At 45.9% G+C, this 45,239-nt stretch carries 44 protein-coding genes and 1 pseudogene; 26 read left to right on the forward strand and 19 right to left on the reverse strand.

Translation table 11 applies throughout. The annotated features are described in order from the left end of the window. From IE163_RS13065 to IE163_RS13110, 10 genes are all read right to left on the reverse strand, one after another. On the reverse strand, nt 1–307 hold a 307-nt coding region (locus tag IE163_RS13065), incomplete at its 3' end, for a transposase (RefSeq protein ID WP_189433430.1). Nucleotides 308–472: 165 nt separating this feature from the next. Continuing rightward, nucleotides 473–931 (reverse strand): DUF4262 domain-containing protein, encoded by a 459-nt coding sequence (locus IE163_RS13070; protein ID WP_189433431.1) that lies wholly within the window; start codon nt 929–931, stop codon nt 473–475. Between the two features lie 116 nt (nt 932–1,047). After that, nucleotides 1,048–1,632, reverse strand: coding sequence for a hypothetical protein (locus tag IE163_RS13075; RefSeq protein ID WP_189433432.1), 585 nt, complete (start codon nt 1,630–1,632; stop codon nt 1,048–1,050). Nucleotides 1,633–1,740: 108 nt separating this feature from the next. After that, nucleotides 1,741–2,061 (reverse strand): hypothetical protein, encoded by a 321-nt coding sequence (locus IE163_RS13080; protein WP_189433433.1) that lies wholly within the window; start codon nt 2,059–2,061, stop codon nt 1,741–1,743. Nucleotides 2,062–2,136: 75 nt separating this feature from the next. Next, the gene (locus IE163_RS13085) at nt 2,137–2,529 is read right to left on the reverse strand and encodes a hypothetical protein (protein ID WP_189433434.1); all 393 of its coding nucleotides are present in this window, start codon (nt 2,527–2,529) and stop codon (nt 2,137–2,139) included. 102 nt (nt 2,530–2,631) lie between these two features. After that, the gene (locus tag IE163_RS13090) at nt 2,632–3,003 is read right to left on the reverse strand and encodes a hypothetical protein (protein WP_189433435.1); all 372 of its coding nucleotides are present in this window, start codon (nt 3,001–3,003) and stop codon (nt 2,632–2,634) included. A gap of 107 nt (nt 3,004–3,110) precedes the next feature. Beyond that, entirely contained in the window at nt 3,111–3,668 is a 558-nt protein-coding gene (locus IE163_RS13095; RefSeq protein ID WP_189433436.1) for a hypothetical protein, read from the reverse strand. 103 nt (nt 3,669–3,771) lie between these two features. Then, nucleotides 3,772–4,095 (reverse strand): hypothetical protein, encoded by a 324-nt coding sequence (locus IE163_RS13100; RefSeq protein WP_189433437.1) that lies wholly within the window; start codon nt 4,093–4,095, stop codon nt 3,772–3,774. A gap of 234 nt (nt 4,096–4,329) precedes the next feature. After that, nucleotides 4,330–4,803, reverse strand: a complete 474-nt coding sequence (locus IE163_RS13105) for a hypothetical protein (protein ID WP_189433438.1) — start codon at nt 4,801–4,803, stop codon at nt 4,330–4,332. After that, nucleotides 4,797–5,090: a hypothetical protein gene (locus tag IE163_RS13110; protein ID WP_189433439.1), complete on the reverse strand. Its 294-nt coding sequence runs from the start codon at nt 5,088–5,090 to the stop codon at nt 4,797–4,799. The genes IE163_RS13105 and IE163_RS13110 overlap by 7 nt, the downstream gene beginning before the upstream one ends. 553 nt (nt 5,091–5,643) lie before the next feature. On the opposite strand from IE163_RS13110, the gene IE163_RS13115 reads away from it, so the two are divergent. The 4 genes from IE163_RS13115 (at nt 5,644) to IE163_RS13130 (ending at nt 10,051) form a co-directional block, all read left to right on the forward strand. Continuing rightward, nucleotides 5,644–7,071, forward strand: coding sequence for a YfcC family protein (locus IE163_RS13115; RefSeq protein WP_189433440.1), 1,428 nt, complete (start codon nt 5,644–5,646; stop codon nt 7,069–7,071). 105 nt (nt 7,072–7,176) lie between these two features. Continuing rightward, on the forward strand, nt 7,177–7,797 hold the full coding sequence (locus tag IE163_RS13120; protein ID WP_229833566.1) for a CAP domain-containing protein: 621 nt from the start codon (nt 7,177–7,179) through the stop codon (nt 7,795–7,797). A 10-nt stretch (nt 7,798–7,807) separates the two neighbouring features. After that, complete coding sequence (aceK, locus tag IE163_RS13125; RefSeq protein WP_189433441.1) at nt 7,808–9,550, forward strand: bifunctional isocitrate dehydrogenase kinase/phosphatase; 1,743 nt, start codon at nt 7,808–7,810, stop codon at nt 9,548–9,550. A gap of 51 nt (nt 9,551–9,601) precedes the next feature. Continuing rightward, nucleotides 9,602–10,051: a YaiI/YqxD family protein gene (locus IE163_RS13130; protein ID WP_189433442.1), complete on the forward strand. Its 450-nt coding sequence runs from the start codon at nt 9,602–9,604 to the stop codon at nt 10,049–10,051. Here the strand turns inward: IE163_RS13130 and IE163_RS13135 are convergent. After that, the gene (locus tag IE163_RS13135; RefSeq protein ID WP_189433443.1) at nt 10,048–10,956 is read right to left on the reverse strand and encodes a pseudouridine synthase; all 909 of its coding nucleotides are present in this window, start codon (nt 10,954–10,956) and stop codon (nt 10,048–10,050) included. The two genes, IE163_RS13130 and IE163_RS13135, sit on opposite strands and share 4 nt — an antisense overlap. A gap of 151 nt (nt 10,957–11,107) precedes the next feature. Here IE163_RS13135 and IE163_RS13140 point away from each other — a divergent pair, with 151 nt between their 5' ends. From IE163_RS13140 to IE163_RS13165, 7 genes and pseudogenes are all read left to right on the forward strand, one after another. Next, the gene (locus IE163_RS13140; protein ID WP_189433444.1) at nt 11,108–11,599 is read left to right on the forward strand and encodes a hypothetical protein; all 492 of its coding nucleotides are present in this window, start codon (nt 11,108–11,110) and stop codon (nt 11,597–11,599) included. A 12-nt stretch (nt 11,600–11,611) separates the two neighbouring features. Next, nucleotides 11,612–11,803: pseudogene (locus IE163_RS18000) on the forward strand (histidine kinase); the annotation flags it as partial. Nucleotides 11,804–11,893: 90 nt separating this feature from the next. Beyond that, entirely contained in the window at nt 11,894–12,154 is a 261-nt protein-coding gene (locus IE163_RS18005; protein ID WP_373297897.1) for a LytS family sensor histidine kinase, read from the forward strand. Then, a complete protein-coding gene (locus tag IE163_RS13150; RefSeq protein WP_229833567.1) occupies nt 12,139–13,236 on the forward strand; it encodes a sensor histidine kinase in 1,098 nt (365 codons plus the stop codon). Before IE163_RS18005 ends, IE163_RS13150 begins: the two co-directional genes overlap by 16 nt. After that, entirely contained in the window at nt 13,220–13,963 is a 744-nt protein-coding gene (locus IE163_RS13155; RefSeq protein WP_189433445.1) for a LytR/AlgR family response regulator transcription factor, read from the forward strand. The genes IE163_RS13150 and IE163_RS13155 overlap by 17 nt, the downstream gene beginning before the upstream one ends. A gap of 97 nt (nt 13,964–14,060) precedes the next feature. After that, entirely contained in the window at nt 14,061–14,402 is a 342-nt protein-coding gene (locus IE163_RS13160) for a DUF3718 domain-containing protein (protein WP_189433446.1), read from the forward strand. Nucleotides 14,403–14,513: 111 nt separating this feature from the next. Beyond that, nucleotides 14,514–15,206, forward strand: coding sequence for a tRNA-uridine aminocarboxypropyltransferase (locus IE163_RS13165; RefSeq protein ID WP_189433447.1), 693 nt, complete (start codon nt 14,514–14,516; stop codon nt 15,204–15,206). On the opposite strand, the gene IE163_RS13170 is transcribed toward IE163_RS13165, so the two are convergent. Both IE163_RS13170 and IE163_RS13175 read right to left on the reverse strand, forming a co-directional pair. After that, complete coding sequence (locus tag IE163_RS13170) at nt 15,196–17,613, reverse strand: putative bifunctional diguanylate cyclase/phosphodiesterase (protein ID WP_189433448.1); 2,418 nt, start codon at nt 17,611–17,613, stop codon at nt 15,196–15,198. The genes IE163_RS13165 and IE163_RS13170 overlap by 11 nt on opposite strands. After that, nucleotides 17,613–18,554 carry a type 2 periplasmic-binding domain-containing protein gene (locus IE163_RS13175; protein ID WP_189433449.1) on the reverse strand — a complete coding sequence of 314 codons (942 nt, stop codon included), beginning with the start codon at nt 18,552–18,554 and terminating at the stop codon, nt 17,613–17,615. The genes IE163_RS13170 and IE163_RS13175 overlap by 1 nt, the downstream gene beginning before the upstream one ends. Nucleotides 18,555–18,751: 197 nt before the next feature. On the opposite strand from IE163_RS13175, the gene IE163_RS13180 reads away from it, so the two are divergent. Then, the gene (locus IE163_RS13180; RefSeq protein ID WP_189433450.1) at nt 18,752–18,997 is read left to right on the forward strand and encodes a hypothetical protein; all 246 of its coding nucleotides are present in this window, start codon (nt 18,752–18,754) and stop codon (nt 18,995–18,997) included. A gap of 104 nt (nt 18,998–19,101) precedes the next feature. On the opposite strand, the gene IE163_RS13185 is transcribed toward IE163_RS13180, so the two are convergent. Then, complete coding sequence (locus tag IE163_RS13185; RefSeq protein ID WP_189433451.1) at nt 19,102–20,694, reverse strand: isocitrate lyase; 1,593 nt, start codon at nt 20,692–20,694, stop codon at nt 19,102–19,104. 195 nt (nt 20,695–20,889) lie between these two features. Between IE163_RS13185 and IE163_RS13190 the strand changes: the two genes are divergently transcribed. Continuing rightward, entirely contained in the window at nt 20,890–21,828 is a 939-nt protein-coding gene (locus IE163_RS13190) for a LysR family transcriptional regulator (RefSeq protein WP_189433452.1), read from the forward strand. Between the two features lie 92 nt (nt 21,829–21,920). Here IE163_RS13190 and aceB read toward each other — a convergent pair whose 3' ends face one another. Further along, nucleotides 21,921–23,522 (reverse strand): malate synthase A, encoded by a 1,602-nt coding sequence (gene aceB / locus IE163_RS13195; RefSeq protein WP_189433453.1) that lies wholly within the window; start codon nt 23,520–23,522, stop codon nt 21,921–21,923. A gap of 207 nt (nt 23,523–23,729) precedes the next feature. Here aceB and IE163_RS13200 point away from each other — a divergent pair, with 207 nt between their 5' ends. Together IE163_RS13200 and IE163_RS13205 are read left to right on the forward strand one after the other, a co-directional pair. Further along, on the forward strand, nt 23,730–24,395 hold the full coding sequence (locus IE163_RS13200; RefSeq protein ID WP_189433454.1) for a DUF2726 domain-containing protein: 666 nt from the start codon (nt 23,730–23,732) through the stop codon (nt 24,393–24,395). A gap of 149 nt (nt 24,396–24,544) precedes the next feature. Then, on the forward strand, nt 24,545–24,739 hold the full coding sequence (locus tag IE163_RS13205) for a hypothetical protein (RefSeq protein WP_189433455.1): 195 nt from the start codon (nt 24,545–24,547) through the stop codon (nt 24,737–24,739). A gap of 39 nt (nt 24,740–24,778) precedes the next feature. Here the strand turns inward: IE163_RS13205 and IE163_RS13210 are convergent, their stop codons facing one another. The 3 genes from IE163_RS13210 to IE163_RS13220 all read right to left on the reverse strand — a co-directional run bounded on the left by IE163_RS13210 (nt 24,779) and on the right by IE163_RS13220 (nt 27,490). Next, entirely contained in the window at nt 24,779–26,332 is a 1,554-nt protein-coding gene (locus IE163_RS13210; RefSeq protein ID WP_189433456.1) for a methyl-accepting chemotaxis protein, read from the reverse strand. 112 nt (nt 26,333–26,444) lie between these two features. Beyond that, nucleotides 26,445–26,786, reverse strand: a complete 342-nt coding sequence (locus tag IE163_RS13215; protein WP_189433457.1) for a HopJ type III effector protein — start codon at nt 26,784–26,786, stop codon at nt 26,445–26,447. Nucleotides 26,787–26,953: 167 nt separating this feature from the next. Further along, nucleotides 26,954–27,490 (reverse strand): hypothetical protein, encoded by a 537-nt coding sequence (locus IE163_RS13220; RefSeq protein ID WP_189433458.1) that lies wholly within the window; start codon nt 27,488–27,490, stop codon nt 26,954–26,956. Nucleotides 27,491–27,679: 189 nt separating this feature from the next. Here IE163_RS13220 and IE163_RS13225 point away from each other — a divergent pair, with 189 nt between their 5' ends. From IE163_RS13225 to IE163_RS13275, 11 genes are all read left to right on the forward strand, one after another. Then, on the forward strand, nt 27,680–28,567 hold the full coding sequence (locus IE163_RS13225) for a pirin family protein (RefSeq protein WP_189433459.1): 888 nt from the start codon (nt 27,680–27,682) through the stop codon (nt 28,565–28,567). Between the two features lie 168 nt (nt 28,568–28,735). Next, nucleotides 28,736–29,446: a 5'-methylthioadenosine/S-adenosylhomocysteine nucleosidase gene (mtnN, locus tag IE163_RS13230; RefSeq protein WP_189433460.1), complete on the forward strand. Its 711-nt coding sequence runs from the start codon at nt 28,736–28,738 to the stop codon at nt 29,444–29,446. Between the two features lie 11 nt (nt 29,447–29,457). Beyond that, nucleotides 29,458–30,399: a cobalamin biosynthesis protein CobD/CbiB gene (locus IE163_RS13235; RefSeq protein WP_189433461.1), complete on the forward strand. Its 942-nt coding sequence runs from the start codon at nt 29,458–29,460 to the stop codon at nt 30,397–30,399. Nucleotides 30,400–30,521: 122 nt separating this feature from the next. Further along, nucleotides 30,522–35,057 carry an EAL domain-containing protein gene (locus IE163_RS13240; protein WP_229833568.1) on the forward strand — a complete coding sequence of 1,512 codons (4,536 nt, stop codon included), beginning with the start codon at nt 30,522–30,524 and terminating at the stop codon, nt 35,055–35,057. Between the two features lie 86 nt (nt 35,058–35,143). After that, nucleotides 35,144–35,992: a DMT family transporter gene (locus tag IE163_RS13245; protein WP_189433463.1), complete on the forward strand. Its 849-nt coding sequence runs from the start codon at nt 35,144–35,146 to the stop codon at nt 35,990–35,992. Between the two features lie 100 nt (nt 35,993–36,092). Then, nucleotides 36,093–37,517 (forward strand): tRNA (N6-isopentenyl adenosine(37)-C2)-methylthiotransferase MiaB, encoded by a 1,425-nt coding sequence (gene miaB, locus IE163_RS13250; protein WP_189433464.1) that lies wholly within the window; start codon nt 36,093–36,095, stop codon nt 37,515–37,517. A gap of 62 nt (nt 37,518–37,579) precedes the next feature. Further along, nucleotides 37,580–38,620: a PhoH family protein gene (locus IE163_RS13255; protein WP_189433465.1), complete on the forward strand. Its 1,041-nt coding sequence runs from the start codon at nt 37,580–37,582 to the stop codon at nt 38,618–38,620. Beyond that, nucleotides 38,617–39,078 (forward strand): rRNA maturation RNase YbeY, encoded by a 462-nt coding sequence (gene ybeY, locus IE163_RS13260; RefSeq protein ID WP_189433466.1) that lies wholly within the window; start codon nt 38,617–38,619, stop codon nt 39,076–39,078. Before IE163_RS13255 ends, ybeY begins: the two co-directional genes overlap by 4 nt. A gap of 33 nt (nt 39,079–39,111) precedes the next feature. Further along, the gene (locus IE163_RS13265; RefSeq protein WP_189433467.1) at nt 39,112–39,981 is read left to right on the forward strand and encodes a CorC family transporter; all 870 of its coding nucleotides are present in this window, start codon (nt 39,112–39,114) and stop codon (nt 39,979–39,981) included. A gap of 53 nt (nt 39,982–40,034) precedes the next feature. Further along, a complete protein-coding gene (gene lnt, locus IE163_RS13270; RefSeq protein WP_189433468.1) occupies nt 40,035–41,576 on the forward strand; it encodes an apolipoprotein N-acyltransferase in 1,542 nt (513 codons plus the stop codon). Between the two features lie 177 nt (nt 41,577–41,753). Continuing rightward, complete coding sequence (locus tag IE163_RS13275; protein ID WP_189433469.1) at nt 41,754–43,406, forward strand: S8 family serine peptidase; 1,653 nt, start codon at nt 41,754–41,756, stop codon at nt 43,404–43,406. Nucleotides 43,407–43,451: 45 nt separating this feature from the next. On the opposite strand, the gene IE163_RS13280 is transcribed toward IE163_RS13275, so the two are convergent. Then, on the reverse strand, nt 43,452–45,239 hold a 1,788-nt coding region (locus IE163_RS13280), incomplete at its 5' end, for a Lon protease family protein (RefSeq protein ID WP_229833569.1).

Raw genomic sequence — 45,239 nt, forward strand, 5'->3', positions numbered from 1 at the left:
AGTGCGGCACCGTATCGCACGACAACGCTTTAAAGATGATATTGGTTTCGCAGCACCACTGGATTTCACGGCTCGAGGTAATACCCTTGGAGTAAGCGAGCAGAATGATTTTCAAAAGCACAGCCGGATCATACGCAGGGCGACCGTTGTCCTCATTCTGGTATTTGCAGTGAAATATCGACAAGTCCAGCTTGTTATCAATCAGGTAATGAATGGCATGTTCAAAGGTGCCAGGCTGCAGTTGATCAAGATAATTAATCACCACCATCGCATTTTGGTTGTAGTCGTAAGGAATGTATTTAGGCATAAGGCGCTGTCCACTTTTTGACCAGACAACGCTATTTGATCACAAACTCGATCGCGTGAAAAGAGGTTTTTCTACAGCCTCAACGCAAAGCACACGGGCGGCGAGCCGCGCAGCGGGTTGACGTCCCAGCGACCGCAGGGAGCGAGTGCTGCGTATTGTTAGGGCTCACCATGCTGATATATCCTGAAAACTTGGCTGCAGTGATTTAAAATTTTCTGAAGCATCTTTATGCCATGGCCAAACTCCATTTACCGATGGGTAAATGAGCTGTAAAGCAGGGTAGTTGGTGTCTTTATACAACCAATTACAAGAAAGCATGAATTCTCTTTTATATTTTTCAGCGACGACTCTAAAACAAACTTCAAATCCATCTAGAAATCCAGAGTAATAATTACCCTCCTGAAAGATTTCATCGGATTGAATGCGGCGGTTATATTCGTTAGCGATCCACGCACCCAGTTCGTGGTTTAGACCAACAATAATGAGCTCCGGTTGATTTTCTTCTTGGTAGACACCGATGGTGTAAGTAAATCTGGGCTCTTCCCCTTTCCGGTCAAAAACAGACGTCACATGACAGCCGTGTTTTTTGATGTTATCTGTAATTTCTATTTCAGCTTTGTTCATGACCATCCTTGAACCTGTTCTTACCCTAACGCCCGTATATGGGGCGGTTGAAACGTAGCGAGGAACGAGCGTAGTGTAAGCCGTCCCAGCCACGAAGTGGCGACATAATACGTTTGTTATACATTTTTCACGCTTATTGGCTTAAGAGCCTCATGCTTTACTTTTAACTTATTACCTTCAATTTCAAAACATTCAGACAATAGTCTATAGCCAATAACGACCCGCGATATTAAAGAAAATTGAATCATTGCCTCTCTGCATCGCTTAATAGAGCGCTCAAAATCTTCTACTTTTGGCGAAGAAATTTTGGTAGAAGCTCCGCTTTTATTTAAACCGAGCTTTGTTCCATCAAAGTGAAATTGTGTTCTATCTTCTTCAGTTAGTGCGTAAGGGAGCCAGTGTGAATGCAGAAAAACATTTCTTTCTTCAAGAATTTCACGAAATTGACTAAACACTTTAGAAAATACCTTTCTTTCATCTTCATTTTTGGCCACGGTAGAATTGACAAGTGCATGCAGCTTTGAAAGTAATGGCGCCGCGGTTAAGCCTTCCAGTAAGATTTCATGTACAGCATCATTTTTTAAACCCTGAGCATGTAGTATGGAAACGATGAGTGAACGAATAGATTCACAAAAATCCTCAAACGCAATGACATAACGTCCAAGCATTTCATACATCTGTTCTTCCTTTTCAAATGCCATATGCTTACCTAGTTTGTATAACGCTTTGCTAATTGGCTGCCGCAGCGTAGCGTAGGCAGTCCAGTGGAGGCCGCGCTCTTTGTGGCCGGAACGAAATTAAGCAACTTGTTAAATGGCATGGTTTTGCACAATCTCAGTTATGTCCTTTTCAGGTATATCCTGCCAAACAACATTAGCACTTAACACTAACTCAATACGCAAGCCCGATTTGGCGACACTGACAATTTGAGAAAACCATTTTGCACAAGACCAATCATTTATTGGAGTAGACTTGAATCCATGATTGTCCTGATCCCAATAAACTCCTGCTGCCTCTCGATAAATATGCTGATACATGGCGTTTCCACCACTTGCTAAAGACAGCAATAATTCACCTTTATCGTTTATTTCCACTTTAGCAATGATTTCTCGGTCCATGCTTAATGCCATTTAACGCTGCCAACACAGGCGGAGCGTCAGCGACGTCCAGCCCGAAGGGCGATTGTGATTGGCCTTGTTATGCATTTAACTAAAATCCTCGCCAACGCTCGTTAAATAAGACATTTTCACAATTGAGCCTGTTAATAAGGTAACTATATAGCCCAGGGCTGTGTCAAAAGGTGGTGACACTAAGAAACCTGAAATTAGCGATAAAAAAACAGGGAAAACAGTAAGAGCAAAAAAAGCAGTTCTCGCCCACTTTTTGTATTGCAACAGACCTAGTGAAGATACGACATTAGCAATCATAAAAATGTATAAGAGTGGGCCATTGTCATTGAACTTTGCACCATAATTTGAAAACGTCAGTAGAGCGATTTCTTCTTCACCATATAGGTATATCCATGCATGAGGCAAAAAGAACCAGACAAAATATAGAATCAAAGAACCAAGAACTGTATACCGAAAAATATCCTTCACGCTCACTCCTTGTCACCTGCATAACGCCGCCAGCACGCGCGGCTTTGTAGTGGAGGCAAAGCCGCAACGTAAAAGCCGTCGCCGTGACTGGCTTTGTTAGCTTTAGTTGACGCGAACATTCAGAGCAATACTCTTTTGGGCAAGCACGCTGTTTTGATCAGTGTCGCTGATGAACGGCGTATTACAAGGATTATGAATGTCTGAAATGACATCCTGTGGATCAACTTGAGAAAGGTAATCCTGAACTAGCTGAATTGCTGCACTGAAATTATCTTGGGCAGAATTGCTAGCCGGCTTAGTCTTGTATAGCCAACTTCCTGGACTTTTTGAAACACGATCCAATACGGTTACTTCCGAATCAAACCCCCCATTATTCTTGTAGATATCAATGGTGAAACGGCGCCCCTTCCGTGTGGAAACGTCTATATCATGAACGTCACGAAACGGGCTGATTGAGAACACTGTGGTTGCCATACTTCTGAACTCCGTATTTGAAAGCTAACGCCCAAATTTAGCGCGGAAAGCCGCGCAGCGGGTTGACGTCGCAGCCAGCGCTTTTTGCTGGCGATAAAATTTGATTGTTATGTTTTTAATAAACCAGCACTTGATAGTTGTTGTTCTAATCGATCATGAACACTCTTAGACAAACCCAGCCACTCCAAAACTTCACCGCGAGAGATCTCAGGATTTTTGGCGTGAACGATTTCGTTCCTTAAACGATACATTTTTACAACTAGGTTGCCGACTTCGCTATCGATTAAAGACGAACTTAGAAGTTCATCAATCATGCGATTAATGGAAGCTTTGGGTTTACCTACGTTTGACCTGAGCAACAGACTTTCTATTTTTTGCCACGATTTGATAAATGCCCACTCAGGTGCTTCTTTAAACAGCATCATGTCTTGATTACTAAATAAACCACTTATTCCAGAAATACTAATACCGGCTTGAAATGCGAGGTTTTTAACTTCAGTAACAGCTTCTGTAAAATCAAACTCAGCATTTCCAACTTTTGCTTTTTTAATGCGCTTCAATAAAGCGGGAAGCTCGTCCTTAAATTGGTATACAACCAACAATATCAGCCCAGGCCAAGCAATGTGACCAATAAGGTCAACAAGCAACTTCAGATATTCGAGCATTCAAAGCCCCCTGAGAAAACATAACGCCCAAATTTAGCGCGGAAAGCCGCGCAGCGGGTTGACGTCGCAGCCAGCGCTTTTTGCTGGCGATAATATTTTTTTGTTATGTTTTTTCACTACGCCGGAACCAAGTTATAACAGCAAATAAAACTGCTAATAAGCCAAGAGTTGAACTGAAACCCATGGAAGCTTTGTAAACAGCTGTCCTTGGATCAATCTCCGCCAACTGTCCTTTAAGCTCATTCATTTTTAGCTCATCAACTTCGGCTGCATTCTCGTATTCTAAAATGATTGATTCGTAAACCTCTATTGCTACTGACATTTTTTTCAGATAATCGTAGGCAATATTCGACTCGTAATAAGCTGCAAAAGCAATCACACCGACAAGCATAATACCCAATGTTTTTTTGATATTAATTTTACTCAACACTCTCAGGCTTCCACATGACAAAAAACATAACGCATTGCTCACCGGAAAATTGGGAGCGCCAGCGAGTAATTTTTCCGGTGCAGTAACTTGTTAGCAGCAAACACAACACTTTCGCGGCTTTGCCGCCACGCGATGTTGACCGAAGCCACTGCACTCATTAATTGAAAGTCTAACCAGCCAAGTACGATACAGAGAAATAGCTGGAACCTAATAACTTTAAAGCAAGCGGAGTTACACAACTACTATGATTAGTAAAAATACTAGGAACAACCACCCGAAAATACTAACAACCCTGCACATACCAGCTGCAGCCAAATCAAAATAGTTATCACAATACTCCGCTGCTATCCTTGGAAACATGGCAATAGCAAAGCTAAAAGAAGGGTAAACAAAAAATGTACTAAACTTGCGGTAATCTGCGCCAAACTGTTGCAAAGAATACAGATAATCCTTACCAACTACTAAGAAAAAGCATACATAAGCTAGAAAAAGTCCAGTAGCAAACTTTTCCGAAAGCCCCCACAAGGTGTTATCAAAAGATTCATACTCAGAATAATGCCGAACACCCAAGTAAATTGGCAAAGAAACCAGTACCACAAGCTGAACTAAAGTTTCCATGACACCTGCTAACGCTGCCAGCAGGCGCGCCGCTGTTTGGCGTCGCTTGCCTGGCCTTGTTAGCGAGCTTCGAATTAAATTTAACACTTTCTCATTTTGCAACCTGATGAATCATATAGTACAAAATCACCATTAGCCTCAATTAGTTGACCATTATATAGATTACAACCGCAATAGGGACAGAACGATATCTCTGCTGAAACTGTCCATATATCTTCGCCAACTTCGTTAAGGTAATGGTTTTCTTCTAAATCTTCTTCTGTCGCTTCACGGATTAGATGCAAGAGCCATGCAATCTTACTACTGGAACTTACTTGTGCTTTAAATACATAAGCTCCTTTGGGTAGCTTATCGCATTTGTGTTCTACTACCATTCAAGACTCCACAAATGAACCTATAAAAAGCTAACAACTTAGTAGTTTGGAGCCCACACGCTTTCCAGCCGTGTAAACGCCCTTCTATCTTTTGTAAATAACAATCACACTAAACAACAGCCTTTAGTAAATCAATAGCTTTTTATTTGTGGTCTTGTTTTAAATGGCGAAAGCGGGTTTTAACCTTGCGATTAACCTGTTAACTATAAAATTACTTAGTACTGGGCACTTTTACAGCCTTATTTATTACAGTTAAGCGGTAGTGTTTTATTACCGGCCGGGAAATAGCGCCGCCTGAGGGCGTTAAGTGGTATTGCTTGCTGTTTGCTGCTTTGTGTTCTTCCTCTTTACCAGGCGCTTATTGATGCAGGTCGGTGCAGTATTGAGCCAGCTATGGCAGATAATACGACGGCAGTATTTGTTCTGACCTTGCGCATCGGTTAGACTTGCCGCTGCTCTCCTTTTGGCCCAGGGGTTTTGTGCCGGGAGTCCATCCTCTAACAACATATAAAACACAACAATAATGCGCTAAGCGCACAGCTAAGGTTAATTTATGGGAAAATTTAAAGTACCGCATACTCTCACGCTCCTCTTTAGCATGATGGTGATTGCGATGATTGCCACCTGGATTGTACCCCAAGGCTTTTTTGCTACCGAAACCATGGCAAATGGCCGGGCTGTGGTGGTGCCGGGCACCTTTGCGCTGGTAGAAGAGCGTAGCTATCTCACCCCCTGGCAATTACTTACTGCTATACCACGCGCCTTTGCTTCGGCGCAGGATGTTATTTTCTTTGTAATGATTTTAGGTGGTGTGCTGGCCATTGCTCGCGCTACCGGCACCGTAGATGCGCTAATTGGTCGTTTACTGGAGCGTTTTGGCTCACGACCGCAGATGCTGATTTTTATGGTGATTTTCTGCTTTGCTATGGCCTCTAGCTTTATCGGCACCGCCGGTGAATATATTCCCTTTGTGCTGATTTTAGTGGCGCTTTGTAAAGCCATGCGCTTAGATGCCATGACCGCAGTGGGCATGACCGTTGCCGGTTATGGCATTGGCTATGGTATCTCGGCGGTTAACCCCTTTACCCTGGTTATTGCTCAGCAAATTGCTGATATCCCTATTTTATCTGGCTGGCCGCTTCGCGCCGCGATTTTTTTACCCTTTGTATTGATTGGCTTTCATCATGTGTGGAGCTATGCCCAAAAAGTTATTGCCGATCCCAATAACTCGATGGTAAAAGATTTACCCTGCCCGCTGGGTGATAAACACGCGGTAAATTATCCCAAGCTGACTATTGCGCACCGGCTGATTCTGGGAAGCTTCGTATTAACGATTGGCGTGGTAGCCTATAACATCCGCGTTAATGGCTGGTACCTATATGAACTTGGCGCAGCCTTTATTGCCTGGGGCTTATTTGTAACGGCAGTTGGTAAAGTGTCTGCCGATACTGCCGCGAAAAAGTTTATTGAAGGTGCTATGGAGCTTACCACCACCGCTATGTTAATTGGTGTCGCCCGCGGTATTTCACTGATTTTAGAAGATGGTCAGGTGCTGCACTCCTTAGTGCATGGTATGTCGTTACCACTGTCTTATGTCGGTGCGGAAGTTGCCGCAGTGGGTATGTTAATTATTCAAACCCTGCTTAACTTCTTTATTCCGTCTGGCAGTGGTCAGGCGTATGTCACCATGCCATTAATGGTGCCGCTGGCCGACTTGTTAGAGATCCCCCGCCAGGTAGCGGTATTGGCCTATCAGTTTGGTGATGGTTTCTCTAATATGATTATTCCAACCAATGCCATTTTAATGGGGATTATTGGTATCGCCGGTATCCCTTACGGTCACTGGTTCCGTTTTTGCTTGCCGCTAATGATTAAATTAATGCTGGCCGCCTCTGTGGTATTGGTGCTGGCCGTAGTATTTGACTATGGCGATGATGTGCAACCGACCACAGCAGAATATAACAGCAGTACCAGCCAATAGCGTTATAGATGAAATTAGGCGCCAGCAGGCGCCTAATTTTAAATTGACAATCTCTAGCTACCGGCTTAACGTTTTATTAATGTTAATAACGGGCGGTAGCTGATCTTGTTGATACTTGTAGCGGTGTTACTTATCCTTTTTTCGTCACCCAGCTTGGCTGCCCCGGCCGCTATCGAACTACCACAATCGCAGCACCAACAACGCTCAGCAGCGCATACCCAGCATAGCGACCTAGGGAATTGTGGTGAAAATCCGCAAGCCCAACAACTTGCGCTGTTGATTATGCAAGATCCTCAACAGCAAAGAACAACGCTATATTGTCATCCCCTTTTAACGCAAGCCGCAAACGATAAAGCCAAAGCCATGGCCGCCCGGGGCATCGTTAATCATTATGTTGGCGGACTGGGTGCTAATCAGCGATTGAAGGCATTAGGCTATCAGCTGCCAGCTTTTTATAGCGGCACCTTTGGTAATCAGGTAGAAGCTGTTGCCGGCGGTTACTCTAGTGCGGAGGCGGTTTGGGAGGCATTTAAATCCTCCAGTCGCCATCGCAGTCATTTGTTGGGGGAGCTACCTTTTTATCAAGAACAGATCCACTTGGGGGTAGGTTTCTATTATGATTGGTCTAGCCCACATGTTGAATACTGGGCCGTCTATGTTGCTCGCGAAGCCTCTGCTAAAGATATCGTAGCGACCTGTTTTGATTTTGGCTGTATCAATCCCTAAAAGGTAATGCATGACTGAGGCACGGCAAATTGCCGACATTATACTAAAAGGTTTTCGTAAACATTTTCGGCTATTTCAGCAGGTGACGGCGCGAGCCCGTGAACGCTTTGAGCAGGCCGATTGGCAAGCCTATCAGCGCGATAGCTCTGAGCGCATCCAATTTTATGATACCCGGGTTAATGAAACCATTAGTACCTTGCGCCAGCAGTTACCGGCCGAGTGTTTAAACGAGCCACTATGGCAAGAGGTAAAACAGCATTATCTGGAGTTTTTACTGTTTCACCCGCAGGCTGAGCTGGCCGAAACCTTTTACAACTCGGTGTTTTGCCGCCTGTTTGCCCGTAAATATTTTCATAACCAAAATATTTTTGTGGAATCAACCTTAGATAAGCAACATTTACCTGCGCCTATTTCCTCGGTGTATCAAAGCTACTTTCCGGCGGAAGAAGGCTTAAAACAGTGTATTCGTACTATTATTGACGCCTTTGGTTTTAACACCCCTTTTATCGATTTAGAGCATGATATCCGCTGCATAGTGCGCAGCTTTATTGCGCAGTCTAGCCATGGGGCTTTTCCGGTGCATTTAATGCGGCTGGATATTTTACGCACGCCGTTTTTCCGCAATAAAGCCGCCTATCTGGTTGGTCGGTTGGTGAGCCCGCAGGGGCAACAACCCTTTATAATCCCGCTGCTACACGATGCTAAACAGGGCCTATATTTAGATACACTGCTTACCGATCCGCAGCAGATGAGTATTATCTTTGGTTTTTCACGCGCCTATTTTATGGTGGAATGCCCGGTACCTTCTGCCTTAGTACACTTTTTACGCGAGCTGATCCCGCATAAAACGCTGGCGGAACTTTATGCCGCTATTGGCCTGCATAAGCAGGGTAAAACCGAGTTTTACCGCGAGCTATTGGCCCATCTTGGCCATAGCAAAGATCAGTTTGTGGCGGCACCCGGTACCCGCGGTATGGTAATGATGGTGTTTACCCTACCGTCTTTTCCTTATGTGTTTAAGGTGATCCGCGATAAGTTTGCCGAGAGCAAACCCTTTGATCGCAAAACAGTAAAAGCCCGTTATCAGCTGGTAAAAATGCATGACCGGGTTGGCCGCATGGCCGACACGCTGGAGTATTCTGATGTGGCATTACCGCGTAGTCGCTTTCACCCCGATTTACTGGCAGAACTGACGCAAAGTATTGCCGGCTCATTGCAGCTAGAAGATGATCTGGTGGTGATTAAGCATTTATATATTGAGCGGCGTATGGTGCCGCTTAATTTATATTTAGAGCAAGCAAGCTTGGAGCAAAAAGCCGAGATAATGGATGATTATGGCCAGGCCATTAAGCAGATGATTGCCGCCAATATTTTTCCAGGCGATATGCTATTAAAGAATTTTGGGGTAACCCGGCACAACCGCGTAGTGTTTTATGACTACGACGAAGTGCAATATTTACTGGATGTGAATTTTCGGGCCTTACCCAAAACCAACACCTTTGAAGATGCCATTAATGCCGAAGCCACTTGCTGGGCCGAACCTGGCGATGTTTTCCCCGAGCAAATTGCTACTTTTGTTACACCGCAAGCGGATATTCGGGAAATGCTTTTTAGCAAACACCCTGAGTTATTGGATCCGGTGTATTGGCGGCAGAAGCAATATGCTATTCGTCAGGGTGTAGTGGAGGATATTTACCCCTATCCGCACCCTATGCGCTTTTGTTATCGTTTTGCCAAAAGCGGGCAAGGTTAGTAAAGTTCAAGCTTTCTATTACTTTTAGCCTTAAATAAAAAGAGAAGCACTATGTCGTTCACCATCTGGGTAGATGCCGATGCCTGCCCTACTGTGATTAAAGAAATCTTATACCGGGCGGCCGAGCGTAAAAAGCTGCCATTAGTGCTTATTGCTAACCAGCCGCTGCGCACGCCGCCATCGCCCTATATTAGTAGCCTGGTGGTGAGTAAAGGGTTTGATGAAGCCGATAACGAAATTGTGCGCCGCACCGCACCCGGTGATTTGGTGATAACGGCAGATATTCCACTGGCCGCCGAGGTACTGGAAAAAGGTGGTTTAGCCTTAAACCCGCGAGGTGAGCTATACAGCACCGATACCATTAAGCAAAAACTCACGATGCGCGATTTTATGGAAACCCTGCGCGCCAGCGGTATTCAATCGGGTGGGCCTGCTACCTTAAATCAGGGCGACCGGCAAGCTTTTGCCAATCAACTGGATAAAATTTTGCAGCAACATTAGTGATTTAAAGATGGGATCTGTAATTGCTGCGCGGAGTTAAACTGCCGTGCGGCACCGGTTAGCGGATCGGTAAAACTAAGCTCTGCCGCCAATAACTGCAAGGGCTGGCTAAAGTCGCTGGTATTTTTCGGTTTAAGTGTGGGGTAATACGCATCATGCAAAATCGGGCAACCCAGGCTTTGCATATGTAATCTAAGTTGATGGGTTTTGCCGGTATGTGGCGTTAGCCGAAACAACCCCATACCTTGCGTTACCTGCAGTAGCTCAATCGTCGAGTGGGCGTTCGCTTCCCCGGCAACAATAGCATTTAAAAAACGTGGTTCAGCTTTTTCTATCCGGTTTGTTAGTTGCCATTGCTTAGGCAGCGGCAGTGCCGCCATTTGCGCATCTACTCTGGCTAGCGCCTGATAGGTTTTGGCAATTTGCCCCTGGCTAAATAACTGATAATAGGCGGCACGACTTTGGGTATTTTTACTAAATAGCACCAAGCCTGCGGTATCTCTATCTAAGCGATGCACCGGCACCAGCTCTGTTAAACCGGTTTCGTTTTTTAGCCGCTGCAATAAACACTCATTTACAAAATCGCCGCCGGGCGTTACCGGCAAAAAATGCGGTTTATCGGCAACCAGAATATGTTCATCCTGATAAATAATGCCATGGGCAAAGGGGATCTTGGGTTCGGCTACCACTTCGCGGTAATAACACAAACGGCGGCTGGGTAAAAACGGCGTATTCTCATCAATGGTCGCGCCATTAAACCAATGAACCTTACCTGCGGCAATACGCTCACGCCATACTGCCTCGCTGATAAAAGGAAATTGACTACATAAAAACTGCAAGACCGTCAGCCACCCCTGATTCGTTGCTGGTAACGTAATTTCTGAAGCTTGGCTGGCGATAGACACTAAAGATACCTGCTCGTTAAAATTGTCAGCTTATCATGTCCCATCCCAGATTTTCATCCGCTTATCATGATGTTTCTACAAAACCACTAATTACCTCTATACTATCCGCTTAATTCTGTACTATCCGCCACTGAAATCCGCAAGGCAGGCTATGTCAATTGTCAGTTTGGGCACCTTACTCCGTTTTAATCTGTATTATTGGTTAGCCATCTTTTTGTTGGGGCTACTCAGCAGTGTGCTACTGGCCGTGTTGTCAGACAAACCCTTCCCGCTTAGTTATCTTGCTATGATGCTAGCCAGTAAGCTACTGGCCATGTTGCTAACAACCATTCTAATATGGCTTACCTATCAACGGATGGCGCAACAAAGCGTTAACCATTGGCGGTTATTGCTGGGGGTTAGCCTTATCGCTGTCCTGTATATCCCTTTAGAAAATGCTTGCTGGATCTGGTTCAAAGGCAAAGAGGTCGTCGATTTTCGGCAGCTAATCGGAAGTTTGGATAACTCCATACTGTCATTTTTTGTTTGGACAGCCTGTTACCTCACGCTGTTTCTATATCAGCAACAAGTACACCGGCTGGCGCAAAACGCTGAACTGAGCAAAAAAATTCAGAAACTGGAGTTGCAGGCGCTAAGCCAGTAGCTTAATCCGCACTTTACCTTTAATGCGTTAAATTCCATCTGTGCCTTACTGGAAGCGCAGCGCTATGATGATGCTGAAACCATGTCGGAGCAATTGGCCACTTTTCTGCGCTATTCGCTAAGTAAATCACCAGACTGCCTGGTGCAACTCGCCGATGAACTGGCAGCCATTAATGCCTACCTACAGCTGCAAAAAACCCGTTTTGGCGATAAATTAAAGGTAAATTGGCAAGTCGACAAAGCGTTACAGCGCCAAGCTATTCCGGCGCTGCTGCAACCTTTAGTTGAAAACGCTATTAAGTATGCCGTAGCAACCCGTAAACAGGGGGCAACCATTACCATAGAAGGCATGCGTGAGCAAAACAACCTCCATCTGAGCGTGAGTGACGATGGACCAGGTTCGCAGTTAGCGGCTGATAGTAGCGGTGCCGGTGTCGGCCTGGATAATATTCGCAATCGTTTAGCGCAACACTTTGGCGATAAAGCCCGGCTGGAAATTGCTGCCTGCCCATCGGGCTTTAAAGTGAATATTTGTTTGCCATGGCAGTTACGCTAATGCGGCCCGGCGATCAGCAGTATCAGCTTGGCCGGTTCTGGTACTGGCATTTATTATATTGGTTGAGTTATCTGTTGGTGAAGTCGGTTCATCTGACGATAGTGATACCCGCACAAGACATGCCAACCTGGCCTTACTTATGGATTTATGCGCTGCTGCCCCTGCTTAATTTCGTTTTTACAGGTGTCGTCGGCCAGTATCAATTAGCCAAACACAGCCCCTTACTAAAACAACTAAAACAATTACTGCTGCTATTGCTGCCATGGTGGTTACTGATGGTGGTGCTGCGCCAGCACCTGATGATGACCCATGTTACCGATGTATTTCAAGACATTCGCTCGGTGTTTAAGTATTTTCTGGCGTTCTCGATGATCTTGCTGCCACTGGCTGGCTGGTTGGCGGTATTTATATTGTTAAAGGCGAATCAGTTGCAATATGCCAGCATACAGAAGCAACAGCAGTTAGCTAAGCAAGCACGTCAAGCCAGATTAAAAGTACTGCGTTATCAACTTAACCCGCATTTTATGTTTAATACCCTTAATGCGCTCAATGCATTAATTGTTGCACGTCATGGTGTGGCTGCTGAGCAGCTGATCCAACATTTATCCACTTATCTGCGTCATTCCCTAAAAAACCAGCAAGATGAGTTTATTCCACTACAACAAGAGCTCGCGGCGCTATCAGCCTATATGGCCATCCAGCAGGTGCGCTTTGGTGCGCGTTTACAACTAGGTTGGCAAGTGCCAGAGCCGCTGCCAACAGTGCTTATTCCACCATTGTTGCTGCAGCCATTAGCCGAAAACGCTATTCAATACAGTGTCGCCGAGGTTACGGGTAACATTAACCTGCAGTTTAGCCTGCGGCAGCACGACAACACCCTGCAAATTACCCTAACGCAACAAGGGGCCGATATTTCAGCAGATTGGCCAGAGACAGAGCAACCCATTAACCTGATTAATCTGGCAGAGCGTTTACAGTTGCTGTTTGGCCGTGACGCCAGCTTAACCTTAAGCCACAGTGCAGCAGGCTTTTACAGCCAGCTTAATATCCCCATGGAGGCCCTAGATGACAGCAGCCCTTAATGTCATAATTGCCGATGACGAACCCCTGGCTATCAGCAACTTAAAAGCGAAACTTGCTGCTTATCCTAATTTGAATATCGTTAGCTGTTTTGATAATGGCGATGACACCCTGCAATTTTTACAAACCGCTGAAGATATTGATCTGGTCTTTCTCGATATCCAGATGCCGGGCATTAAAGGTATCGATATACTGCAACAAAGTGCGAAAAGCTCGGCAATGAGCCGACCGCTGTTTATCCTGGTTACCGCCTACGAGCAGTTTGCCTTTGCCGCTTTTGAACACTTTGCCTTTGACTACCTGTTAAAGCCGGTATCACGCCAACGCTTGGCACAATCGCTGCTGGATGCCAAGGCTGCATTAGATAAGCCGCCAGAGCAACCCATGCCGACAGCGCGTACTAAGTTAGCCTTCAAAACTGGTGGTGCTACCCTACTATTGGATGATATTGAGATCCTGTGTATTGAGGCCGCTGGCAACTACATGTGCATCTATACCTTGAACGAGACACTGATTATCCGCGAAACGATGAAAGAGTTATTACAACGCCTGCCTCCGCAATTTGTGCAAGTGCATCGCTCAACCTTGCTTAACTTACACCACGTGCATAAGCTGCAACCGCAAAATAACGATTATCAGTTTATGCTCAGCTGCGGCAAATTGGTGAACGCGTCACGTCGCTATAAATTGAATTGGGCGTCACAGCTAACGGCATTGCCACAGCAATAACACCACCGGTTAGCACATTGCAGCAGCGGCCGCTCTCAAACCTTGTCACACTGTCTCTATGGCAAACGCCATATGTTCAACTTCAGAGGACAGTAGCATGAAAACAGTACTTTTTTTTGTCGCATCTCTGGCAAGCGCCAGCATCGCATTACCCGCAGCAGCCCAAACTCAGCTCATTGACAGCTACACTTACGCGACCTTGGTACAGGTATGTACCAACGCAGCCAAAGATGATCATGTAGGCTTGCATAAAACGTTACGGGAATACCGACTCAGCCGGAAGAAAGCCGTTCAAAAAGTCGTCTGCAATGGCTCGTCTTTAATGGATTTTGCCAAAGAAAATCAGGCGGTAAAAGTAACAGCTATGCTAAAACCTTATGCTGATCACAACCCAAGCAAGGTGACGGTTTATGATGTTGTCGCCGCGGCAGCTAATTGACGCGCAGTGAATGATAAAAGCCGCTACAATAGCGGCTTTTTTATGCCCGCAGTTTGTTACAACACTAACGGCTATGGTTAGGGAAATAAATTCTGATGTTGTGGAGCTCTAATGCCTGCGGTTAACTCAGTACTGACATTGCGCCAGCGTGAGCTGGCCAAAGCCCGCCGGGTATTTAACGCTCGCGGCAGCAAGGTGATACGCTGCGAACACTGCTTGCTACCCGCAGACGCCTGTATTTGTGCCGCCAAACCGCAGGCTGCCGGCAACAGTGCTTTTTGTTTTATTATGTATACCGGTGAGTGTTATAAACCGAGCAATACTGGCCGACTCATTTGCGATGTGATAAGCGATAACCATGCCTTTGTCTGGGATCGTACCCAACCAGATCCCGCTTTATTGGCGTTACTCACTGACTGTCGCTATGCGCCAATATTGGTTTTTCCGCAGCAGTACGCCGCGCCAGAGCGTTGCTTGCAAGATGCAACCCAGTTAAGTCAGGCCACTGCCGGCAAAATACCGCTATTTGTCATGCTGGATGGCACCTGGCGCGAAGCAAAAAAAATGTTCCGTAGCCCCTATCTTGTCACACTACCGGTGCTGGGTATTCAACCCGAGCAAGCCAGTGATTATTTGTTACGCGAAGCCGCGCATTTGCATCAGCTTTGTACTGCTGAGGTGGCAATTGCTGTGCTGGAGCTGGCGCAAGAACCAGCTGCTACAAAGGCTTTAGCTGAATATTTTAAAGTGTTTCGTCAGGCATATTTAAAGGGTAAACCGCACTTGGCAGAGCCTAAGGGGTAAACCAGCGCTGCTGCCAGGCCGCTACAGGTAAAGGTTTATCAATAAAATAGCCTTGCGCCCACAGGCCCTCTCGTTGGCAAAAAGCATTTTGCTCCGCCGTCTCCACACCTTCAGCAACCAAGCGTAGGCCCAATTGTCGGGCTACTGAGATAATGGTAGTCACCATTGCAACGTCATTAGCATGCAGCGGAATACCTTTGATAAAGCTTTGGTCAATTTTTAACTCTTGCACTGGCAAGTTTCGAATGTAGGATAAAGATGAATAACCTGTGCCAAAGTCATCAATAGCAAATTGCACCCCCAAGGCCGCCAAGGTTTGCATTTTTGTAATACTGGCATCGATATCCTCAACTAAAATCCCTTCGGTCACTTCCAGCACTAAAGCTGTCGCGTCAAGCTGATACAAGTCTAAAAGATGAGTAATATCCGACACAAAATCCGCATGACGCACATGCCTTGGGCTGATGTTCACGGACAAAGTAAGCTTTCGGCCTTGCTGTTGCCAGTTGGCTAATAATTGGCAGGATTGCTGTAACACCCAATTATCCAATGCAATAATTAAATCTGAGCGCTCAGCAACAGGAATAAATAACCCTGGCGAAATTAAACCCTCATTGGGATGTTGCCACCGAACCAGCGCTTCAGCGCCCGCAAGCTGCCCTTGCTCATCCAGCTGACTTTGCAGATATAACTGCAATTCGTTACGTTCTAATCCCAAACGCAATGCTTTTTCTGTTTGAAACATTACCAGCGCTTGCTTGCCGTCGACATCATTATAATAAGCTAGGTTATTGCCACCTTGCCGCTTGACAATATGCATGGCAGTTTCAGCACGTTGTAACAGCTCGTCGCCAACAACAAGATTGTTAGTAATGCTAATGCCCAGGCTACAAGAGACGACCAGGGCGTCATCCTGCACCAACAAAGGTTGCTTGCAGGCAAGCTGCACCTTTTCAGCAGTTTGCTGACACAGTGTGTTCAGCGCTATTTTGTCGGTTGCTATTAGCAAAATACAAAAGCTGTCTGCGCCAAGGTGGGCTAAAAAGTGTGAGTGAAGTTCGTTGAGGCGCTCGGCAAAACCTTGTATTACCTGGTTGCCATAGCTATAACCTCGGGCATCGTTAATAAACTTCATCCGATCAATGTTAACCATTAGCAGTCCCTGCATAGCATGCTGCTGCTGAGCAACGGCGATCTGTTCCAGCAATGCTAATCGATTGGGTAAGTGTGTTAAAACATCATAGTAAGCCAAGAAATGTAAGCGCTGTGCCAAGGCTTTTTCTTCAGTGATATCACGTTTTATGCCAACAAAGTGGGTAATTTTGCCCTGGCTATCACGTAATGGAGAGATGGTTTGCCGCTCAATATATTCGATACCACTTTTATTTTTATTGATAAACTCACCAGACCAGGCTTTACCTGCATTTAAGGCAGCCCACATCTCGGCAAAAGTAGTATTGGGGGTTTTAGCCGTACCGAAGATCCTCGGGTTTTGTCCTAATAGCTCAGAGCGCTGATATCCCGACAAGCTTATTAAAGCTGAGTTTACATAATTAATTGTTCCCGCTTTATCTGTAATTAAAATACCGTCCTGACTCTGCTCTATTACCGCAGACAATTTTAATAATTCCACCTCGTCTTGTTGTCGGCGCGTAACCATATTACTGATAGCATGGGTTAATTGACCTAACTCAGATAACGGCTCGACTGGCGTTATAACGAAGGTCTTACCCAGATGAACATTTTCAATCGCCTGCAATAACTGTTCGATAGGGCTGGCTATTTTTTGCTGCAGATACCACCACAACAATAAACCTGCGGTTGTTAAAAGTATTAATGCCAGTAACAGCTCTAGCCATCTGTGTTGCAGTGCCTGCTGCCAGTCATCTTTATGTTCAAATTCGAATAACAGTACCTGCCGCTGCGGCTTGCCTAGCTCTACAGCAGGCACTACCAGCGGGATATAAACAATGTACTTATTCGCGGATTCAACAAATTCTGATGCTAATAAGCCGCTTTGACTTGCCTTGGCTAGCAGCTCTTTATTTAAACCAGCTAACAGCTGTTGAGCAGGGGCGCCAATAAATTGTGGATGGTACGCATCTATCACCACAGCGTTTTCTGAAACGCGAACCACCCGCTTAATACGCCGATGGGCCTGTAGCTCAGCCTCAATTTCTTCAATAACATCATGCGCCTGCATTCTTATTGCCCGACTCATAGAGCCTTGCACCAAGCTACCGATACTCAATACCTCTTGTTGGCTGGCTTTATGACTTTGTTGGTGATGTTCTGCCAAAATGGCAAAGGTGGCAATGATCATTAACACGAAAGAAGATGATAATAAGATAAGCAGTAATCGCAGCCTTAAGCTAAAACGGTTAGTGCGGATTCTCTGCGCTATCATCAACGCACCTGATTACAGGCCGGCAGCTCAGCCGGCTGAGAGATTTGCTTGCTATTAAGCAGATAAGTATTCATCTGCGCAATGACCGTAGGCAGTTTTTCAATTAGAAACGCCTGGTTCTGCGCAGCATCAAAAAATTGCATACCCGATAAAGCAGAGGCTAATTCATCCGCATTCAATTCGGTACTTTCTTGCAAAAAAGCTAATTCGGCTGTAGAGAGGTTGTCAAAGGCTGCCACCCCCTCTCGCCATTGCTTGGCTATAAGACTTTTTAGTAATTCACGGTGCTGCGCCCAACTTACTTGCTGCACCACTAAGATATCGACAATCTCCCCCGTCAGCGCTTTGCTGTCAAATAGCACTTGCGCCCCCTGCTTTTTTAGCTGACTACTATAAGGCTCGTAGGTAATGACGACATCAACCTGCCCCTGTGTTAGCGCTTCAACATGATTTTTAGGTACTAACAATTGCATCGCTAGCTTTTCGCGGGGCCAATTTAGCTTTTCTACAGCGCGATGTAACATATAGCCACCTAAAGCGGTTTCTTCGTAACCAACTTTTAGTTGTTGCTTATCGGGGTCAAAGCCCGGCATGACCAAAGCAGCATCGGCGCCATTGGAAAAACTTAATGCGGCAGCCACACAGATAGCAATACCCGTATTACTTTGAAAGCTAACAGCTTCATCCAACGTCAGCATGGCAGCATCTAGCTTTTTTGCACCGAATAACCTTAACACCATAGTAGTTGACGGCATCATGGTGATTTTTACGGATTGCCCGGGTAACACTTCTAAGGTGCAATCTGGGCAGGCATTTCTGGCCTGGACTAAATAAAGTGGTTGATAGCCTAACCAGGTATTACCGGCAAGATTAAGTGCTTCATGTTGCTTGCTACAGGCTCCCAGAGTGAGCAGTACGGCTAACAGAAGAGGTTTTAACATAAGGCTCCAACGTTATGAGTGCGTTACTGAACTAAGCATGACGCCCTAGTTTTTATCTAACGAACTAGATTAACTTTAATGCATTTAATCATAGTGCTGCAACTTTGAACAAGTTAAATCAGTAAGTCTTAATATAGAGCAACTGGCTCTTTGCTACTTAAAGCTATGTTCAAACAAAGTTCATATAAGTGTATGCCATGTCAGATATTATGCTTGTTAAGTTACTTAAAATAATCATGCTGTTAGGCTTCAGCATTTTTCTATTTGGACATTACCTATGGCTCTTTGCCAATTTACCAGAAAAAATGGGCGTGACAGGGATTATTATCGTCGCCGCCTGCTGTGCACTGGGGCTTGCGCTATCACTGCCGACTAAGATCTATCTCACTATGCTTTTAATGCAATGGGAAGAAAATGCTAAGCAAAATCATCTCGGAAAATAATTAACACGCCTTTGCTTCAATATAGCGATCGATAAAAAAGGGCAGCCAATGGCTGCCCAAAATGTCAGTTACCTGACCACGTTGCGAAAGCGTATTCCGACATCTTAGAACTGGTTCATGGTGTTATGCGCACCACCGGCTTTTAACGCCGCTTCACCTGAGAAGTACTCTTTGTGATCATCACCAATATCTGAACCCGACATATTTTGGTGTTTTACACAAGCAATGCCCTGACGGATTTCTTTACGCTGTACGCCTTCGACATAACCCAGCATACCGGCGGCGCCAAAGTACTCTTTCGCCAGATTATCCGTAGATAATGCCGCAGTATGGTAAGTTGGCAGCGTGATCAGGTGATGGAAAATACCGGCTTCACGGGCAGCATCGGCCTGGAAGGTACGAATACGGTTGTCTGCTTCCAGCGCCAGCTCAGTAGCATCATACTCTGCGCTCATTAAACCGGCACGCACATAAGCTGATACATCTTTACCCGCGGCTTGCCAGGCATCAAACACTTGCTGACGGAAGTTTAGTGTCCAGTTAAACGATGGGCTATTGTTGTACACCAGCTTAGCGCCGGGAACCACTTCGCGAATACGGTCGACCATATCTTTAATTTGGCCGATATGCGGCTTCTCGGTTTCAATCCACAGTAAGTCGGCACCGTTTTGTAGCGAGGTAATACAATCCAGTACCACGCGATCCACACCTGAACCTTGTTTAAACTGGAATAAACCACTGGCTAACCGTTTTGGCTTTAACAGCTTACCGTTGGCTTTTACTACGACATCGCCGTTGGCAATATCATCGGCACTGGTAATGTAATCACCATCTAAGAAGCTGTTATACTTGTCGCCTAAATCACCCGGCTCGTTGGTTACCGCAATTTGCTTGGTTAGGCCCGCGCCCAGTGAGTCGGTTCGCGCCACAATAATACCGTCGTCCACGCCGAGCTCTAAAAAGGCATAACGCACGGCGTTAATTTTTGCCAGGAAATCGGCGTGTGGCACGGTAACCTTGCCATCCTGGTGACCACATTGCTTCTCGTCTGATACCTGGTTTTCAATTTGAATAGCGCAGGCACCGGCTTCAATCATCTTTTTCGCCAGTAAATAGGTGGCTTCTTCGTTACCAAAACCGGCATCAATATCAGCAATAATAGGTACTACATGCGTTTCAAAGTTATCAATTTTACTTTGTACTGCAGCAGCTTTAGCGCTATCGCCGGCAGCGTTAGCGGCATCTAATTCGTGAAATAAACCAGCAAGTTCACGCGCATCAGCTTGCTTTAAAAAGGTGTAAAGCTCAGCAATTAAGGCCGGTACCGCGGTTTTCTCATGCATAGATTGGTCTGGCAGTGGGCCAAACTCTGAGCGCAAGGCGGCAATCATCCAGCCTGACAGGTACAGGTATTTACGTTTGGTGGTACCAAAATGTTTTTTAATGGCGATCAGTTTTTGCTGGCCAACAAAACCATGCCAGCAACCTAACGACTGGGTGTATTGGCTGCTGTCAGCATCATAAGCTGCCATATCTTCACGCATAATTTTTGCAGTGTACTTAGCAATGTCCAAACCAGTATGAAAACGGTTTTGTAAACGCATCCGCGCGGCATACTCCGGGCTGATGGCATTCCAGCCTTGGTTGTTAGCACAAACGTTTTCTAACTCTTTAATATGATCATGATAAGCCGACATAGTGGTTTCCTCTTTGCTGTTAGCTGTAACCTCGTTGGTATACTTTCACTATAGTTAACAAAACAAAGATTCATAAAGCTGATTTTTATGATGCCCATCATTTTTTCAGTGAATGTACCAAGCGGCTATTGGGTAACAGCAAAGCTGGTGATATGATTCACTCAAACTATAAAGCGCTTCCAGAGTATTAAGCTGATGAATATTAACAAGATGGATTTGAACCTGCTGGTATATCTAGATGTACTGCTGCGGGAGAAGAATGTGACCCGGGCTGCCAACCAGCTCAACATTACCCAACCGGCGATGAGCAATGGCTTAAAACGGCTGCGAGATTTACTGAACGATCCTATCCTGGTTCGTACCTCAGACGGTATGGTACCAACAGAGCGGGCACGCGAGCTGGCACCGGTAGTACGCGGCGTTTTGCTAACTCTGGAGGAAACCTTACAACCCAACAAAGATTTTGAGCCATCACAAAGCCGCCGGGTATTTCGCATTATGGCCAGTGATTATGCGGCCTCGACCCTTATTCCGGCCTTACTGAAAAAACTGCGGGTACAAGCGCCTTATACCAGCTTAGATATTATGACGCCCTCTGATGTGACCTTTCATGATGTGGAAAATGGTAAGGTCGACATGGCGATTAACCGTTTTGATCAATTGCCACAATCGTTTCACCAAAAAACCGTATGGCGTGATAGTTTCTCCTGCCTAATCAACCGGCAAAATCCGGTATTACAACAGTTTAACTTAGATAGTTATTTAAAGGCCCAGCATATTTGGGTGAGTAAAACCGGCTTTGGTGTTGGCGTGGGTATGGATCCCAAAGATGTGCAAAAACTGGGCTGGGTCGATGAGGCCTTAGCCAAGTTAGGTAAGCAGCGCAATATCACGGTGTTTACCCGCAACTATCATGTCGCTATGCACCTGGCGGTAGGTATTGATCTTATTGCAACGCTGCCTAGCCGCGCAGCAAAGCTGTATGAAAACGATCCGGCCATGGCGATAATGGATCCGCCTTTTGCTATCCCATCGATAGAGCTAAAAATGATTTGGAGCCCTTTGCTACATCAGGATGCCAGCCATATCTGGTTTAGACGCTTAATTGTCGAAACCGCAGACGAGCTAAATTAGCAGCAGAACCAGGTCGCTACACAATGAAAAAAGGCGCTGGTTAGGCGCCTTGCACATCAGGTCTTTTACCTCATAACAATGAGAGTGTTACGTTAATCAAGCAGCTGATAAGCCGGTAGGGTCAGGAAGTCTACCAACTGATCTGCTGTAGTGATCTCTAACAGTAACGCTTGGGCACGGTCAAAATTTTGGCTTTGCCAAACTTCACTACCCACCTCTGCTAGCACCACCTTTGCTTCTTCCTCTAAAAAAGAAGCAAATAGGGTTTTAGTAATCAGCTTACCGTTACTTAAGCTCTTACCGTGTTTAATCCATTGCCAGATAGAGGTGCGGGAAATCTCTGCGGTAGCCGCATCTTCCATCAAGCCATAAATAGGCACACAACCTTTACCACTAATCCACGCTGCTAAATATTGTAAGGCCACCCGTATATTAGTACGCATGCCCGCCTCGGTGCGTTCGCCATCACATGGCGCTAAAAGCTCAGCGGCAGTAATGGGGGCATCTTCGGCTCTTGAGATATGCAGTTGATTGGGTTTATCCGTTAAGTACTGGGCAAAGACGCCATTAGCGGTGGCCGCTAAACCAGGGTGTGCTACCCAGGTGCCATCGTGCCCATTACGCGCTTCTAGCTCTTTATCGGCCGTTACCCGTTCTAAAATGGCGGCGTTAGCTGCCGGATCTTTGGCTGGAATAAAGGCCGCCATGCCGCCCATCGCTAAAGCGCCGCGTTTATGACAGGTTTTAACCAGTAAACGCGAATAGGCATTTAAGAAGGGTTTGTGCATGGTCACCACTTGCCGATCCGGTAAAATTCGGTCTGGGTGATTATTTAATGTTTTGATATAGCTAAAGATATAGTCCCAGCGCCCGCAGTTTAAGGCGGCGATATGATCCTTCATCATATACAGGATCTCATCCATCTCGAACGCTGCCGGCAGGGTTTCGATTAATACGGTGGCGCGAATAGTACCAATGGCTACGGCAAATTTTTGCTCGGTATGGCGGAAAATATCATCCCACCACTTTGCCTCTAGATGGCTTTGCAGTTTCGGCACATAGTAATAAACGCCGGTACCTTTTTGCATGCGGGTTTGATAATTATGGAAAAAATACAAAGCAAAATCGACTAAACCACCCGGCACTTGCTCGCCATCCAGTTCAATATGCTTTTCCCATAAATGTAAACCGCGCACCCTTGCTATTAATAAAGCGGGGTTATCATTAAGCGCGTAGTGCTTACCGCTTTGCGGATCGGTGTAGCTAATGGTGCCTAGGTTGGCATCACGTAAGTTAATTTGCCCTTCGATAACACCGTCCCAGCTGGGGGTTTGCGAGTCTTCAAAGTCAGCCATAAACACTTTTACATCAGCGTTTAAGGCATTAATTATCATCTTGCGATCAACAGGCCCGGTAATTTCTACCCGGCGGTCTTGTAAATCTTTAGGTAAAGCAGCTACTTGCCAATCGCCTTGCCGGATTGCTGCCGTCTGCGGTAAAAAATCCGGTAAAGCGCCGGCATCAAATTGTGCCTGACGGCTTTGCCGGGCTTGCAATAGATCTTTTAGTCGCGGACGAAAAGCCCTGACCAACTCGGCAATAAAATCAGCCGCCTCTACAGTTAGGATCTGCTGATAAGCGGGAGGCATAGCACCTTTAATGGTTAAGGCTCCACAGGTTGTCGCTGCTGTCATGATCGTGTCCTTGTACTATTTCAGATTGGCTACATTTTTTCGATTGGCTAACTATAAGCCGAATTATAGTATAAAGGCCATTAATGGAAGCAATGACTAGCATCACTATGAAAAATATCTCAATACCTATTAATAGGATTTAATTGGCACGAGTTATGCTTAACCTATTCCATCTTATCACTTGTCAATTTTTCGTCGGAGGTTAGCATGGAGTTTATCATGCTGTTATTAGTGCTACTGGTGGTGGTGATTGCCCTGGTCGCCAGTCGTTTTATTGACAACAGCAATCCGTTTCAAGTGCAACGTAAAGCGTCATTATTTAGTCCGGTAGAACGTTCTTTTTTGGGCTTGCTGGAAAAAGCGGTGCAAAATGAATACCGCATTATCAATCGCGTTAAATTAGCGGACGTCTTGGACGTTAGAGACAGCGTGTCCGAAAAAAATCGCCGTAGCACCTTATTAAAACTTAATGCTAAATACCTGGATTATGTATTATGCGATCCTGAAAGCATGAAAGTGGTGGCAATAGTCGATTTGGTTAATACTCATAACAAAGAGGGGCATAAAGCGGTGCCTGATTGGTTTGTTAGTGGCGCACTGGAAACCGCTGGACTCCCTTACCTGCGGATTGGTATTAAAGCTGGCTATACTGTTGCTGAATTACAAACGGCATTGGCCACTAAGCTTGGTAAACCGGCCCCTAAAGTGGAGCCGATGTACAAGGGATTAGTTAAAAAAGGCCCTACCCGGCCAATTCGCTCACTAAAACCAGCCATTGCTGCCAACACCCCGATCCCAGGCAAAATGATGGTGCCGGCCTTGTCACAGTCACAAATTAAAGCGCAGTCTACCGCGCTGATCCAAGTTTCTTAACGCATAGGGGAAATGAGTCACTCCGCGCTAAGATCGAATGCCGCCTGCTGCAACAGGCGGCATTCACCTTTCTGAAATTTAAAAAAACATGCTAAAGTTCTCTCAGCAACTGCCGATACCATGGTGACGTATTGCTGATAGGAGGAACCATGAGTCAATCCGTTGGCGCTTTAGCGTCTGCTCAGGCTTTTGAAGTCTTGGGCGCCGTAATGGCCAAGAAACAACAAGATCAGCAGGCAGCAATGGCCAATATGTTGGTACAGTCTGCCATGCAAGGTGTTGAACAAACGGCTGCAGCGCAGCCGGTGGGTAATATTGGCCAGAACATCAATGTAACAGTGTGATTACACTAGTCGTAGGAGGCCAGCCTTAGCTGGCCTTTTTTATCGCTTAAACCTTACTACCAGTTCGTGCAAGCCTGCTGCTATTTGTTGCAAGCGCTTGGTTGTTTCCGCTGATGCGGCAGCTTCCGTTAAACTGGCTTGTGATAAGTCAGCAATATTAACAACTTGTTGATTAACACTCTCAGCAACGTGCGCCTGCTCTTCTACCGCGGCAGCCATTTGTAACGACATTTGGGCGATGGCACTGACCGCCTCAGAGATACCACTTAACATCTCGGCGGTTTGTCTTACTTGCTGTAAACCATTTTCAGCGCCAGTACTACCGTTAGCTGCCACTTTAACCGCATTATCTGCGCGTAAACTTAACTCGTTAATAATGCCATGTATTTCTTTAGTGGAGTCTTGCGTACGCTTTGCTAAGTTTCGTACCTCATCGGCAACCACCGCAAAACCCCGACCTTGCTCGCCCGCTCTAGCTGCTTCTATTGCTGCGTTTAATGCCAATAAGTTGGTCTGATCGGCAATTTGCTCAATCATTTGTGCCACGGTAGCAATCTTCTGTGTTTGCTCAGACACCTCTGCTACTGAACTGCTAATTTCCTGTACTGTCTCTTTCAGGGCTTCTATCGATTTACGCGTGGTTCTGGCCGCGTCACGGCCCAAGGTTGCCAGCTCATTGGCACTTTCAGCCCGTGCTGCGGTTTCTTGTACATGGCCAGAGACCTCCGCAATGGTTGTGGTCATTTGATGCATAGCGGTTGCCGTTTGGTCAGTTTCTTGCTGCTGTAATAAAATTTTATTGCGCGCGGCATCGGCCTGCACTAAACCCAAATCAGCCTGTTGCGCCACACTTTTAGCCGCATCCTCAATTCGCGTTAGCACTGCCCCTAAGCGCGCTTCAGAGCTTAAAATACCGACTTTTAACTCACCTAATTCGGCTTGATCGTCGGTAAAGGTCATTACTGCCAGCTCGTGTTTAAAGGCGTTTTGTAGCAATGTGCTTAAGCTTTGCAGGGCACTTTTTCGCGCCATGGAACTTAACATTACATAGCCGGCAAACAGCAGCAATAGAAGAAGGGTGAATCCCATTTGCGGTAATAACCAATGCCCTAGACCTAACACTATAGCGGTAACCCCTAAATAAAGCGTTTCGGCATTAAAATGCCAATGCCGAGCTTTAAACTTGCCGGCATTAATGGTTTGATAGAGTTTTTCGGCGCGAGCAATATTCTGGCGGGTGGGACAAGAGCGCACAGATTCATAGCCTACCACTTTACCTTGTTCGGTGACTGGTGTTACATAGGCATCAACCCAGTAATAATCACCATTTTTAGCCCGATTTTTTACCAAGCCCATCCAAGGGCGGCCGGCTTTTAAGTGTTCCCACATGATTTTATAAGCCAACGGCGGCATATCTGGATGGCGCACGATATTATGTGGCTGACCAACAAGTTCTTCTTTGCTAAAACCACTGATAGCGACAAATTCATCGTTGCAATATTGAATAGTGCCTTTTAAATCTGTGGTAGAAATGAGCTTAACATGTTGCGGGAAGGTACGTTCTTTTTGGGTAACCGGCTGGTTAGTACGCATTTAAACCATGCTTCAAATAGTTATCAGTATTTTGAGCATAGCAAGCGGCCAAAAAAACTCCAGTTTCCTTGGCCACTGTCGATAACTTATTTTAAATAGTGCCGCTAAAGCGCTAAACCTTAAGCTGCAATGCCGGTGCGTTAAAACTGACACCTTGCCAACCAGTACGTAAAAAATTACGGATATTTTGATGATCTGTGGCAGTCGGCGTGTCAATAACCTGGCGATAATACTCACCAAATAGCTGCAGGGTTTGTGGCTCTGATAACTGATGCAACAAACCAAACGCCAGGATTTTGCAAGAGCCGTTATTCTCCCCCGCGGCATTGTGCTGCTCACCATTTTGAAAAGCCACAGGAGTAAAGTGATAGTGTTGATCGATTAGCGCAATGCTTTGGGCAAAGCTGATTGATTCTGGCTCGGTACTTAGCTGAATAAAAAAGTCGTCTAACATTGTGTTGCTCCCAGCTCGCGATTTGCTCGTGTGCTATGTCATTCCATCTTGTCATAGTAAAAGTTGGCTGCAACAACTGCAATGCTTGATAACAAGGCAACCACTAAATTAATTAGCAGAACGTCAAAATCGCCTTACAGCATAGAACGACGTTCTGCTACAGCGGGTTAGAACTGATAGGTAACACCCAGACGGAACTCATTCTTGGTGTTGCCACTATTTAACGCCAGGCTGCTACGTACCGCCCAGTCTGGGCTGAGATAATAGGCTATACCACCAGCAAGACTGCCATAATTATCGCCAATAGTATGATAACTGGCCTCGCTGAAGAATTCGACTTCTGGTGTTAATGGATGTTTAGCGCCAACGCCGAAATAAAGACCGGTACGATCTACATCACCCGATAGCGAATCTAATCCGGCCAACAAATAGGTTTGACTACGTGGGGCAAAATCTAACTTAAAACCGGTTAAGTAAGCTAAACCAAGATCAACCGCATTAACATTAGCCCGTCCAACAGATTGCCGACTATAGTCAGCGCGTAACACAAAGTTAGGACTAATCAGCGCCGAGCCTTCAATATAGGGGCCATCGCCGGCAGCGTCGGTATAGCCGGCCCCGACATAGTTCCAGCGCACAGTTGCCATACCTTGGGTACTGACTAAAGTTGCCACAACGGCTGACGCAATGAGTAACTTTTTCATAAGGCTCTCCAATAAGTAGCTAGCATCTCTACACTCGCTTTCCATGCTCGCTAGTATCAGTTTTCAGCCTTAACAGCGCCTGAATTGCAAAAATAATTCTATAATATCGAATAATACCTCGCTAATTTTGCACTTATTATTCGACTAAAGATCAGCTTTAATAAGAGTATAGCGATTTGGAGATTAAAAATGCGGACACTAAAACAACTTATCCCGGCGGTCACGGTTTCAGATGGTGCCGGGGTTAAAATAAAACGTAGTTTAGGGCAGACACCACAACTTCGTTTAGATCCTTTCTTAATGTTAGATTGCTTTGGCTCAGAACAGGCCGATGATTACATCGCCGGTTTCCCGGCGCACCCACACCGTGGCTTTGAAACAGTGACCTATATGTTGGATGGCCATATGCTGCATGAAGATCATCTTGGCAACAAAGGGCATTTAAAAAGCGGTGGTGTGCAGTGGATGACGGCAGGTCGCGGCATTATTCACTCTGAAATGCCACAACAAGAATCTGGCTTGATGCGGGGGTTTCAGCTTTGGCTTAATCTACCTGCTGCAGAGAAAATGAAAGATGCCGCCTATGTAGATATCACTGCAGAACAAATTCCGCTAGCGCATCCTGCCGACGGCATTACGGTCAAAGTCATTGCTGGGATATTTACTTTTCAACAACAAAGCTGGGCAGGTCCGATTCAGGGATTAAGTACAGAGCCTCTGTATTTCGATATCCACCTTACAGCAGGTCATCACCTGACGTTGCCAATACCAGACGGGCACCATGCGTTATTATATCCATACGAGGGTGAAGTTAAGCTAAGCTCGGAGCAACAACAGGTTATTTCAACACATCATGCTGCGGTGCTTAGCACTACCGGTGAACTTAGCATAACGGCTGAGCAAAACACTCGGGTGCTATTATTAGCAGCAAAGCCTATCAATGAGCCGATAGTGCAGTATGGTCCTTTCGTGATGAATACCGCCGCTGAGATTGAGCAAGCCATCCGGGATTATCAGCAAGGAAAATTGACGTCTGGCCACAATCCATCGACCATTAAGCTGCACTCAGCATCTTGATGCTGTATTTGTGTTAACAAAACATAAGATGAGTCGCGTTATGGCGATATCAGAACAGTTAAGCACTCGCTAAACAACTTCGGGAGATCGACGCTCGCATCTTGAAGTTGTTTAGGTATATAATAATTTTATGTAATTCAGTATTTTTGAACCCCCCGAGGCCTGCTCATGCAACTTATCGGTATTATCGGCGCAATGGAACCTGAGATCGCGCTGTTAAAACAACAGTTAACCTTAAGCCGTACCGAACAGTTGGGCGGTTATACTTTTTATTTGGGTGAGTTAGCAGGTAAAAATGTCGTGCTGGTGCAATCTGGTATAGGTAAGGTTGCAGCAGCCGTTGCAACCACGTTGATGATTTCCCAATTTAAGCCCGATTGTATTATCAACACAGGTTCAGCTGGTGGCTTTGATCCTGAGCTAAACGTTGGTGATGTGGTTGTTGGTACCGAAGTGCGTCACCATGATGTTGATGTCACCGCTTTCGGCTATGAATTAGGCCAGGTACCAAAAATGCCAGCAGCTTTTGTGGCCCACCCCGCCCTTATCGCCGCAGCAGAGCAGAGTATTGCAGCGTTAGGCTTTTGCAAAACCAAAAAAGGATTAATCGCTACAGGCGACAGCTTTATGTGCGACCCTGAGCGCATAGCACTCACCCGGCAACAATTCCCAAGCATGTTAGCGGTGGAAATGGAAGGCGCGGCTATTGCCCAAGCCTGCCACATGCTAAGCACTCCTTTTGTGGTGATCAGAAGTCTAAGTGATATCGCCGGTAAAGAATCTCCTGAATCTTTTGATGCCTACTTAAGTGTTGCATCCAAACATAGCTCAGCAATGGTAGTCGAAATATTATCGACAATAGCGGGATTGAATTTATAAGTAGCGCCAATATGGCAGATAATTTTGCGCTATCGGTATTGCTACTCATACTGGCTTTACTGGTTGGTAGGTTACTGCCGTTACCTTTGGTTTATCACCCTTTTAGTTTTTACGCAGTATTTTGCAACGCATTAGCGCTGAAGGTGCATCCTGATGTGCAACGGCCCCCTGCCCAGCAACGTCTTTCTGGAGTACTGGCGCTAATTTTGGCTCTAGCTATACCCCTGACCTTGCTCGCCTGTATTTATTTGTTCGCCAGCTGGTCGTTATTAATTGATGCCATAATCTTAATCTTCTGCGCTAATTGGCAACCTTACCAGATGCAAGCAGTAAAAATTAGCCAAAGCTTACAAAAAGAATTGACGGCGTTAGCCCGGGTGCAAGCCCGTCTGCTGCTGCTACGTGATACAAAAACGTTAAGTCGTATGGGCTTGGTTAAAGCTTTGCTTGAAAGTCTGTGTTTGAGGTTTAGCCAGCAAGTTATTGCAACGATTTTCTGGTATTTACTCACAGGAGCTATAGGACTACTCTGCTATAGATTATGCCAAATCGCCAGCCAGCAATGGTCCGTTAAGCTTGCGAAGAATCAATATTTTGGTATCGCAGCTTGCCGCCTACATCAGCTATTGTGCTTTATTCCTTATGGTTTAAGTCTCAGTTTGCTGTATTTGCAGAGTAGCAAACAAAATAAGGCGGCAAAACGCTGCATCGAGGGTGCTCCCTTACCCAAAAGTAAGCAATGGCTATTACAACAATTAAGTAAAACCTTGCAAGTTAATTTAGGTGGGCCAGCCTATTATCAGCAGCAGCAAATTCGTCGACTGCGATTGCAACAGCAATATGAGCCTGATATTGGTGATTTGAAACGTTTGTTGCGTTTACAACAACACCAATTTACTCTGCTATTGTTAATGTTGGCCAGTATTGCTGGTTTAAGTTTTCTTTGGCAATAACTGCGTGTCTTAATATAAGTTTTTACAAGGCTAGACAAAGACGGCTTGCTCGTTATATGTTGCCAAGTGTTACGACAACACTAATTCTAAATAACGTAACTTATATCGAGGTTTGGTCTGTTGTGAAATGGCTCTCTATCATGCTGTTACTGCTCTGCAAAGCCGCTGCTGTGCAGGCAAATACAATTTTGCTCCCTCTTACTCCCGAGCAAGGTTTGTCACAAGGTGCGGTAAGAGACTTACACCTGGACAGGCACGGCTTTTTATGGATAGCAACCAGTGGCGGTATCAACAGATATGATGGCAATAAAGTAACAGAGTTACATACCAGAGATTATCGCCTATCTGAAATATCTTTTAATGATATTTTAGAAGATAGTCAGGGAAGATTGTGGCTCAGCGCAGATCATACAGGCCTTTATTTGTACGATGAAACTTCCGGTTATTTCGAACTTTTTATTGCGGCCCCGAAAGAGCTTGGGCATCCGATAGAAACAACCATTTTAAAACTGATCGAATACGACAAAGAACATCTACTCTTTGTCGTAAACCAAGCTATTTATAAATTAAAACTAAGCAACCGCCAAGTTACTAAAATTTTTGACCTTACCACGCTAGGCTATCCCACTGGTTGGATCCGCAACTTATTGTCGGAAAACAATCAGCTATTTATTGCGGCTTTTAACGGGCTGATTCATTTAGACCTGCAAAGTGGTCATGCTAAGTATTTGCCCCATTTACCTGAGCATATCCTGCAGCCAACAGCTGAGCAGCGCCATACTAAGAATCTTTATCTTACACAGGAGCATTTATTTGTTGGCACAGTTTCTGGCTTGTACCAAATTTCCCGCGCCGATATCAATGAATATTTGAAGAGTGACAAGCCCTATACCATTAATACCGTGATGGCAGAACGAAATATCTGGCATCTGGAAAAACATAATCAACAATTACTGGCGGCGACAGATCTTGGTTTGTATCAAATTACAAAAGCTGATTCTCCGGAATTATTGCTATGTTTTAGCGCAACTAATCATGTGTTGATTGATAACACCATTGTCGATTTCGCTGTTGATCCGCATGGTGGTTTGTGGGTAGCAAATCGAGCTGAAGGGGCTTTTTACTGGCACCCGCAAAGCGAGGCTTTCAGACATTCTGCCGGTAATAGCCAGCTGCAGTTAAGCAGTAATAGAGTAACCGACATCTGGCAGCAAGACCAAACACTTTGGCTTGCTACCACCAACGGTTTAAACCAGCTTAATATCCAAGACAATAGTCTGCAAATCTTCCTGGAAGGCTCAAACCCAGACCAAAGCAACCATGTAGGTAGTATCCTAAGCATTGTCAATCAAGCTGAGAAAACTCTTTGGCTCACGACCCGAACAGGTATAAAAGCTTTTGATTTACTCTCTAACACCTTGATATCACCTTCGTTTATTGAAAAAACGGTAGAGGATTTATTTATTGCTGGTTCAGAGGTTCAACTTTTTGACCAAAATAGCGAAAGCCTGATAATTAAACAGCAAAATAAGTTATATCAATACTTTCCCAATACTGGCCGCACAACTGCGATTACGCTACTTAATGAACAATTGCCTATGGCACACTTTGGCAAGGTTCTAGGACAATTAGATGATAATTCCTGGATTATCAGTACAGCCGATCAACTCTGGCGCTTTCAACCGGAAAACGCACAGTTGTCATTATTTTACCAATACTCAGATTTTAAACCTCAACTGAATCGCTTTGCCAGCAGCATGCAACAGGATAACCAAGGTACCTTATGGGTCGGTATGCAAGGCATAGGTTTACTGGGTTTTGACGTTAAATCATGGGAGATGACCCAACATTTTTCCGTAGATAACAAACTGCGCAGTAATGAGGTGTTCTCATTACTATTAGATAACATCGGTGATATCTGGTTTTCTTCCCGTCAGGGACTCGCCCGCCTAGAACCACAAAATCTGCAAATTGAATATTTTAATAAAGCCGACGGCGTGCCCTTTAATGCGTTTAATGATGGTGCTGCTATTAAACTAAATAATGGCAATTTACTGTTTGGCGGTATACATGGCATTGTTACGGTTATGCCAGAGCAATTGCAACATACTCAAGATAACTTACAAGTGGTGATCACTGATTTCGCTGTGTTGGCAGGGGAACAGCGTTCATTACACGGTTTTTTAAATGAGCGTGAACTGCGTTTATCGCATACCGATGCCGGACTACGCATTAACTTTAGCGCTATGAGCTTTCATAATAATCATAAAATCACTTATCGCTACTGGCTCAGTGGCCAGCAAAATAATTATTATCCGGCACAATACGATAGTCAGGTACTATTCCCACAATTAGCGCCAGGTTCTTATCAATTTCATGTAGTCGCCATCTCACCACTTACAGGTGAGCAAAGTGCACCAGCCAGACTCTTTTTAACGATCAGTCCGCCAATATGGCGTTCAAACTTGGCTTACCTCATTTATATACTGCTGATAAGCTGCAGCATGTTCTTCTATTGGAGAAAGAGACGTCAACAACAATTGCTGTTGCAAAAGGCTCATCAACAAGTACAAATCAGTGAGCAGCGACTTGTTCAGGCACTTAAATCGGTTAATAGTGGTGTTTTTGAATGGGTAGCAAAAAGTAATACGATGGTCTCAAGCCGTTTACCTCGCATGCTTGGCACCAGCGAATTGATGCACACTATTACTGTGCAGCAGCATTGCTCACTCATTCATCCTGATGATCTGCAAGAGTATCAAAAACAGTGGCAACGATTGATTCAACAACCAGAACTCTTATTAGACCTAACTTATCGAATGCGTCATCAAGACGGCCGCTGGCTATGGTTCCGTGACCAAGGTCGGGTAACAGAAACAGATGAGCAGAATAAACCGCTAAAAATCTTGGGAACCTACAGCAATATCACCGAAACCAAGGCTAATGAAGAAAAAGCCCGTCTCTTTGGTGAGGCCTTTCAACAAACGCGTGATTGGGTGGTGATCTTAGATAATCGACAACGGGTCATTGCCGCAAATCAATCCTTCTCGCAAGCCTTTGGCGGTATAGAACCCTATATAGGCAGCCCAACAAGCCACCATCTGGGGATCAGTTTAGTACGGCGGCGTTTTTACACCAAACTGTTAAAAGAAATGACCCGGGGAGAACACTGGCAAGGCGAGGAGCAAGTCATTACGCCAGATGGCATGGAGCGACCGACCTTAATTAATATCAGTGCAGTTGGTGAACATGATGTTAGCTTTTATGTGTTGGTCTTTACCGACATTACCGCGCAAAAAGCAGCAGAAGATGAATTAAGATATATGGCCAATTATGATGCGCTAACCGGTTTACCGAATCGGGCTTTGCTAATGGACAGAATTCAACATGGTATAGAGCAAGCAAAACGCCAACGCCGCTCTTTAGCTTTGTGCTTTATTGATCTGGACAAGTTTAAGCACATCAACGACTCATTGGGACATGATATTGGCGATTTAATGTTAAAAGAAGTCGCACGGCGCTTAAAACTCACCTTACGCGACAGCGATACCGTTGCTCGCTTAGGTGGTGATGAGTTCGTTGTGATTCTGGAAGGCTACAAAAGCAACGATAATATCAGCCATGTTGCCCGTAAAATGTTAGCGGTTGTCAGTGAGCCAATGCAACTTGGCAACGAAAACGTTGGCGTATCGCCCAGCATTGGTATTGCCCTGTTCCCCGATGATGCTCAAAACGGTAACGAATTAATGAAACATGCCGATGTGGCCATGTATCATGCGAAAGAGGCCGGGCGTAATAATTTTCAATTTTTTATTAAAGAGATGAATGAAAAGGCGCATATGCAACTCGCCAGAGAAACGCGCTTACGTAAAGCCCTTCAACATCAAGAGTTTGTGAACTATTATCAGCCTATTATTGATAGTGCCCAGCACAGTATTGTTGGAGCAGAGGTACTGCTGCGTTGGCAAAGCCCAGAAGGCATGATTTCACCTGCCGAATTTATTCCGCTGGCGGAAGAGTTGCGTTTAATTGTAAAAATGACCCAGCAGCTGTTAGAGCGGGCTTTGGCAGACATGGCACTTTGGCGGGCGGCAGGCTTTGAGTTGTACTTATCCGTTAATTTGTCGACTCAACATTTAGAGCAACCTGCTCTGGCTGAAACGGTACTGGCACTATTAGAGAAATATCAACTACCTGCCCATTGCCTGCGTTTTGAAATTACCGAAAGCGCCCTGATGCGCGATCAGCAAAGTGCCATTCTCACTATGCAGGCATTAAGTGACTCTGGCATCAAACTGGCGTTGGATGATTTTGGTACCGGCTATTCCTCTTTAAAATATTTAAAAGAATTGCCGCTGGATGCCATTAAAATTGACCGCAGCTTTGTGCAGGATATTGGTATCGACCATAACGATGAAACCATTATCGATGCCATGCTGAGTATGGCTAGCAGCCTGGGATTATATTGCGTGGCCGAGGGCGTAGAAACAGAACAACAATTAGCGTTCTTCAACAAACGTAGCTGTTTCTTAATCCAGGGTTTTTTATTTAGTCGGCCGTTACCCGCTGCGGAAATACTAGCATTACTAAGCTCCGACAACTTTGTGGCTAGCCATACCAATAGCAAAGGTCTACACGCTCCTGGCAAACCTAAATGAGTTAGCTACAAATTATCACCTAAAACGGATTTCTAAAGCCGGTACAGGTTATAATGCTTGCCTCATTGAAGTTTGGAAGTTGCCGTATGGCCCCTCACCTGCTTAAAGGCGCCCTATTATTATTGTTAGCCGAAGCCTGCTTCGCCGGTATTGGTGCTGTAGTAAAGTTTACCAGCGAAACCGCCAGTGAAGCCCAGGTGGTATTTTTTCGTAACTTTTTCGCTTTACTGCTGATGCTACCTTTCTTATACCAACATGGTTTTAAATTGCTAAAAACCAAACGCTGGTATTTGCATCTTAGCCGAGCCTTAACCGGCATTGTTTCCATGTATTGCTTTTTCTATGTATTGGCGCGCTTGCCTTTGGCGCAAGGTATGCTGGTATTACTACTCTCCCCCTTTGTGGTGCCAGTCATAGCGCACTTTTGGTTAAAAGAGCGGCCATCACGCCTAACCTTATTTGGTATTGTGCTGGGCTTTGCCGGTGTCGTATTGGCCTTACCATCGCCGGATCCGACCTTAAACGCTGTGTTACTGATTGCACTTTGCTCTGCTGTACTCGTTGCCGTGACGAAAACGACCATTCGTTATATGTCAGACACTGAGCCAGCGGTACGCATCGTCTTTTATTTTTCACTACTCACCGCTATATTGTCGGCTATTCCGGTGCCTTTTTATTGGCAACCGCTGACTAATGAAGTTTGGCTGGCATTCGTTGCCATGGGCGTCCTGGCAGCCATTGGTCAACTTGCGATGACTCGCGCCTATGCCATAGCGCCGGCCAGTGATATCGGTATGTGGACTTATAGCAGCGTGATTTTTGCCGGCGCCTTTGGCTACTTATTTTGGCAAGAACCTGTCACTATGGGCTGGATTGCCGGCGTGATAGTGATCTTTTACGCCGGTTATGTGACTACACGCCAACGCCTGCTGTAATTAGCCAAAAGACTTTTCGCACTCTCTCTGGTACTGCGGCAACTTACAGGCTAAAATACGCTCCCTTTTTTAGACGCGACAACACAGGTAACCACTGACAATGGGCAAAAAGCTGCACATAAAAACCTGGGGCTGCCAGATGAACGAATACGATTCATCAAAAATGGCCGACCTATTGGATGCAACGCATGGCTATACGTTAACCGAAGAAGCCGAAGAAGCCGATGTTATTCTGCTGAACACTTGCTCTATCCGGGAAAAAGCGCAGGAGAAAGTGTTTCATCAACTAGGCCGTTGGCGTCCGCTAAAAGAGAAAAACCCAGATTTAATTATCGGTGTCGGTGGCTGCGTAGCGTCGCAAGAAGGTAAAGCCATTCGCGAGCGCGCACCCTTTGTCGATATCGTGTTTGGCCCACAAACCTTGCACCGCTTACCCGAGATGATTAATTCGGTGCGTGGTAGCCATTCACCGGTGGTTGATGTGTCTTTCCCGGAGATCGAGAAATTTGACCGCCTGCCGGAACCGAAAGCGGATGGCCCAACTGCCTTTGTCTCTATTATGGAAGGCTGTTCTAAATACTGTACCTTCTGTGTCGTGCCTTACACTCGCGGTGAAGAAGTCAGCCGGCCACTGGATGATGTGCTATTTGAAATTGCGCAGCTAGCGCAGCAGGGTGTACGCGAAGTGAATTTACTTGGCCAAAACGTCAATGCGTACCGCGGCGCAACCCATGATGGCAGTATTTGTCATTTCTCTGAGCTGCTGCGTTTGGTGGCAACCATTGATGGTATCGACCGCATCCGTTATACCACGTCACATCCGGTAGAATTTACCGATGACATTATTGAAGTCTATCGTGATATCCCAGAGTTAGTGGATCATTTACACCTGCCGGTGCAGTCAGGTTCAGATCGTATTCTTAATCTAATGAAACGTGGTCACACCGCACTGGAATACAAAGCCCAAATTCGTAAACTGAAAAAAGTGCGGCCAAACTTGGCGATGTCATCTGATTTTATTATTGGTTTCCCAGGTGAAACCGATGAAGATTTTCAGGCGACGATGGATTTAATCCAAGCCATTGGTTTTGATATGAGCTTTAGCTTTATCTATAGTGCCCGCCCTGGTACACCAGCAGCCGATTTACCGGACGATGTTACAGAAGATGCGAAAAAGCAACGTCTGTATATCCTGCAAGATCGTATTAACCAACAAGCATTAAAAATTGCCCGTGGTATGCTGGGAACAGAGCAACGTATTCTGGTTGAAGGCCCATCGAAGAAAAACATTATGGAACTGACCGGCCGCACTGAAAACAACCGGGTGGTGAATTTTGAAGGCTCGCCAGAGATGATTGGCCAGTTTGTCGATGTCAAAATTACCGATGTATTCAGTAATTCGTTGCGAGGCGATCTGATCCGTACTGAAGCTGACATGGGCCTGCGCCGTGATACCGCGCCACAGCAAATTTTGGCACGGCAAGCAAAAGCGAACGAGCTGGGCGTAACCACCTATGTACCCTAATCCCAGATAAGGGTGTCCCGTACCTGTATTAGCAGGTACGGGAACTAACAGAGAGACGACTATTGAACAGCGACAGCCAAAGTATTAGCAAAACGTACAGTAATGAATTGCAGCTGGAGCCAGCCGACCACCGGCGGTTAACCCTGCTTTGCGGCCCTTACGATGATAACCTAAAACATATTGAGCGGCGGTTGCTGGTTGACATTAGTCACCGCGCCAATCTGATGCGCATCGAAGGGCCAGAACCCAATGTAGCTGCGGCCAGCCAGATTGTCACCGAGCTATATCAACAAACTGAAAACGCGCAACACCAGCCAGTAGCGATTACCCCTGAACAAGTACATTTACTGATTAGCGAACAGTTCGATATTCAGTATCAGGAGCAACCGACACATCAAAAAGAATTTAGCTTAAAAACCAAGAAAGGCTTAATTAAACCGCGCAACCCTAACCAGGCGGTTTATGTGTCAAATGTGCTAAATCATGATGTCAGTTTTGGCATTGGCCCAGCTGGTACCGGTAAAACCTATCTGGCGGTTGCCTGTGCCGTCGACGCACTGGAAAGTGGCCAGGTAAAACGTATCGTATTAACCCGCCCGGCGGTAGAAGCCGGTGAAAAGCTTGGCTTTTTGCCAGGCGATTTAGCACAAAAAGTCGATCCTTACCTACGCCCGCTGTATGACGCCCTATTCGAAATGCTCGGTTTTGAAAAAGTTGAAAAATACCTGGAACGAGGCATTATCGAAATTGCGCCTTTGGCCTATATGCGTGGCCGCACGCTAAATGATGCCTTTATCATTTTGGATGAAAGCCAAAATACCACTATTGAGCAAATGAAAATGTTCTTAACCCGTATTGGCTTTAGCGCCAAAGCGGTGATTACCGGGGATGTGACTCAAGTCGATTTGCCTCGTGGCCAATACTCTGGGTTAAAACATGCTATAGATGTGTTATCAGAAGTTTCTGAAATTAGTTTTAACTTTTTCAATGCCAAAGACGTGGTACGTCATCCGATAGTGCAGCGTATTGTGATGGCCTATGAAGCCTTTGAAGCAGCCAACCCCAAAACGGATGCTGAACCGCGGGAGTGGCGCCGTAAATGAGTATTACCCTGGATCTACAGCTAGCCAGTGACGCAGCCGCCTTGCCCTCAGCGGCGCAGTTCCAGCAATGGCTAGACGCCGCCGTTTTGCCTTTTCAAGCTGAAGCGGAAGTCACCATTCGTATTGTTGATAGCGCAGAAAGCCAGCAACTTAACAGCCAATATCGCGCTAAAGACAAACCAACCAATGTGCTAAGCTTTCCCTTCCAGTGCCCGCCGGGCATAGAATTGCCGTTACTGGGCGATTTAGTGATTTGCGCCGCAGTGGTAGCTGAGGAAGCTAGCGAGCAAGGTAAAGCCCCGGAAGCACATTGGGCGCATATGGTAATACATGGGTGCTTGCATTTATTGGGATTTGACCATATAAATGATGACGATGCCGCAGAAATGGAAGCAGAAGAAATTCAAATCCTGCAACAGCTCGGTATCGCTAATCCCTATTTGTTGGATGACGAATAGATTTCTTTTAATTTTCGGAGTTAAAGTTCACGAATGAGTGACGACAATCCCCACTCTAGTCGCGGTTCTGCGAGTCGCAGCTGGTTAGAACGCATCGCCAGCATTTTTACCGCAGAACCTCAAGATATTTCAGATTTAGAAGATATTATCAGTGAAGCGTCTATGCGTCAGCTGATTGATTCTGACACCAAGGATATGCTGCAGGGCGTATTGGATGTTTCCAAAGTACGGGCCCGCGATATTATGGTGCCCCGCTCGCAGATGGCGACTATTGATATCGAGCAGCCATTGGCAGAAATCTTGCCAATTTTATTAGAAAACAACCATAGCCGCTATCCAGTCGTCAATGAAGATAAAGATCATATCGAAGGTATTCTGATCGTTAAAGACTTACTGCAATACGCCTTAGATCCCAACAATAATGACTGGCAATGGCTTGATTTGGTTCGCCCGGCGGTCATTATTCCTGAAAGTAAACGAGTAGATGCGCTACTGCGTGAATTTCGGCAAAAACGCTATCATATGGCCATCGTAGTCGATGAATATGGTGGTGTCTCAGGCCTGGTCACCATCGAAGATATTCTGGAACAAATTGTAGGCGAAATCGAAGATGAGCATGACGATGCAGAAGAGCATGATATCAAAAAAATGGCCTCACGCGTTTTTCAGGTGAGTGCGTTAACACCACTGGATGAGTTTAATGAAACCTTCGGCACCCAGTTTGACGAAGAAGATGCCGATACCATTGGCGGTATAGTACTGCATGCCTTTGGCCATATGCCAGCCCGCGGTGAAAGTATCGCCCTGGGCGATTTAACCTTTAAAGTGAGTAAAGCGAATAGCCGGCGCCTGATGCAATTGCAGGTTATCCGCGCCCGTGAAGCAGAACCAGAAGGAAGTTAATTATACTGCGTCTGTTATCTCGACTCCGGGGTAGTAACCGGGCTAGCAATCGGATGAGTGCGCAATGGTCGTCATTACTATTGTCACTGTTATTAATCCTGGCTGGGGCGGCTAATACCCTGGCTTTTGCACCCTATACGCTATGGTGGCTGCCCCTTATCTCACTCGTGGTACTCAGCCTTTGCCTACAACATAGCCAAAGCCCTAAGCAAGCGGCGTTATTTGGTTTTAGTTATGGCTTAGGTTGGTTTGGCGTTGGCATTAGTTGGGTACATGTTAGTATTGACCAGTTTGGGGGCTTACCCTTAATAGGTAGTTTGGCGCTGATGGCGTTATTGGTGGCTTATTTAGCCCTGTTCCCGGCGTTAGCAGCCTGGCTAAGCCGAAAATTACAGCCCGCGTTACCCTTCCCGATACTTTTTACCATCAGTTGGGCGTTAGCCGAGTGGCTTCGCAGCGTGCTGTTGACCGGTTTTCCCTGGTTATCATTGGGCTACAGTCAGGTTGATTCACCACTGCGTCATTGGGCCCCCCTTATCGGTGAGATAGGGATTACATTACTGTTGGTATTTGCCGCTGCCTCATTCAGCAATCTAATGCGGAAAACCAGTAGCCAGCTTTCCCGCTTCTCGCTAGAGAGCATAGCAATTTTATTAATTGCTTTAAGCCCATTGCTGGCGCCTTTAAAAGGCTGGCAACAGAGCGAACAACAACTATCGGTATTGCTGGTGCAGGGTAATATTAAACAGGATTTACGCTGGGCACCGGAGCAAGAATGGCCCACTATGCTGAAATACCTGGACCTCACCCGGCCACATTTAACAACACACCAATTGGTGATCTGGCCGGAAGCCGCAGTCCCCATGCTGGAACCGCTGGCGCAGGACTTTTTAGAGAACCTGGATAAATCAGCGTTATACAGTGATACCGCTATTGTTACCGGCATTATCGATTATCGCCAGCAAACCGGTGAAGCCTGGAATAATCTGGTGGTGCTGGGTAAACAGCAAGCTGAAGCGAACAGCGGGCATTACTTTTACGGCCATGCTAACCGCTTTAGTAAGCATCACTTGTTACCTATTGGCGAGTTTGTTCCTTTTGAGAATTTACTGCGCCAACTGGCCCCTATTTTCGACTTACCCATGAGCTCTTTTAGTCGCGGTAGCTATGTGCAACCTAATTTGCAGGCTAACGGCTACCATCTTTTGCCAGCGATTTGCTTTGAAATTGCCTTTCCAGCGCAAATTCGCGCCAATATGACAGCAGATACTCAGGTGCTGCTTACCGTCAGTAATGATGCCTGGTTTGGTGACAGTATAGGGCCGCACCAACACCTCCAAATAGCACAAATGCGTGCGCTGGAGTTCGGCCGCCCGGTTATTCGGGCAACCAATAATGGTATTACAGCCACTATAGATGCCACAGGCCAGATCCGACAGCGGGCCGCACAGTTTACCGAAGCGGTACTCAGCGATCAACTGCCTTTAACCTCAGGTACTACCCCCTATAGCCAACTTGGCAACATGCCACTGTTTTGCTTAAGCATTTTCTTAATATTGATCGCTCTATGGCGCTCGTGGGCGATCCGAGCGTAAAATAAACGCGGCTATCCGATGACTTCTTCCTTCTAATTATTTTCTGTTGTACCTGCTTTGCCTGTTGCATTTGCCAGCATTCTGTGACAAAAATCAAGCGCAATAATTTTGCGACAAAGCACACAATAAGTGCGACAAAATAATAAGGCCCGCGGCCGCAAGATTGAAGGAAATCTTATGCAACACAATTATCTTAAGCCATTAGCATTAGCAATGATGGTTGCTTTTAGTGTAACGGGTCAGGCATCAGCCTCAGACCGCGTAGTGATTCAGGTCGACAATGATAAAAAAGGCTTAGTGAAAGCCTTGGCTGTGCAGCTTGGAGCTAAGATTAACGTAGATTCTGATGGTTTTATCGCTGCCACATTTGATGGTAAAGATTTATCTCAAATCAAAGGTTTACTAAAGAACCCACATATCAAACTTATTGAAGAAGATGTGAAGCGTTACCCGATGGCGCTGTTTAACGACACCGCTGGCGATCCAACCTCACAACAATTAACCCCTTATGCCTTTTTCCAATCACAGGCTCACCAAACCCCCTTCAATATCGGCACTTCTCCAAAAGTGTGTGTGATCGATTCAGGTATTGCTCGGGACGTTGGTGAAACAGGTGGTGGTAATAACGACTTTGATTGGGGCAGCATTAGCGGTAGCAACAATTCAGGCACCGGTGATTGGTTCCGAGATGGTGGTCCGCATGGTACCCATGTTGCTGGTACTATAGGTGCTGCCGATAACGGCATTGGTGTTATCGGCATGGCGCCAGGCACTCCGATGCACATTATCAAAGTTTTTAATGACAGTGGTTGGGGCTATTCATCAGATCTGGCACATGCCGCTAATCTTTGTGCGCAAAATGGCGCCAAAGTCATTAATATGAGCCTTGGTGGTGGTAGAGCGAATAGTACCGAAGAAAATGCTTTTATCAATTTCACCAATAATGGCGGCCTTGTTTTGGCTGCAGCTGGCAATAGCGGCACAGCAACTCGCTCTTTCCCAGCAGGTTATACCTCAGTAATGATGGTAGGCGCAAATGATGCTAATGACCAAATTGCATCATTTTCTCAGTTTCCTTCATGTACCACGGGTTCACGTAGAACTCAGGTAACCGATGAAGGGCTATGTGTTGAAGTTACCGCGGGTGGCGTTGATACATTATCAACGTATCCAGCTGGGGGGACTTCTTTTGCAGCATTAACCGCCAACAATAACGGTTATAGCGCTTCAGCTATGGAAAACTCAGGTAATAGCTCAGGTAATACCTACTTTATGGGGCTGGCAACCAGCACTAACACTGCAGCTGCTGGCAAAATCTGTGTAATCGACCGGGGTACTATTTCGTTTCATGATAAGGTGCGTAACTGTCAATTATCAGGTGGTATAGGTGCCATTTTAATCAACAATGAACCTGGTATCCTTTATGGTACTTTGGGCACGAGCAATCAAACCTCCATTCCAGCAGTGGGCGCGGCTTTTGAAGATCGCAGTGCTTTACTGGCGGCCAGCTATGCAAGTATCAATATTGGCCCGTCTGACTACGGTTATATGAGCGGCACCTCAATGGCAACTCCTGCCGTAGCAGGCTTAGCAGCCAGAGTTTGGTCAAGCTTTCCACAATGTACCGGTACCGACATCCGTAATGCGCTAAAAGCAACGGCAGTTCGTCCAGCCAATGGCGATGTAGTGAAGTTTGGTAAAGGAATTGTCAAAGCGAAAGCTGCTCATGATTACCTGGCAACGCATGGCTGTGCGGGCGGCAGTTCAGGTGGTGACACTGGTGGTGGTGACACGGGCGGCGGCACCTGTAAAGGTAAAAAGTGTAGTTAAGTTAAGCCAATAAAAAAGCCGCTTAATTGCGGCTTTTTTCTGAGATTACTCTTCTGCACCACCATTTACCAGTTCGGCAATTTCTGCAAGACGAGCTAGGGCCTTACCATTAATCGATTTTTTCGGATATTGGCCACGACTATTACGCTCACCGGCATTTTCACCTAGCAACAGCTCCAGTGCTTCATCCACGTTACGCACAATATAAATATGAAATTGCCCGGCCGCGACTGCTGCCACAACATCATCCTGTAACACCAAATTAAGCTGATTACTGGCCGGGATCACTACACCTTGTTCGCCGGTTAAGCCACGGGATTGGCAGAGCCTAAAGTAGCCTTCTATTTTCTCGTTTACGCCACCAATCGCCTGAACCTGGCCATGTTGGTTGATCGAGCCAGTAACCGCCAGGCTTTGTTTAATGGGAATATCAGTAATCGCCGAAATTAAGGCACACACTTCCGCTAAGGAAGCACTGTCACCATCAATATGGCCATAAGATTGCTCCATCGCAATATTGGCACTTAGTGTTAGCGGGAATTCGCGGGCATATTTAGCACCGAGATAACCGGTAAGTAGCAAGACACCTTTAGAATGAATCGCTTTACCAAGCTCCACTTCACGCTCAATATCCACTACACCGCTGGAGCCCGCAAAAACAGTAGCACTGATCCGCGCGGGTGTGCCAAAGGCGGTATCACCAATTTCCAATACGGTTAAACCGTTTATTTTGCCAACGGCCAAACCATCGGTATCAATCAGGATCTGCCCTTCCTGAATATCTTCTAAAAAGCCTTCACTAATGCGGCCAGTGCGATACTGTTTACCGGCTAAGGCTTGTTTCACGTGGGCCGCAGTCAACTCTTCTGCTTGTTGTTGCCGCGCAAAATAGCAGGCTTCGCGCACCAGCTCTAGCACATCGGCGAAACGTGCTGATAGTTTGCGTTGGTGCTCGGCTTGCCGAAAACTAAACAATAATAGTTGTTTCAAGCCACACTCGGATAATTGCTCAAAGTGCATTTCCCGCATTTGTAGCTGGATCTGCAGCGTCATGTCATTTACGGTTTGGTTATTAAAAGGCAGGTAGTTTTCAAAATCGGCCAGCACCCGGAACAACTCGTTAAACTCATCATCAAAATCCTGTACCAAATAATACAGATCGCGCGAGCCAAGCAATACTACCTTCACATTAAGCGGAATAGCCTTAGGGGTAATAATGGTAGAGTTAGTCACCGCATGTTCGCTTAGCGTATCAATCACCACCTCACCGGCTTTTAACGCCAGTTTCAACGCGTCCCATACCGCGGGCTGCGACAATAGGCGATCGGCATCCAGGATCAGATAACCACCATTAGCTTTATGTAAAGCGCCCGGACGAATCATTCGATAGTTGGTAAACAAAGAACCACTGGCAGAATTATATTCCACCCGGCCAAACAAGTTACCGTAGCTCGGATTTGCTTCAAAAATAATAGGCGCACCTGACATGGTTTCATAGTGAACCAGGACATTTGGCACAAACTCTTCAATAAAAAAATCGCGGCTGGCTGGCTCTTCGGTTTTTTCACCATCAGATTCATCTGGCAATAACTCCAGCACTGCCTGCACCAGGTGTGAGCGCATATCACGTAGATATTTCAGTACGCCCAGCTCAGCACTATAATGATGCTCCAGTTGCTTTAGCATCGGTTTAATAGCTTGTTCGATGGTCTCTTTGCGCAGGGTACGTAAATTCTCCGACAGCTCACGCTTCCACTGCGGTAGCTCTAGCAACTGTTCATTTAAAATGGTTTCCAGCTCAGACACCAGGCCATAAAAATACTGACGCTGCTC

The organism is Alishewanella longhuensis (assembly GCF_014653435.1).
In the GTDB taxonomy this organism is placed as follows: domain Bacteria; phylum Pseudomonadota; class Gammaproteobacteria; order Enterobacterales; family Alteromonadaceae; genus Alishewanella; species Alishewanella longhuensis.

Excerpts from the sequence above, each read along its gene's own strand:
- IE163_RS13070 (WP_189433431.1), bottom strand. The coding sequence starts at position 931 with ATGAACAAAGCTGAAATAGAAATTACAGATAACATCAAAAAACACGGC.
- IE163_RS13075 (WP_189433432.1), bottom strand. The coding sequence starts at position 1,632 with ATGGCATTTGAAAAGGAAGAACAGATGTATGAAATGCTTGGACGTTAT.
- IE163_RS13080 (WP_189433433.1), bottom strand. The coding sequence starts at position 2,061 with ATGGCATTAAGCATGGACCGAGAAATCATTGCTAAAGTGGAAATAAAC.
- IE163_RS13090 (WP_189433435.1), bottom strand. The coding sequence starts at position 3,003 with ATGGCAACCACAGTGTTCTCAATCAGCCCGTTTCGTGACGTTCATGAT.
- IE163_RS13095 (WP_189433436.1), bottom strand. The coding sequence starts at position 3,668 with ATGCTCGAATATCTGAAGTTGCTTGTTGACCTTATTGGTCACATTGCT.
- IE163_RS13110 (WP_189433439.1), bottom strand. The coding sequence starts at position 5,090 with ATGGTAGTAGAACACAAATGCGATAAGCTACCCAAAGGAGCTTATGTA.
- IE163_RS13115 (WP_189433440.1), top strand. The coding sequence starts at position 5,644 with ATGGGAAAATTTAAAGTACCGCATACTCTCACGCTCCTCTTTAGCATG.
- aceK (WP_189433441.1), top strand. The coding sequence starts at position 7,808 with ATGACTGAGGCACGGCAAATTGCCGACATTATACTAAAAGGTTTTCGT.
- IE163_RS13130 (WP_189433442.1), top strand. The coding sequence starts at position 9,602 with ATGTCGTTCACCATCTGGGTAGATGCCGATGCCTGCCCTACTGTGATT.
- IE163_RS13140 (WP_189433444.1), top strand. The coding sequence starts at position 11,108 with ATGTCAATTGTCAGTTTGGGCACCTTACTCCGTTTTAATCTGTATTAT.
- IE163_RS13150 (WP_229833567.1), top strand. The coding sequence starts at position 12,139 with ATGGCAGTTACGCTAATGCGGCCCGGCGATCAGCAGTATCAGCTTGGC.
- IE163_RS13155 (WP_189433445.1), top strand. The coding sequence starts at position 13,220 with ATGACAGCAGCCCTTAATGTCATAATTGCCGATGACGAACCCCTGGCT.
- IE163_RS13160 (WP_189433446.1), top strand. The coding sequence starts at position 14,061 with ATGAAAACAGTACTTTTTTTTGTCGCATCTCTGGCAAGCGCCAGCATC.
- IE163_RS13165 (WP_189433447.1), top strand. The coding sequence starts at position 14,514 with ATGCCTGCGGTTAACTCAGTACTGACATTGCGCCAGCGTGAGCTGGCC.
- IE163_RS13170 (WP_189433448.1), bottom strand. The coding sequence starts at position 17,613 with ATGATAGCGCAGAGAATCCGCACTAACCGTTTTAGCTTAAGGCTGCGA.
- IE163_RS13175 (WP_189433449.1), bottom strand. The coding sequence starts at position 18,554 with ATGTTAAAACCTCTTCTGTTAGCCGTACTGCTCACTCTGGGAGCCTGT.
- IE163_RS13180 (WP_189433450.1), top strand. The coding sequence starts at position 18,752 with ATGTCAGATATTATGCTTGTTAAGTTACTTAAAATAATCATGCTGTTA.
- IE163_RS13185 (WP_189433451.1), bottom strand. The coding sequence starts at position 20,694 with ATGTCGGCTTATCATGATCATATTAAAGAGTTAGAAAACGTTTGTGCT.
- IE163_RS13190 (WP_189433452.1), top strand. The coding sequence starts at position 20,890 with ATGAATATTAACAAGATGGATTTGAACCTGCTGGTATATCTAGATGTA.
- aceB (WP_189433453.1), bottom strand. The coding sequence starts at position 23,522 with ATGACAGCAGCGACAACCTGTGGAGCCTTAACCATTAAAGGTGCTATG.
- IE163_RS13200 (WP_189433454.1), top strand. The coding sequence starts at position 23,730 with ATGGAGTTTATCATGCTGTTATTAGTGCTACTGGTGGTGGTGATTGCC.
- IE163_RS13205 (WP_189433455.1), top strand. The coding sequence starts at position 24,545 with ATGAGTCAATCCGTTGGCGCTTTAGCGTCTGCTCAGGCTTTTGAAGTC.
- IE163_RS13210 (WP_189433456.1), bottom strand. The coding sequence starts at position 26,332 with ATGCGTACTAACCAGCCGGTTACCCAAAAAGAACGTACCTTCCCGCAA.
- IE163_RS13215 (WP_189433457.1), bottom strand. The coding sequence starts at position 26,786 with ATGTTAGACGACTTTTTTATTCAGCTAAGTACCGAGCCAGAATCAATC.
- IE163_RS13220 (WP_189433458.1), bottom strand. The coding sequence starts at position 27,490 with ATGAAAAAGTTACTCATTGCGTCAGCCGTTGTGGCAACTTTAGTCAGT.
- IE163_RS13225 (WP_189433459.1), top strand. The coding sequence starts at position 27,680 with ATGCGGACACTAAAACAACTTATCCCGGCGGTCACGGTTTCAGATGGT.
- mtnN (WP_189433460.1), top strand. The coding sequence starts at position 28,736 with ATGCAACTTATCGGTATTATCGGCGCAATGGAACCTGAGATCGCGCTG.
- IE163_RS13235 (WP_189433461.1), top strand. The coding sequence starts at position 29,458 with ATGGCAGATAATTTTGCGCTATCGGTATTGCTACTCATACTGGCTTTA.
- IE163_RS13245 (WP_189433463.1), top strand. The coding sequence starts at position 35,144 with ATGGCCCCTCACCTGCTTAAAGGCGCCCTATTATTATTGTTAGCCGAA.
- miaB (WP_189433464.1), top strand. The coding sequence starts at position 36,093 with ATGGGCAAAAAGCTGCACATAAAAACCTGGGGCTGCCAGATGAACGAA.
- ybeY (WP_189433466.1), top strand. The coding sequence starts at position 38,617 with ATGAGTATTACCCTGGATCTACAGCTAGCCAGTGACGCAGCCGCCTTG.
- IE163_RS13265 (WP_189433467.1), top strand. The coding sequence starts at position 39,112 with ATGAGTGACGACAATCCCCACTCTAGTCGCGGTTCTGCGAGTCGCAGC.
- lnt (WP_189433468.1), top strand. The coding sequence starts at position 40,035 with ATGAGTGCGCAATGGTCGTCATTACTATTGTCACTGTTATTAATCCTG.
- IE163_RS13275 (WP_189433469.1), top strand. The coding sequence starts at position 41,754 with ATGCAACACAATTATCTTAAGCCATTAGCATTAGCAATGATGGTTGCT.